The following is a 56,786-nucleotide window of genomic DNA, read 5'->3' on the forward strand; positions in this document are numbered from 1 at the left end:
ATGAAAGCCGTCCCCGACCAAATCCGACAATTCATCCCCAACGACTTCGCCTCCCTCGGAGCAGACGGCTTCGGCTTCTCCGACACCCGCCAAGCCGCACGCCGCTACTTCAAAAACGACACCCACTCCATCGTCGCCAAAACCCTCCAACTCCTCGCCGCCAAGGGCGAGGTTGAAGAAGGCGCACTGGAAAAGGCGATCGAGAAGTACCGGCTCCTGGATGTCAACGCCGGTACCACCGGCGGAGCAGGCGGCGACGCCTAGGCTTCTTCCGGGACGTCACGCGTCACCAGCACCATCCGCGACGGCGGTCCTCACCAAAAGGTGGGGGCCGCCGTCGGGCGTTTAAAGCTGTACGCAGGCGCTCGACGGGACGTGACGGGCAACAAGGCTAGTTGTAGCCTTCGCACAAATGGAGGTTCCCCGGGCTGGGCCGTATGCTCATTCCATGGCAGAGCCCACCAAAACAACGTCAAAGCGCAAGGCAGCAACCCCGGCATTGTCGCCGGAAAAGGCGGAAACTCTCCGGCAGCTCCGCGCGAACGTAGGGCAACTGTCCACCAGCACCATGCGCCAACTGGAGAAATCGCTCCCCTGGTACAGCCGCCTGAGCTCCGATGAACGATCGGCGCTCGGCCTCGTGGCACAAAACGGCATCGCGGCGTTCGTGACCTGGTATGAGCGCCCCAGTTCACCGTCCTGGATCCTCACGGACGTCTTCGGCAATGCCCCCACCGAGCTCACCCGCTCAATCAGCCTCCAAAAGGCCCTGCAGCTGATCCGCATCGTGGTAGAAGTGGTGGAGGACCAGGTACCGGTGATCGCCCCGGAGTCCGACCAGCCGTCGTTGCGCGAAGCCGTCCTGCGCTATTCGCGCGAGGTCGCATTTGCCGCTGCCGATGTTTACGCACGTGCCGCCGAGTCCCGCGGGTCGTGGGACACCAGGCTGGAAGCGCTGATTGTGGATGCCATCCTCCGTGGGGAAAATACAGATGCCTTGCGGTCACGGATCGCGGCGCTGGGCTGGAAAGCACAGGAACGCTTCACCGTGATGGTGGGCAACTCTCCGTCGGAACCCAGTGCAAGCTACGTCAGCGAACTTCGCCGTACTGCCGGGCGATTTGCCGAGGATGCGCTGGTGGGAATCCAGGGCGACCGGCTCATCCTGATCCTTGGTGGCGTCCAGGACCGGGACACCGCTTACCTCAAACTCAGTGAACTCTTTGCCCCCGGTGCCGTGGTTTACGGTCCGGAGGCCGGATCTTTGCTGGAAGCGAGCAGTTCCGCCCAGGCCGCCTTCGCCGGCCTCACGGCCGCCCGTGCGTGGCCCTCGGCGCCCCGCCCCGTCGCAGCAGACGATCTGCTACCGGAGCGCGTGGTCTCGGGCGATGACGCAGCCAGGCGATCGTTGATCAAGAACATCTACAGGCCGCTCCTGGCCGCCTCAAACGGCCTCGTGGAGACCTTGGGCACCTACCTTGAACTGGGTCATTCACTGGAGGCTACGGCCCGGGAACTGTTCGTCCATGCCAATACGGTGCGCTACCGTTTGAAGCGTGTCTGCGACGTGACAGGCTGGGATCCCCTCCTTCCGCGGGAGGCGTTTGTTCTGCAAACCGCCTTGGTGGTTGGCCGCCTTTCGGCTCCGCCGAAAGCCGTTCCGGAACGTCATGCGTCACGTTCGCAGAGCTGAACCGTTGTAGACTTCCTACAAACTGACCCAGTGAGCTTGGTGTACCAAAACACCAGTGGATCACGTGGCAATTTGGAAAGCTGGATACGTGCTTGCAATCGTCTGCCCTGGACAGGGCTCCCAGACCCCCGGATTTTTGGCCCCTTGGCTGGAACTCCCCTCCGTCGAAGGCCAACTGGCCGCCCTGAGCGAGATCGCAGGCATTGACCTCAAGGCCCACGGCACCACCTCGGACGAAGAGACCATCAAGGACACTGCGGTTGCGCAGCCCCTGATTGTTGCTGCCGGCCTTGTGGCCGCGAAGTCCCTGTTCGACGTTGAGCTGAGCACCCTTCCCGTTATCCTCGCCGGCCACTCCGTCGGCGAGATCACCGCCTCCGCCCTTGCCGGCGTCCTCACCGAGTCCGAGGCCATGACCTTCGTACGCGAGCGTGCAAACAGCATGGCAGCAGCGGCTGCCGACACCCCCACCGGAATGAGCGCCGTGGTTGGCGGCGACCCAGCTGAGGTCCTGGCAGCCATCGAAGCTGCCGGCGCAACGCCGGCCAACGTCAACGGTGCCGGCCAGACCGTCGCCGCGGGTACCTTCGAACAGCTCAAGGCCCTTGCAGAGAACCCGCCGGCAAAGGCACGTGTCATTCCGCTCAAGGTTGCGGGCGCATTCCACACCTCCCATATGGCCCCTGCAGTCAGTGCACTGGAAGCGCTTAAGCCGTCACTGTCGCCCCAAAAACCGACAGTCCCGCTGTTGTCCAACTACGACGGCAAGGAAGTCACCGACGGCCCTGCCGCCGTCGACAGCTTGATCGCCCAGGTTTCCCGGCCCGTCCGTTGGGACCTGTGCATGGAGACATTGGTGGCGCGCGGCGTCACCGGCGTCATCGAACTTGCTCCCGCCGGAACCCTTGCGGGTCTGGCAAAACGCGGCATGCCCGGCGTGAAGACTGTTGCAGTCAAAACCCCGGATGACCTGTCTGCGGCACTCGCACTCTTTGCTGAACTGGAGGGACAGGCATGAGCACGCCGGTACTGAAGAAAGCCACCGTCAACGAGAATGCGCGTATTCTCGGCATCGGGGCCTACCGCCCGGACGTCATCGTCACCAATGAGGACGTCTGCCAGTGGATCGATTCCTCGGATGAATGGATCCGCCAGCGGACCGGCATCATCACCCGCCACCGCGCAGCCGCCGATGTGAGCGTCATCGACATGGCCGAAGGCGCGGCGAGGGAGGCCATCCAACAGGCCGGCATCGAACCGTCCCAGCTGGGTGCCGTGATCGTCTCCACCGTCACGCACCCCTACGCGACGCCATCCGCCGCCGCTGCACTCACAGAACGCCTCGGCGCGACGCCGGCACCGGCCTTTGACATCTCCGCCGCTTGCGCAGGGTACTGCTACGGCGTGGCCCAGGCTGATGCGCTGGTCCGCTCCGGCGCAGCCGAGTACGTCCTGGTAGTCGGTGCTGAGAAGCTCTCGGACGTCATCGACAACCACGAGCGCACCATCTCCTTCCTCTTGGGCGATGGAGCAGGCGCAGTCGTAGTGGGTCCGTCTGACACGCCGGGCATCGGCCCGTCCGTGTGGGGCTCCGACGGCAGCAAGTGGGATGCAATCGGCATGACCCACTCGCTGGAAGACGTCAAGAAGCTTGGCGAATCCGCCAGGCATTCCGACGAAATTGACGACCCCGCCATCCTTTCCGCAACACAGGATGTTTGGCCGACCCTGCGCCAGGACGGCCAGACCGTCTTCCGTTGGGCGGTCTGGGAGATGGCCAAGGTCGCCCAGCAGGCGTTGGATGCTGCCGGTATCGAAGCCAGTGACCTCGCTGCGTTCGTTCCCCACCAGGCGAACATGCGCATCATCGACGAGATGGTGAAGAAGCTGAAGCTTCCCGAGTCTGTCGTGATCGGCCGCGATATTGCGCAGGCCGGAAACACGTCTGCGGCCTCCATCCCTCTCGCAACCCATCGCTTGCTCCAGGAGAACCCTGGCCTGAGCGGCGGCCTTGCCCTGCAGATCGGCTTCGGCGCGGGCTTGGTCTTCGGCGCCCAGGTTGTCGTCCTGCCATAGACCTGGACCGGCCCCGGTGGCCTCCAGCCAACTGAATATGACTTGAAAACCCAAACCGTAACCGCGGTTTGCCCCCTTTCCGGCAGCAGCCGGTACAACAAGAAAAGGAGCCAACAATGGCTAGCAACGAAGAGATCCTGGCCGGCCTGGCTGAAATCGTCAACGAAGAGACGGGCCTCGCCACCGAAGCCGTAGAGCTCGACAAGTCCTTCACCGAGGACCTGGACATCGACTCCATCTCGATGATGACCATCGTTGTCAACGCTGAAGAGAAGTTCGGCGTCCGCATCCCCGACGAAGAGGTCAAGAACCTCAAGACCGTCGGCGACGCCGTCAGCTTCATCGCCAACGCACAGGCCTAGTCCTGACACCAGCTGTGCCGGGCCAGGGCGCTAGTCCCTGCGCCCGGCACAGCCGCAATAACGCCCAAAGATTTTCCTGCCTACCCCTGTGAACCCTGCAGGCGGGATGGCTGATCCGACAGAGAGTGATCGCATGGCACGCAAAGTAGTCATAACCGGTCTGGGGGCCACCACTCCCATCGGCGGCGACGTACCCACAATGTGGCAGAACGCGCTGAAAGGCGTCTCCGGCGCCCACACGCTCGACGACGAGTGGGTGGCCAAGTACGACCTCCCCGTCCACTTTGCTGCCCGGTGCTCCACCCCGGCACTTGAGGTACTGAGCCGCGTTGAGGCCAAGCGCATGGACCCGTCCACGCAGTTTGGCGTCATCGCCGCCCGCGAGGCCTGGGCCGACTCCGGGATTGAGGACATCGACCACGACCGGCTGGCTGTGGCCTTCGCCACCGGCATTGGCGGCGTCTGGACCCTCCTGGATGCGTGGGACACCCTCAGGGACAAGGGCCCCCGCAGGGTCCTGCCCATGACGGTTCCCATGCTCATGCCCAATGGCGTTGCTGCCGCGGTCAGCCTCGACCTCGGCGCACGTGCCGGAGCGCATACGCCGGTTTCTGCCTGTGCGTCCGGCACCGAAGCACTTCACCTGGGACTGGACCTTATCCGGTCCGGCAAGGCTGATGTTGTGGTGTGTGGTGGCGCGGAAGCAGCAATCCACCCGATGCCCCTGGCAGCGTTCTCCTCGATGCAGGCCCTCTCCCGCCGCAACGATGAGCCGGAACGCGCATCCCGCCCATACGACATCGACCGCGACGGCTTTGTCATGGGTGAAGGCGCCGGTGCCCTTGTCCTTGAAGCCGAGGAGCACGCGATCGCCCGTGGTGCGCGCATCTACGCCGAGCTTGCCGGCACATCGGTGACCGCGGATGCCTACCACATCACAGCACCGGACCCCGAAGGCCTGGGTGCCACCAGGGCGCTGAAGGCTGCCATGTTCGACGGCCGGATCCAGGCTGAGGACGTGGTGCACGTCAACGCACACGCTACGTCCACCCCCGTTGGTGACAAGCCCGAGTACACGGCCCTCCGTGCCGCCCTGGGGACTCACGTGGACAACGTAGCGGTCTCCGCCACCAAGTCCCAGATGGGACACCTCCTGGGTGCTTCAGGCGCCGTTGAAGCCGTACTGACGGTCCTGGCCGTCTACGAGCGCAAGGCACCGGTCACCATCAACCTCGAGAACCAGGATCCGGAGATCCCGCTCGACGTCGTAACTTCCGTCAGGGACCTGCCCGCCGGCGATATCGTCGCGCTGAGCAACTCCTTCGGTTTCGGCGGACACAACGCAGTCATCGCGGTACGCAACGTCTAAGCAGGATCTGCAGCTGCCGCAACGTGCGACATGAAGAGGGCCCCACCAGTTGGTGGGGCCCTCTTCATTGCTATGGGGTATTTGTCGTGGGTCGCTGTCAGCCGACCTGGTGCAGCCAGCGCACCGGAGCACCTTCTGCGGCGTGGCGGAACGGCTCGAGTTCTTCATCCCACGCCTCGCCAAGGGCCAATGACAGCTCGTGGTAGACCGCTGAGGGATCCCCGGCGCCGGACTCATAGGCATAGCGGATGCGGTCCTCGGTCACCATGATGTTTCCGTGCACGTCCGTGACGGCGTGGAAAATACCGAGTTCAGGGGTATGGGACCAACGGGCGCCATCCACCCCCTGGCTTGGTTCCTCGGTGACTTCGTAGCGCAAGTGGGCCCAGCCCCTCAAGGCCGACGCCAACTGGGCACCGGTTCCAGGGGCGCCCGTCCACGAAAGCTCGGCCCTGAACATTCCGGGTGCGGCGGGTTGAGGGGTCCACTCAAGATCGGTCCGCTTATCCACGACCGATCCAATGGCCCACTCGACGTGCGGGCAAAGCGCCGTAGGGGCCGAGTGCACGAACAGGACACCGCGGGTTGTTGCAACAGACATTCCATCCTCCATAGCTGTAGGTACGTCTTCCCCAACGACCTCTGCTTGGATGGTCTGCCTGTGCTGCCGGATGTCATGAATCTCATGATGGCCCTGACAGGCTATTCAGTTGTGTAGTCCTTTTGACGATCTTGGCACAGAAGTAACCCTCAAGCGTGCATTGAAGGTTTCCCCATGGTGCTTTCATTTTGCCGTACGCTGCCGGTTTCCGCCAGTGCGGGGGTTGTAAGGGTCATGATCAAGCCCGTGGGTGCGCCTGTTGATAGCTATTGCGGAGCCGGTCAACGGAAACGTGGGTGTAGATCTGGGTAGTGGCGAGGCTGCTGTGACCGAGGATCTCCTGGACTGCGCGAAGGTCTGCCCCGCCGTCCAGCAGATGCGTAGCCGCACTGTGCCTTAGCGCATGTGGTCCGGTGGCTGAGGTATCGCCCAAGGCATGCAGCAGATCGCTCACCACGGCGCGGATCTGTCGCGGATCCACGCGGTTGCCCCTGACACCCAGAAACAAGGCGGGGCCGCTGCCTGCGGTCACGACGGCCGGGCGGCCACGCCTGAGCCAGTCGTCCACAGCCACGGCAGCCGGGACCCCGAACGGCACCGTGCGTTCTTTGTTTCCCTTGCCCAGCACGCGCAGGGTTCTTCGGTCCGGATCCAGGTCATCGATGTCCAGTCCGGCAAGCTCGCCGACCCGTACTCCTGTGGCATAGAGAAGCTCAACCATTGCCCGGTTGCGGATGGCCATCGGGCCGCCGTCCTCCGCAGCGATGTTCAGGCCATCCACCATGCGGGTGACCTGCTGTTGCTGAAGGACCCCGGGAAGTGACTTGCTGCGTTTGGGCGCTTGCAGACGTATTGCCGGGTCTGTTGGGATCAGTTCTTCCCGGAGTGCCCAGCCGGTGAAAGCCCGGGCAGTTGCTGCGCGTCTGGCCAAGGTGGCCCGGGACATCCCCGCTTCGCTCTGCGCGCCGAGCCAACGCCGAAGCGATCCGAGCTCCAATTGCGGGAGTTCTTCAACCCCCTCCCGCACAGCAAAACCCAGCAGGCTCTCGACGTCCGCGATATAGGCACGAACCGTATGGGTGGACCGCGCCCGTTCCCCCTCCAAGTAGCGCCGGAAGCCCTCGACGGCGCCGGCCAGCGCTGTAGGTAGTGATTGTCCGTCCATCTTTCCAACTGTGCCAGCAGTCGTCCCCCAGCGCCCGCACCAACATGCTTATCGCGGGAGGGTCAGGCATTCTTTCCACGCTTCCAGGCGCCCCGGTCCGAGACTGCCAGTCCCAGCAGCCCCAGCCGGCCAAGTCCAGCGCGAACGGACTCCGGACTCAAACCTGCCACCACCGTGAGCTTCTCCACCGAGCTGGTGGATCGAAGGGGCAATGCGTCCAGGAGAATCAAATCCTCCAGGGACAATCCATCGTGCACCGCGGCGCTGTGTTCCTGGTTTGCGCCGCGTTCCTGGTATTGCTGGTTCCCCTCGTCCTGGGCGCCGAATGCACCGATGGCCCCCGCAAGCTCAGCGACCTCACCGACATCCGTGACGCAAACGGCTCCCCCGTCCCTGAGCAGGCGGTGGCAACCGGCGGAATTGGCGCTGTGAACGGATCCTGGAACCGCAGCCACGACCCGGCCTATCGTCTCGGCGTGATGGGCGGTATTCAGGGCGCCGGAGCGCCAACGCGCCTCCACCACAACAGTGACCGAGGACAAGGCTGCAATGAGGCGGTTTCTTTGCAGGAATCTGTAACGCGTGGGCGCGGACCCAGGAGGAACTTCGGAGATCACCGCTCCCTGCGCGGCCACCGCCCGAAGGAGTTCCTCGTTGCCGGAGGGATAAAAGCGGTCTACTCCCCCTGCCATCACGGCGATGGTAGGCAGCCCGGCTACGCCTCCATTGAGTGCTCCGCGGTGCGCGTGCGCGTCGATGCCGTAGGCGCCGCCTGAGACCACACTGAAGCCCCGCTGGGCAAGCCCGAAGGCGAAGTCGCCCGTGACGGACGCGCCGTAGCTTGAACTGTCCCTTGAACCCACAAGTGCAATGGCCCGACCTGCCGACGGCAACTCCTGTTCGTGCCCCCTCCACCACAGGCACAGCGGTTCCTGAAGGCCCAGATCCGAAAGTTGTGCCGGCCACAAATCATCTCCGGGAACAATCAACCGGCCACCCAACCGCCGCATGGTCTCCAGGTCCCGGTCAGGGGCCAGGTCAGCAACACGCGGAGCCCAGCGCCTGAGGCTATCCTGCATACCTGCCCATGTTGCGGGTCCGCCCCCGTCGCGGAGGACCGCAGAAATCTCCTGCTCCATACCAGGACCGGTCCCGAGCTCCCCCGTGGCAACCCCCAACGCATCCACAGCGCCGACCACCTGCACCAGGGCCAATCCCACTGAGTCCTGCGGCTCCATCAGCCGGGCCAACGCGGCCCGGGCTACCCGTTCTTTGTCGTGCACGCTCATTCCTGCCACTCCTGCCGTTTTCCGTTCATTCCGTTCGTGTCGTTCGCTCATGTCGCCGCCGCGGCCTGCCTCAGGCCGAGCGCTTGCCCAATATGGTCAGCATCCGGTCGCTCGCTGCGGTCCAAGTCAGCGAGTGTCCACGCGAGGCGAAGGACGCGATCGTAGCCGCGAGCGGTCAGCACTCCCCGCTCGAGTGCGGTGTCCAGGATCCTCGTGGTTCCCGGAGGCAACCGCAGCTGTCCTCGCAGGATTCTTCCCGGTACTTGGGAGTTGGTTTCGAGCCCGGTGTTCTTCAGGCGCAGCAACTGCCGCTCCCTGGCCGCCAGCACCCGTTCCGCTACGGTCCGCGTGTCCTCCTCCTGCCCGGCATGGCCGAAATCCGCCAAGGACACACGTTCCACGTTCAGTTGAATGTCAACGCGGTCCAGCAACGGGCCGGACATTCTGCCGATGTAGCGACGCCGCATCATCGCCGTGCACGTGCAGTCCAGGCCTTTGCCGGTTGCTTTGCCACAGGGACAGGGATTCGCCGCCAGAATGAGCTGGAAGCGCGCGGGGTAAGCCGCTGTGCCGGCCGACCGGTGGATGACAAGCTCACCGCTTTCAAGGGGCTGGCGAAGGGCATCCAGGACCCGTCGCTCGTACTCGGGAGCCTCGTCCAGGAACAGCACTCCCCGATGCGCCCGCGATGCCGCGCCCGGCCGGGGAAGTCCCGAGCCGCCGCCGATGATCGCCGCGGCAGTGGCGCTGTGGTGGGGATTCTCAAAAGGCGGCCTGTGAATGAGCCGCACGGCGGATGCCTGGACGGCTGCCAAGGAATGGATGGCCGTCACTTCCATTGCTGCTGTCTCCGCCAAATCCGGAAGTAAACCAGGCAACCTCTCGGCCAACATGGTCTTTCCGGCTCCCGGCGGCCCCGTCAGCAGCATATGGTGTCCGCCGGCAGCAGCGACTTCCAACGCTTGCCGGGCTTCTTCCTGCCCCGAAACGTCGCAAAGGTCCGGCGCCACCGGCACTTCAACGGCGTCAATCTCCGGGACATCCTCGTCCATGGGATCGTAGTCCAGGGCGAGGTCCTTCGGGTCTGCGCCAAAATCATAGGCGAGCCGTGCCAGCGTCTTATAGCCTCGGACGTTCGCGCCGGGCACCAAGGCAGCCTCGGYAACATTCGCCTCCGCCACCACGATGTCCGGATACCCGGCTTGCACGGCAGCCATGACGGCGGGCAGCATTCCCCGGACCGGCCTCAGCCTGCCGTCCAGGCCAAGCTCGGCGATAAAGACTGTTCCATCGATGGAACGGATGTCCTCGGCAGCACGAAGCACTGCCATGGTGATGGCGAGGTCGAAGCCCGATCCCCGTTTAGGCAGTGACGCTGGGATCAGGTTGGCCGTGATCTTCCGGCGGCTCAAAGGTATTCCGGAGTTCTGCGCGGCTGATCGGATACGTTCCTTGGCCTCGTTCAAGGCGGCGTCAGGGAGCCCCAGGATCACAAAGTTCGGAAGCGTCTGCCCAATGTCGGCCTCCACTTCCACGATGTAACCGTTCAGGCCCACAAGGGCAACACAGTAACTGCGGCCCACCCCCACCTAGCCGACACCCCGCAGGTGCTCAAGCACAGGATCACCGACGCCGCCGTCCACCACCGAAACGACATCGACACGCTGACGCGACGCTTTGAACTCGTGGGCCCGGCACCAACAGGAAAGGAGCCGGTGTAAACGGGCGAGCTTTGCCGCTCCAACAGCCTCGAAGGGGTGCCCGTAGTCCAGGCTGCTCCGGGTTTTGACCTCGGCAACCACCAAGGTGTCACCGTCGATCGCGACGATGTCTATCTCACCCTCCGCACACCGCCAATTGCGGTCAATGATCCGCATCCCCTGATCCGTCAGGAAATCCGCAGCCAATGCCTCGCCATTTTGGCCAAGCCGGTCTTTTGCTCTCATGACCATCACCTCCGCTGTCCAGCCTTCCGGCTGGAGGGGGTGAGCGGCAGGGGCTTAGGAGGCTATGTGCGTAAACCCGCCGGAATCAGCGCTGTGGAGGAACAGTGCAGTGAAGCGGACTAGTTGCCAAGATCTCCGAGATCGCCCAGGCCGCCGTCCTTCGGCAAGGCCAGGTCTTCGCTGCGGGGCAGTTCCTCGACGTTGACGTCCTTGAAAGTAATCACGCGGACGTTCTTGACGAAACGGGCCGAACGGTAAACGTCCCAGACCCAAGCGTCCTGCAGGGTCAAATCGAAGTAAACTTCCCCGTCTGCGCTGCGGGCCTGGAGATCAACATGGTTGGCCAAATAGAACCGCCGCTCCGTCTCTACAACGTAGCTGAACAGACCGACTACATCCCGGTACTCACGGTAGAGCTGCAGCTCCATGTCGGTTTCATAGTTCTCAAGGTCCTCGGCACTCATGGTTCCATCTTGCACCATCTGCAAGGTGCCATGCGCCAGACCTGCAACAGAAAGCTACAGGATCGCTCTACTCGGGGTCGGGCCCCGTCAGGTGCCAGCTGGTCCGGTGGTACGCGCTGGGACCATGCAGGCGGATGACATCCCTGTGTGCGGCGGTGGCATACCCTTTGTTCACGTTCCAGCCGTAAGCCGGCAGCTCGGAGTGAAGGTCCACCATGATGCGGTCACGAGCCACCTTGGCCAATACGCTGGCCGCAGCAACACTCAGGCAACTCATGTCCGCCTTTACCCTGGTGTGGACCGGTGCCTCGCAGCCGGCGCCCGCCGGGGCAGGATCAAAAAGAGATGCCTGGACCTCGGGTGAGAGCCAGTTATGGCTCCCATCCAACAGGACCAGATCAGGCGTGACGCCGCCGTCCAGGATGTCACACCACGCACGCGTGCCGGCCAGGCGCAAAGCCGCAATAATGCCGATCTCGTCGATTTCCCGGGACGAGGCATGACCTACAGCTGACGCCAGGGCCCATTCACGGACCAGGGGTTCCAGTCTGTCCCTGTCCTCTGGTTTGAGGAGTTTACTGTCGCGGACATCGGCCAGCAGGCCGTGATCGGCAAGGTCGACCACTGTGATGCCAACGCTGACCGGGCCAGCCAAGGCTCCACGGCCTACCTCGTCGACACCGGCCAGCAAGCGCACCCCGGAGGACAGAAAGGAACGCTCAACGTCGAGTGTGGGAAAACCTGCCTGGACCTTGGCTTTGGCCTTCGCCTTGGCGGGGGTCTTCTTCCGGGCTGTTGCGGTAGCCATTACTTCGCCGGGGTGCCTTGAGGGACATTACGGAAAACGTCCGGATAGTTATCGAGGACGGTCCACCGGTTGATCGGCCACGCGATGACGGTTGCCTTGCCTTCGACGTCCTCTATGTTGACGAATCCACCGTTGACTTCCTGGTGGGCCCGCGAGTCAGCCGAGTGGTTGCGGTTATCGCCCATAACCCACACTTTACCTTCCGGCACGACGACGTCGAACGACTGCGGGGAAGGCAGTTCCGCGGGGTTGATATAGCTTTCATTGAGCGCGACGCCATTGACGCTGACGCGGCCTTGGGCGTCACAGCACGTGACATGATCGCCCGGCAGTCCGATGACGCGCTTCACCAGGTGCTGCTCGCTGGCATCCGGAGCCAAGCCCACGAACTCGAGCGTGTCCCCTACCCAGTCCATGGGGCCGGCGGGTTTCTGTGCCACGGGCGGCAGCCAGGCCTGCGTGTCCTTGAAGACCACGACGTCTCCCCGCGAAAGGTCAAAGGGTCCGGGAACGAGCAAATTGATGAAGATGCGGTCGTAAACGTCCAGGGTGCTCTCCATGGACTCCGAGGGAATGTAGAAAGCCTTGAAGAGGAAGGTTTTCAGCAGGAAGGACAACACCAGTGCAATGGCCACGACAGTGGCGATTTCCTTGATCCACACCAGGGCAGGATTCTTGCGGGGCTTCTTTTGATCCTCTTCAGGCTCTGCTGCACCAGCATCCGGCTCCGCTACACCAGCGGCACTTGCCGTTCCGTCCGGGAGCCGCGAGTCGTCGTCGTACCGCTCGGGGTTCCCAGGAGCTTTGTCCGGCATCTACTGTCCGTTCTTCGATGGTGTTTCGGCCTGCGTGGAGCGAGGCATCTCTGCAAATCTATCAAGTGGCCAGATGATCTGGACCGGCCGGCCGATAACCCGGTCCATCGGAACCATTCCTCCGCCGGGCGCACCAAGCAAGCCACGAGAGTCAGCAGACCGCGAGCGATGGTCGCCCATCAACCAGAGCCGGTCCGGAGGCACCACGACGTCGAATTTCTGCTTGCTGGGTTCGTCTCCCGGGTACAGATAGGGTTCCTCAAGTACCTGACCGTTCACTGTGAGGCGGCCGCCGGCATCACAACACTGGACATGGTCACCCGGCACCCCGATGACCCTCTTGACGTACGTGGTGTCGCTGCCCGTCAGCCCGAACCACTGGGCTGCTGCAGAGGCGGCGTCAACGAATGGACCGCGCCCGCTGCTCAGCGGAGCAAACGAACCCCGCCCATCAAAGACCACAACATCGCCCCGGCGGATCGGCTCGGCACTGAAGTCGGTCCGCGATACCAGGATCCGGTCGCCCGTCATCAGGAGCGGCTCCATGGATTCCGAGGGAATGTAGTAGACGTCAAGCCACAGGGAACGGACCAATCCGCTGATGGCGATCGCGAGGACCAGTGCGAGCAAAACAAAACGCCAGCCCTGTTTCCGGGGCTGGCGTTCTGATGTGTCCATGACTCGTATCCCTGTTGCGTTGCGGATTGCTCCGGATACAACCGGGCACGAATCCTGGACCCGTTGCGTAAGTCGCAGGACTTACTTGGCGAAGTCGCGCTTTTCCTTGATCTTCGCAGCCTTACCGCGCAGTGCGCGCATGTAGTAAAGCTTGGCGCGGCGGACGTCACCCTTGGTGACGACCTCGATCTTGTCGATGATCGGGGAGTGTACCGGGAAGGTACGCTCTACGCCGACACCGAAGGAAACCTTGCGCACGGTGAAGGTTTCGCGAACGCCGTCGCCCTGGCGGCCAAGGACGAAGCCCTGGAAAACCTGGACACGGGAGTTCTTGCCTTCGATGATGTTGACGTGAACCTTGAGCGTGTCACCCGCGCGGAACTCGGGAACATCGTTACGCAGCGAGGCTGCATCTACGCTATCGAGGATATGCATTAATCCACTCCTGGTGAACGCCACAGGTCATTCACTTTGGGTTACGGCGAACAAGCCCGCAGCCCGAAGGCCTACCGGAAATCTCCGCCGAAGTTTTATTAGTGTCCGGTTCCGCCACTGATTGGCGTCACCGGGTTGTCCGACTGTTGGCTGAACTCCCCCTGTGGCAGGTGTCAGCCCAGCAGACACAAGGGTTAATTCTGCCATAAGCGCAGCCATCCAGCCAACTGGCGGGACTGGAACTCCCGACGGCGGCGGGCAGCGCTAGTTGGCGGCGTCGCCGCCGTGCCTGGCCTGCAGGCGGCCATCCACCACGTCATAGCCGAGTTCCGTCAGCGCGTTGCGGTCGGCGCGGCTCAAAGCACCGGCGTCGAAATCCGCCAAGAGGTCAGGCCGGCGCTCTGCGGTGCGGCGGAACTGCTCGTGGCGCCGCCACTGGGCAATTTTTCCGTGGTTGCCGCTGAGCAGGATTTCCGGAACATCGTGGTTCCGCCACGACGAGGGCTTGGTGTAGACGGGATACTCCAGGAGGCCGTCGGAGTGCGACTCCTCGATCAGGGATTCCGGGTTGCCGACCACTCCGGGGAGCAGGCGACCGATTGCCTCAACCATGGCAAGGACAGCTACCTCGCCACCATTGAGAACGTAGTCACCGAGGCTGACGGGGCGCACCGTGAAGTGGTCCCGGGCCCAGTCCATGACGCGTTCGTCGATGCCTTCGTATCGGCCGCAGGCGAAGACCAGCTGCTCTTCTTCAGCGAGTTCGTAGGCCAGCGCCTGGTTGAAGCGTTGTCCTGCCGGTGACGGAACGATCAATACGGGCTTGGCACCTTCGTGCGCAGGCGCCAGCGACTCAAGGGCCTGGGCCCAGGGTTCAGGCTTCATGACCATCCCGGCACCCCCGCCGTACGGGGTATCGTCCACCGTCCGGTGCTTGTCGGTGGTGAAGCTGCGGAGATCGTGGACGTTGAGCTCCAGCAATCCGTCCTGCCGGGCCTTGCCTATCAGGGAGAGCTCAAGGGGGGCCAGGTACTCGGGGAAAATACTGACGACATCAATCCTCATTCAGGCGTCATCCCCCGCAGCATCCTTTGCGTCGTCAGAGGAGTCGTCATTGAGCTCAAAGAGTCCCGCAGGCGGGGTGATGAGGACGTATCCGTCCTCGATGTTGACCTCGGGAACGATTTCATCCACGAAGGGAACAAGGATTTCCTTTCCCTCGTCCGTGGTGATTGTCAGCAGGTCCTGGACAGGCAACGTCGTCAGCGCTGCCACCTTGCCCACGACCTGGGATCCAACTCGCGCTTCCAGCCCAACGAGTTCGTGTTCGTACCAACCCTCGTCGTCGTCTTCGTCGTCGAGTTCCTCGGTTTCGATGTACAGCTTGGCGCCGCGGATGGCCTCGGCGGCATTTCGGTCCGCGATCTCCTCGAATCCGAGCAGCAGGATGTCCTTGTTCCACCTGGCACTGCGGACGGTCAGGGGTCCGGCGGACGCCGGCTCCACGACGAACTCGGTTCCGGCGACGAAGCGCTCTGCGGGTGCGTCAGTGAGTACCTGCACCGTTACCTCGCCGCGAATGCCATGGGGTTTACCGATCCGGGCCACCTGGAGCTGCATGGGTTCCTCTGAATTCCTGTTGTTCCGCGCCGCCGGGCAGCCACGGTGTGAAGTGTTGGACAAAGCAATCCGGCCCCTCCACCATATTCGGTGAAGGGGCCGGATCTAAGACAAGCAGTGCTGAGCGCGTTACCGGCGGCGGTCGGTGTCGACGACGTCGACCCTGACCTGCTCGCCACCAGCCAAGGCGGCAACCACAGTGCGCAGTGCGCGTGCGGTCCGTCCTTGACGGCCGATCACCCGTCCGAGGTCCTCCTGGTGAACGCGCACCTCAAGGGATTCCCCGCGGCGGTTGTTCTTGGCACTGACCTTGACATCCTCAGGGCTGTCAACGATCCCACGAACCAAGTGCTCGAGCGCTTCTGCCAGCAACTTACTCAGCCTCGGTGGTCTCTGCTTCAGCCTCGGCCGGAGCCTCGGCAGCGTCGTCCTTCTTGGCCTTCTTGGTGATGGCTTCCGGGATGATGACGGAACCCTTCTCCGGTGCTACGAAAGCTTCCTTGGGAGCTTTCGTCTTCAGGGTGCCTTCCTGGCCCGGGAGGCCCTTGAACTTCTGCCAGTCACCGGTGATCTTGAGGATCGCAGCAACCTGCTCAGTCGGCTGGGCGCCAACGGAAAGCCAGTACTGGGCGCGCTCGGAAGCGACCTCGATGTACGACGGCTCTTCGGTGGGGTGGTACTTGCCGATTTCTTCAATGGCACGGCCATCGCGCTTGGCGCGGGCATCCATGACGACAATGCGGTAGTACGGTGCGCGCATCTTACCGAAGCGCTTAAGGCGAATCTTTACGGCCACTTTTGTGGTCACTCCTGTTTCTGAAACGGGGTTGAACCCGACGTTTTGCACCCGTGGGGCGGGCCATACTAGACGGTTCGAAGGACAAGATACGAGCACGGAGAGAGGGGCCGCACCGATCGAGTACCTGTCTATTGTGCCAGATGCCCGGGTAGATTACGACTCAAGCCCTCCGGGTCGGTGAGTTCTTGGTCACACCAAGGCCCGGTCAGTGCCCGGACCCAGCCGGAGAGGTGGCTATTCGGACCAGACGTAAAGCCCGGCGCGCTCCGTTTTTTCCACGTCCGTGGCCAGAGCGGCAAGTTGCTGAACGTACTGCCGGGACTGGGCGGCGTCGAACGGCATGTCTTCTTGTTCCGCCCAGGCGGAAGCAACGTCATCCAGGACATTGGCTTCACCTTCGCTCTCATACGTGAGCAATTCGGCCAAGGCCCTCACCATCGCTTCGGGAACGCCAAGCAGCGCGTCACTGGTGACGTCCACCAGCGCGAGTTCGTAGTCAGCGCCTGCGGCATGGACGGCCTGGCCGGCGAGGTCGCCCAGTTGTTCCACCTCGAAGTCCGTTATGCCGTTGATGCGGACTGCAGGGCCTGCGGCATCGGCACCTTTACCCAGGGCTGCCGCCCGCTTGAGTGCTTCATCGTGGGTGGCTACAAAAATTTCGGCAAAGCCCATGGAGAGTACTCTCAATCCTTCGTGCTGACGGGACGACCGGCGCAGGCCCGCCAGGGTCCCGAACCGTCACTGCCCAGCCTAGTGCAGCATGGGGCACCGACGGGCACTCCGGCGGGATGCTGCCTAGCGAACAGCCACCCGCAGCTTGTTCCGCCATGGATCTTCGAACTGCAGTTCAGCGCCGGTGTGATGGTTCTGCACCCCGGCAACGCGCAAACGGTCCGCCAAGGCCCCGACATCCTCGCTGGATGGAACCTCGATCAACACTTCCCCCAGCCCAAGAGTGTCCTTGCGGGGGCCGGCACCCCGGCTGTTCCAGACATTCATGGCCATGTGGTGGTGATAGCCGCCGGCAGATACGAACAGTGCTTGGCCGTGCCAGCCCGCGGTCCGCTCGAAGCCCAGGGTCCCGACGTAGAAGTCCTGGGCGGTGGCGACGTCACCTACCTGAAGGTGGACGTGCCCGACACCGGCCGCTGCCTGATGCTGGCCAGTGACGGCTTCTTCGCTCAGGTGCTGCTGAAGGAAACGTTGCGGCGGGAGGGCCACGTTGTCCATGACGACGTTCTTGCCGTCCCACTGCCAGGTTTCACGGGGCTTGTCGTAGTAAAGCTCGATACCGTTGCCTTCCGGGTCGGTGAAGTAGAACGCTTCGCTGACCAGGTGGTCTGCGCTGCCCACGAACGCCCGGGGTTCGTATCCGGCAGCGGTGGCGATGGTGGCCGCCAGTGAGGGCTGATCCTGGAACAGCATGGCGGTGTGGAACAACCCGGCTTCACCCCGCCCCGGAATCTGGAGCCCCGAAGCCGGCGCCAGGTGAACCACGGGCTTGCCTGCCCGGCCCAGGTAGAGGCCGCCGTCCTGTTCGGCCACGACCACAAGGCCCAAAGCACGCTGGTAGTAGTCACTCATGACTTTCATGTCGCCGACCTTGAGCATGACAGTGCCCATGGCGAGGTCGGCAGGAAGAAGGTCCTGTGCGGATGATGTGGACATGTGAAGCTCCCGGTGTTGAAGTGTCCGCCTTTCGGCAGGTTCTACTTCTCTAAATTACTTGAAGCTTCAATTTATTCCCAACCATTTGACGCTCATCCCATGAGTTCACCGCGAAGGACCACGTGCTTGAGCCCGGATACCGTCCGTAGGTCGTGCCGGGGATCGTCATGGCAGAGAACGACGTCGGCACTGGCGCCTTCGCTGATGGCGTCGGCTCCCAGCCACTTGCGGGCGCCCCACGCAGCGGCATCCAGGACCGCGGCGGGCGGCAGGCCGGCGTCGTGCAGTTCATGCATTTCGTCCGCGATGCGGCCGTGCTTGATCACGCTGCCCGCATCCGTTCCCGCGTAGATCGCCACCCCGGCCTCGAAAGCCTCAAGGACCCGCTCACGCCGGCGCTCCCACAACCGCGTCATGTGGTCCGCGTACCCGGGGAACTTTGGCGCCGCCTGGGCGGCGATCTCCGGAAAGGTCGCAATGTTCACCAACGTGGGAACGATCGGCACTGACTGCTCCACCAGCCGTGGGATGTGCCGGGGCAGAAGGCCAGTGGCATGTTCGATGCAGTCGATGTTGGCATCCAGCATGTCGTCGATTGTGTCCTCGGCAAAGCAGTGCGCCGTGACCCTGGCACCTTCCTCGTGGGCGGCAGCTATGGCGTCCCTGACCAGCTTTGCCGGAAAAGAGGGCGCCAAGTCGCCAATGCCACGGTCGATCCAGTCGCCCACGAGCTTCACCCAACCGTCGCCGTCGCGGGCCTCCTTACGGACGGTCTCCACCAGCTGTTCCGGTTCAATCTCATGGCCCAATCCGCGCAGGTACCGACGGCTTCGGGCGATGTGGCGGCCGGACCTGATAAGGCGGGGCAAGTCCGTACGCTGCTGCACCCAACGTGTGTCGCTGGGAGATCCGCAGTCGCGGATCAGCAGGGTTCCCGAAGCGAGGTCGGCCTGGGCCTGCGCGAGGGTGGTGGCGTCGTCCACGGCCCCACCGGCGCCCAATCCGATATGGCAGTGGGCATCCACGAAACCCGGCAGGACCCAACCGTCCAGTACCTTGTCGGGAGGGGACGACGGCTTTTCAAACGTCAGCGCTCCCCCAACAGACCACATTCCTTGGCGCACGTCATCTGCCGCCACGAGCACGGGTCCGCTGAATTCAATGATGTTGGCCATGGCAAAAGCCTAATCCGCAGCGGGGCGGCAGGCTTCGGCGGACTGATGTGACTGGGCGCCCCCTGCCAGCTGTGGTAGCTTCGTCTACGACCACACGGGGGCCCTTGCAGGGGCTGAGATCGGGCTGAGGCAGCCTGCGACCGTTGAACCTGTCCGGGTAATGCCGGCGAAGGAAGTGAGTAATCCTTTGAGCACCACCAAAACACAGCACAGCCCTGCCCAAAACGAGTCCAGCCCTGCCCAAAACGAGCCTGTTACGCAGTCCCTGAGGTCCCATTCGCTGGCATGGCTTGAAGACCATGACGCCGGAATCCGCGTCCCCGTCACGGAAATCGCGCTGGAGCCCTCCCCCAATGGCCAAGCCAACGCACCACTGCAGGTGTACCGGACGGCAGGCCCGGGCAGCGATCCCGTCGTGGGCTTGGAACCGTTCCGGGCCGCATGGATCGAGTCCCGCGGCGACACTGAGGCCTATTCCGGCCGCGAACGGAACCTGCTCGACGACGGCAAGTCGGCTGTTCGCCGCGGGGCCGCCTCAGCCGAGTGGAAGGGCGCGCAACCGGTGCCACGCCGCGCCGTCGAGGGTAAGACCGTCACCCAGATGCACTACGCACGGCAAGGCCTGGTGACGCCTGAGATGCGCTTCGTGGCGCTGCGCGAGAATTGCGATGTCGAACTGGTCCGCAGCGAAGTCGCCGCCGGCCGCGCGATCATTCCCAACAACATCAACCACCCCGAATCCGAGCCCATGATTATCGGCAAGGCCTTCCTGGTGAAGATCAACGCCAACATCGGCAATTCGGCCGTCACCAGTTCAATTGCCGAAGAAGTGGACAAGCTTCAGTGGGCTACGCAGTGGGGCGCGGACACCGTCATGGACCTGTCAACCGGCGACGACATCCACACCACCCGCGAGTGGCTGATCCGCAACTCCCCTGTTCCGATCGGCACCGTTCCCATCTACCAGGCGCTGGAAAAGGTCAATGGAGAAGCCAACAAGCTCACGTGGGAAATCTTCCGTGACACAGTGATCGAACAGTGCGAGCAAGGCGTGGACTACATGACGATCCATGCCGGTGTACTGCTCAGGTACGTACCGCTGACCGCCAACCGCGTGACAGGCATAGTTTCCCGTGGCGGGTCCATCATGGCGGGGTGGTGCCTGGCCCACCACCAGGAGAACTTCCTGTACACGCACTTCGACGAGTTGTGCGAAATTTTTGCCAAGTACGACGTCGCGTTTTCCCTCGGCGACGGCCTGCGTCCCGGCGCTACCGCTGACGCCAACGACGCCGCACAATTCGCGGAACTGGACACCCTGGCCGAACTCACACAGCGCGCCTGGGAATTCGACGTGCAGGTGATGGTGGAAGGTCCCGGGCATATCCCGTTCCACCTGGTCCGCGAAAATGTGGAACGGCAGCAGGAACTCTGCAAAGGGGCACCGTTCTACACCCTGGGTCCGCTGGTCACCGACGTCGCCCCCGGCTACGACCACATCACCTCAGCCATCGGTGCCACGGAGATCGCCCGCTACGGCACGGCCATGCTCTGCTACGTCACGCCCAAGGAACACCTGGGCCTACCCAACAAAGACGATGTCAAAACAGGGGTGATCACGTATAAGATCGCGGCGCACGCGGCGGACCTTGCCAAGGGGCACCCCGGCGCACATGAGCGCGACGACGCACTTTCCAAGGCGCGCTTCGAATTCCGGTGGAGGGACCAGTTTGCCCTGTCCCTCGATCCTGTGACGGCCGAGTCGTTCCACGATGAAACGCTGCCGGCGGAACCCGCCAAAACGGCGCACTTCTGCTCAATGTGCGGGCCCAAGTTCTGTTCGATGCGCATCAGCCAGGACATCCGCGACGAATACGGTTCAGCAGAATCCCAAGCGGCGATCGCAGGAATGTACAGCGGGATGCGGGAAAAAAGTGCGGAGTTCCTCGCCTCCGGTGGAAAGGTCTATCTGCCGGAGCTCCAGGTGGCCTCCGCACGGACGCCGGAGCCGATCGATGGGACCACGCAGTCAGGAAGCCTGAACTGACCTGGCCCGTCGCACCTCTGCGACGAACGAACGGATGATGTGATCGCCGTCGGGTGAGTCCTGGGGCCGGTGCCCGCCTGCTGCCACACGGCGGAGGGCACCGGTCTCCTGGAGGTACGCGGCGATTTCCTCGTACAGCGGCTCCCAACCACCCGTAAGAACCAGGGTGGGAACACCAGGAACAATGTGCAGTGGAGCTTCCCACGGCGGAGCTTGGAGCCGGAGCCTGCGGGCAGAACGCCGGGCCTCGGGAGAGTCGAGCCCTCCCGTTTCGGCGGAAAACGCGCGGAGGAAATACTCACGCTGGTAATCGGCGTCGTTGAGCTGGCCCCGCACCTCAAACAGCGGTTCCATCAGCGCCCGATATGAAGCGGTAGCGGGAAGCTCAGCAGTCAGGGACAAACAGGCGGGCTCCACCAAGGAAAGCGAATGCACAAGATCAGGGCGCTCAACGGCCGCTAACATGGCGGAGATCGCGCCTTGCTCGTGCGCTACGACGTGGCCGCCCCCTGAATCAGCCAAGGCACCAATCACGATGGCGACGTCGGCAGCGACGTTGGATTCCGCCGGTTCCGCGACCGGATCAAAACCGTGCCTCCGGAGAAAAAGTGCATCATAGCCAAGCGCCATGCCGTGCTGCTTCGGCCAGGCCGCAGCACCAAAACTGCCCAGGCCGTGAAGGAAGACTACGCGCTGCTTATGCATTGGTTCAGCCTATTCGACGGCTCTGACATCCCGGCTCCGACGCGGGGCCGGGATGTCGGCACGGTTATTTACCGAGGAACTTGTCGAAACCCTTGGGAAGGTTGAGCGAGGACGGGTCGAAGTCCGCTGCGCCCTGGCCGAAGGCCGCGCCTGTGGGAGCCGCCGAGGCCGCATTGGCCCGCTTGGCCTCTGCGTCACGCAGCTCCTGGGCAGCCTTGGCCGGGTTGCCCGACCGTGCCTTCTTCTTGGGCGCGTTCTTCCCGTTCTTTCGTCCTCCACCGGGACCACCGAGGCCGGGCATTCCGGGCATGCCCGGCATGCCGCCGCCCTGGGCCAGCTTCTTCATCATCTTCTGGGCCTGGGCGAAACGCTCCAGCAGACCGTTGACCTCGGAAACATGGACACCTGAACCCTTGGCGATACGGGCGCGGCGTGAGCCGTTGATGATCTTGGGAGCCACACGCTCGTGCGGGGTCATGGAACGGACGATCGCTTCGACGCGGTCGATCTCTTTTTCGTCGAAGTTCTCAAGCTGCTGGCGGATGTTCTGCGCACCCGGCATCATCATGAGCATCTTCTTCATGGAGCCCATGTTGCGGATCTGCTGCATCTGGGCCAGGAAGTCGTCAAGGGTGAAGTCTTCCTGGTCGGCGAATTTCTTCGCCATCCGGGCTGCTTCGTCCTTGTCCCACGCCTTCTCAGCCTGTTCGATCAGGGTAAGTACGTCACCCATGTCCAGGATGCGGGAAGCCATCCGGTCCGGGTGGAAGAGTTCGAAATCGTCAAGGCCTTCGCCCGTTGACGCGAACATGACCGGCTTACCGGTGACCGACGCAACGGAAAGTGCGGCACCACCGCGGGCGTCGCCGTCGAGCTTCGAAAGCACGATGCCGGTGAAGTTGACGCCTTCATCGAACGCCATCGCCGTGTTGACGGCGTCCTGGCCGATCATGGAGTCGATGACAAAAAGGACTTCGTTGGGAATGATCGCCTGGCGGATGCGACGGGCCTGGTCCATCATCTCGGCGTCCACGCCGAGGCGGCCGGCGGTGTCCACGATCACGACGTCGTGAAGCTTCTGGCGGGCTTCCTCGACGCCGGCCTTGGCTACCGCAACCGGGTCACCGGCGGGGTGCTCAAGTTCGGAGGTGGCACCCGGGTGCGGGGCGAACACCGGGACACCGGCGCGCTGGCCAACTACCTGGAGCTGGGTCACTGCGTTGGGGCGCTGAAGGTCGCACGCCACCAGCATGGGGCTGTGGCCCTGGGCCTTGAGCCACTTGGAAAGCTTGCCTGCGAGGGTGGTCTTACCGGCACCCTGAAGGCCGGCCAGCATGATGATGGTGGGGCCGGTTTTGGCCAGGCGTATGCGGCGGGTCTCGCCGCCGAGGATCTCTTTGAGTTCCTCATTGACGATCTTGACGATCTGCTGGCTCGGGTTCAGCGCTCCCGAAACCTCGGCACCCAGGGCGCGTTCACGGATGCGGCCTGTGAACTCGCGGACCACGGACACTGCGACGTCCGCGTCCAGGAGGGCACGGCGGATCTCCCGGACGGTGGCATCGACGTCAGCCTCGGTGAGGCGGCCCTTGCCACGGAGGTTCTTGAAGGTTGCTGTCAACCGGTCAGAGAGTGAATTGAACACGCGCCGCGCACTTCTTTCGATGGTCTACGAATGGTGGCCGGTCCGGCGTTAACCACGGGACTCGACTATCTAGGGTACCAAGTCACGCTGGCAAGGTGGCATGCTGGCACAGTGACCAGTAAAACAACTGTAAAAACGTTGCTCATCCTCGGCGCGTCCGGGGACCTGACAGGCAGGCTGCTCCTGCCCGGACTAGCCGGACTCCTGGCTGCCGGCCGTGCCCCCGGACTGAGGCTGGTGGGCGCCGGTTCGGACCCGTGGTCACCGGATCAATGGCAGGAACGGGTCAAGGGCGCCTTCGAGGCGGCGTCGGAGTCCGCCGATACTGCCGGACGCGCGGCTTTGGCCGCAGTTGCCGAAAGTACCGAATACCACCAGGTGGATGTGACAGCGGATGGCCCCTTGGCCGAACTGCTGGCGCAGCTGGAGGGGCCGGTCGCCGTGTACTTTGCACTGCCTCCGCACGTCAGCCAGAAGGCCTGCGAAATACTGCGGCGTGAGCAGGTGCCGGACGGCACGCGCCTGGTGATGGAGAAGCCCTTCGGCTCGGGCACTGAATCAGCGCGTGAACTGAACAAGACCCTGGCGGCCCTGGTGCCCGAGGACCACATCCACCGCGTGGACCACTTCCTGGGCAAGGCGACAGTCCTGAATATCCTGGGCCTACGCTTCGCCAACAGATTCCTGGAACCCGTCTGGAACCGTGAGCACGTCGAAAAGGTGGAAATCGTCTTCGACGAAGACCTGGCCCTCGAAGGACGGGCGCGTTACTACGACGCTGCCGGCGCCCTGCGTGACATGATCCAAAGCCATCTCCTGCACATCATGGCTTTCCTGGCCATCGATGCCCCGGCCACCATCGAAGAACGCGATCTCCGTGACGCTGTGGCTACCGTGCTGCGCGCCAGCAGCGTCAAAGCCCCCTTCGATGCCTCCACACGGCGGGCCAGGTACACCGCCGGAACCCTCGGCGAACGTACAGTCCCCGACTACGCCGCTGAACAAGGCGTGGATCCCGGGCGCAACACCGAAACCCTGGCCGAAGTCCAGGTGGACATTGATAACTGGCGGTGGAAGGGTGTCCCGTTCATCCTCCGGTCCGGAAAAGCCATGGGAGAACGCCGGAAGGAGGCTGTCATCACCTTCCGGCCGGTTCCCCAGCTGCCGGTGGGCTTTACGGGCGTGGACTCCCCCAACCAACTACGGATTGGTTTCGGGCCGGACACCTTGGAGCTCCATGTCGATGTCAATGGGCCCGGAAACATCTTCACGCTGGACCGCGCGACCCTCATGGCAGAACTGAGCGCAGCGGGAATGCTGCCCTACGGTGAAGTCCTGGAAGGAATCCTCACCGGCGATCCCCTGCTGTCCGTCCGCGGCGACACCGCCGAAGACTGCTGGCGGATCATCGAGCCGGTCCTTCGGGCCTGGGCGGACGGCGAGGTGCCGCTGGAAGAATACGACGCCGGGAGCGAGGGTCCGGCGGGCTGGCCCACCGCCGTCGACAACTAGGTCAGCGCAGCGCAAAGCGGGCCGGATACCTTGAGGGGTACCCGGCCCGCTTTGCCATCACCTGGACGGTGCTGCTGTCCTGGCTACTGTGTTGCTGTCCTAGATTGCGGCTGCGCCACGTTCGCCGGTCCGGACCCGGACCGCTTCATAAACGTCCACGGTCCATACCTTGCCGTCACCTGCGCGTCCGGTATTCGAGCTGGCAATGAGGACATCCAGGATGTCGTCCGCCTGCTCGTCGGTGGCGAGAACCTCGATCCGGATCTTGGGCAGCAAATCCACGTTGTACTCAGCTCCGCGGTATACCTCGGTATAGCCGCGCTGCCGGCCATAACCACTGGCCGCGCTGACCGTCAGGCCCTGGACTCCGTAGGCTTCGAGGCCTTCACGGACCGCTTCAAGCTTTTCGGGACGAACGATCGCTGTGATGAGCTTCATGCCTGGACACTCTCCTTGCCCTCTGCGGGTGCCTTGGTTGCGGTGGTTTCCGACTTGCCGGTCATGGCCTCGTGCAGCGGCTGGAAGCTGCCGCCGTGGCCGTTGATGCCGAACTCGTAAGCGGTCTCAGCGTGGAGGCTGAGGTCAACGCCCACGTTCTCCTGTTCCGTGGAAACCCGGAAGCCCATGGTCTTGTGGATGGCGAAGGCGATGATGGCCGTCATGACAGCCGAGAACGCGATGGCAATGCCGGCCGCAGCAAGCTGTGCCCACATCTGGGTCCATCCTCCGCCGTAGAAGAGGCCGCCTCCAACTCCGTCCACGGACTTGGCGATGAAGCCAAGGGCCACGGTGCCGATGATTCCGGAGACGAGGTGGACTCCCACGACGTCCAAAGAGTCATCGAAGCCCCAGCGGAACTTCAGGCCGACAGCAAGGGCAGAGGCCACACCGGCAACCACACCGAGCGCCAGGGCGCCGATGGGATCAACGTTTGCGCAGGCAGGGGTGATGGCTACCAAACCGGCGACTACACCGGACGCTGCGCCGAGCGATGTCGGGTGGCCGTCGCGGATACGTTCCGTGATGAGCCAGCCGATCATGGCTGCCGCGGGTGCTGCCAGGGTGTTGATCCAGATCAGGCCCGCCTGTTCCGCAGTGGTAGCTGCGCCGCCATTGAAGCCGAACCAGCCAAACCACAGAACTGCAGCACCGAGCATGACGAACGGGATGTTGTGGGGACGGTGGTTGGGGTCCTTGCCGAAACCGCGGCGGTTGCCAATGATGAGGACCAGGACGAGAGCTGCAACACCGGCGTTGATGTGAACCACGGTGCCGCCGGCGAAGTCGATGGCCGGGCCGAGGGCCTTGCCGATTGCGCCTTCGGGGCCGAACAAGCCTCCACCCCAGACCATGTAGGCCAGTGGGCAGTAGACCAGGGTGACCCAGACCGGAACGAAGATACTCCAGGCACCAAACTTGGCACGGTCTGCGATCGCACCGCTGATGAGGGCGACGGTGATGATGGCGAACGTAGCTGCGTAGCCAATCTTGATCATCGCGTCCGGGGTGGTTTCAACTCCGATAAGACCGAACGAAGCGAACGGGTTGCCCACGATCTCCAGGAAACCTTCCCCGGAGCTCATCGATGCGCCCCACATCACCCAGACGACCCCGACGATGCCGATGGAGATGAAGCTCATCATCATCATGTTCAGGGCTGCTTTGGCGCGTGTCATGCCGCCGTAGAAAAATGCCAGACCAGGTGTCATGAACAGCACAAGCGCCGCCGCCACCATGACCCATACGTGACCTGCGGTAAGTTCCATGGTGCACGTTCCTCTCTTGCTAGATCTGCGGTTCAACCGCTGTCCTGACGCCTTTTGCGTCCTGCTTAAGAGTTTTGTGCCGCCGTGTTTCACCTGCGCTGGATTTATATTGCGGGCCGGTTACAACAACCTCCCCAACGTAAATGGTGCATATCTCCGATGTTACGGATATGTTTCAGGCGTCAGACTTCACAGGAATTGCCCAGCTCAACCCCGTCGCAGCGCAGAAGTGCCAAAAACCCACCAGAAGGACCAGCCCCGAATGACCCAGTCGTCCCGATCCACCAAAGTTCCAAGGATCCGGCAGGAAAAGGCGCCCTTGCCACGGGACATCAAGGTGATGTTGGCTGCCGCGTTCCTGATCGCCTTGGGATTCGGGCTGGTCGCTCCCGTTCTGCCGCAATTCGCCACGACCTTCGACGTCGGTGCCACCGCGGCTGCCGTGATCGTGAGCATCTTCGCTTTCATGCGGCTGGTCTTCGCACCGGCGGGCGGGGCATTGATCGGACGGTTCGGGGAACGGAACGTGTACGTCTCCGGCCTTTTGATCGTTGCCGTATCCACCGCAGCCTGCGCGTTTGCCCAGGACTACTGGCAGCTGCTGATCTTCCGCGGACTCGGCGGGGCCGGCTCGGTGATGTTTACCGTTGCGGCCATGGGACTGCTCATCCGGCTCGCACCGCCGGAACGGCGTGGCAGGGTATCAGGCGCCTATGCTTCGGCGTTCCTGATTGGCAGCGTCCTGGGGCCGGTGGTGGGTGGCTTGCTGGCAGGTTTCGGGCTGAGGGTTCCCTTCCTGGCCTATGCCGGAGCGCTCCTTGTTGCTGCCCTGGTAGTCCGGACAATGCTCCGAGGTGACGGCAATGCCGCCCAGGAGGCGGGACCGGCACCCGCAATGGCTTTGAAAGAGGCGCTGTCCGACTCCGCCTACCGCGCCGCGGTTTTTTCCAGCTTCGGCAACGGCTGGGTGACGTTCGGCGTCCGCATGGCTACCATCCCGCTCTTTGCTGTGGCCGTCCTGGATTCACGTCCGGAAACCGCGGCGTGGGCACTGGCCGTGTTCGCCGTCGGAAATGCCCTTGCCCTGACGTTCTCCGGCCGCCTGGCAGATGCCTGGGGACGAAAACGCCTGCTGATCCCTGGCCTGGTCATCACTGGACTGGCCACAGGGCTCATCGGCCTGACCACGGATCTGGCTGCTTTCTTCATCGCCTCCGCCATAGCAGGCTTCGGCTCCGGATTGCTGGGGCCGGCGCAGCAGGCCGCCGTCGCCGATGTCATTGGAAGGGGACGCTCGGGCGGCAAGGTGCTTGCCGTCTTCCAGATGGCTGCCGATACTGGCGCAATCATCGGCCCGGTGGTTGCCGGCCTGATCGCCGACCGCTTGGGCTATGGCTGGGCGTTCGGCCTGACGGGTGCGGTGCTGTTGGTCACCGCGGCAGCGTGGCTGCCTGCAAGGGAACCCCTTAAACCCAGGAACTGACCGGCGGCCGAGGTTGCCCGGTTTCGGGTCAACCACTGCTGCCGGCCAGTCCAGTGGGAGTTCTGTTTGGCCGGAGCTCTTCAGCTGTTCCGCTGTTTAGTTGAGCAGTGCGTCAACGAAACTTTCCGCTTCGAAGGGTGCAAGGTCGTCCGGGCCTTCACCCAGGCCGATCAGCTTCACCGGAACGCCGAGGGACTTCTGGATGGCGACAACGATGCCGCCCTTGGCCGTGCCGTCGAGCTTGGTCAGCACGATGCCGGTGATGTTGACCACTTCAGCAAAAACCCGTGCCTGGTTGAGTCCGTTCTGGCCGGTGGTGGCGTCCAGTACCAGCAGGACCTCGTCCACCTCCGCCAGCTTCTCGATGACCCGCTTCACCTTGCCCAGCTCATCCATGAGGCCGGTCTTGTTTTGCAGGCGTCCTGCCGTGTCCACCATGACCACATCGACCTCCTGGTCGATGCCTGCCTTCACGGCCTCGTAGGCAACCGAGGCGGGGTCCGCGCCGTCGATGTCGGACTTGACCGTGGGCACACCCACGCGCTGTCCCCACGTGGCCAGCTGCTCAGCCGCGGCGGCACGGAAGGTGTCAGCAGCACCAAGCAGCACGTCCTTGTCTTCGGCCACCAGGACACGCGCCAGCTTGCCCACGGTGGTGGTCTTGCCGACGCCGTTCACACCGACAACAAGCACGACGGCGGGACGGTCGCCTTTGCGTTCGACGTTCAGTGAACGGTCCATCCCGGGATCAACCAGCTTGATGAGCTCTTCCCTGAGCATCGCCTTGACGTCTTCGGGGCTGCGGGTGCCCAGGACTTTGACACGCTCACGCAATGCATCAACCAACTGCATGGTGGGCTCGGTGCCGAGATCGGCCAGGAGAAGGGTTTCCTCCACCTCATCCCAGACGTTCTCGTCGATCTTGTCGCCGGACAGCAAGGCCAGCAGGCCCTTGCCGAGGATGTTGTTGGACTTGACCAGGCGGGCGCGCAGGCGGGTCAGGCGCCCTTCGACCGGCGCCGGGGTGTCGATGGCGATGGTTTCGAGCCCTGCGGCGTCGTCCGGAACATCCGTGCCTTCGACTGTTCCGTCAAAGGTCGGGGCCGGTGCCTTAGCCGCATCCGGGCGGTCCTCCACAAGGGTTCCGCCGCCTGCTGCCGACGACTGCAAAGGATCGTTCGCATCTCGCGTTCCGGGGTATTTTGCGCCCGATTTGCGGGCCTTCATCAATACCGGCACGAGTCCGCCGACCACTACGAGCGCAGCGAGAATGGACAGAATTATGGGTAGGAAATCGTTCACTCCCCTACCTTCTCATAAAGCTAAGCCCCGGCACCGAGCCTCTGGCTGATGACGGTTGACACGCCATCACCGCGCATCGTCACACCGTAGAGGGCATCGGCCACTTCCATGGTGCGCTTTTGGTGGGTGATCACGATGAGCTGGCTGGACTCCCGCAATTCTTCAAAGATGGTGATGAGCCGGCCCAGGTTGGTGTCATCCAGCGCCGCTTCGACTTCGTCCATGACATAGAACGGTGAAGGCCTCGCCTTGAAGATGGCAACCAGCAGTGCGACAGCAGTCAGGGAGCGCTCACCACCTGAAAGCAGTGAAAGCCTCTTGATCTTCTTCCCGGCGGGACGGGCCTCTACCTCGATGCCCGTGGTCAACATGTCATCCGGATCAGTAAGAACCAGCTTTCCCTCGCCACCGGGGAAGAGCCTGGCAAAGACGTGGTCGAACTGGGCTGAGGTGTCCGCGAAAGCTTCCGTGAAGACCTGCTGGACGCGTTTGTCCACCTCTTTGATGATGTCCAGCAGGTCTTTCCGGCTGGACTTGAGATCTTCCAACTGCGAGCTCAGGAACTGGTGCCGCTCTTCCAGGGCTGCAAACTCCTCGAGCGCCAGCGGGTTCACTTTGCCCAGGGCTGCCAGCTCGCGCTCGGCCTTCTTCAGCCGCTTCTCCTGCTCCGCCCGGACAAAGGGAACACCTTCCACCACAGGTTCGCCGTTTTCGTCGACGGGGGCCCGCAGTTCGGCCCATTTGTCCGTGGTGGATCCGGCGGGAAGCGGAACCGGCCGGTCCGGGCCGTAGTCGGCAATGAGCTGCTCAGCGGAAAGTCCCAGTTCCTCGATTGCCCGGCTTTCCAAGGCCTCGATCCGCAGCCGCTGTTGTGTCCGTGCCATCTCATCCCGATGCACCGAATCGGTCAGTTCGGCAAGCTCGCGTGCCAGGGCCTCGTTGCCCGAGCGGACGTCCGAAAGCTCTTTTTCAAGGAGTTCGCGTTTCTGCTCGGCCTGGTCCCGTTCATCGGCAGCCACCTCCACCGAGACGTCCACGTAGCGCAGAGTCTGTTCGACCGCCGAAACAACAGCGGCAGCACGCTGGGCCTGTGCCCTGCGACGCTGGGCCCGTCGTGCAGCCTCCTCACGCGCACGGCGTTCGGTGGCTGCAGCCCGCTCCAGGGAGGCAGCCCGGTTGCTGACCGCGCCAAGTTGCTCTTCGGCAGTGCGAAGCGCCAGCCGGGCTTCCGTCTCCAGGGCGCGGGCCGTCCTCGCCTCAGCGGCAAGTTCATCCCGCTGGTCGGTGGAGGGTTCCTCGTCAGGGACTTCCTGGGCGGCAGCAAGGCGCTCGGCAGCAACTTCCAGATCCAGCTGCGCCTCCGCAATATTTGCTTCAGCCTTGGCCATGGAGGCCGCCAGACGATCGCTTTCGCCCACTGCGCTGCGCAGAACAGAATTCAGGTGGCCCAGGCGTTCGGCGACAGCAGCAAGCCGCGCGTCGGACTCATGCAGTCTTTCCAGTGCGGCATCGGCACGGTCCTGCGCTTCGGCGCGGCGGGCCTGGGCCCCGGCGAGGGCGAAACGGCCACGCTCCAGCCGGGCGGTGACCTCATGAAGGCGGGCATCGGCGTCGTCCACTGCGGCCTGGACTTCAAGAAGCGATGGTGCGGTGGCTGAGCCGCCAAGGACGGTCACGGCGGTAAAAACGTCACCGTCGGTGGTGACTGCCTTCACTTCAGGGTAGTCCGCGACCAGCGCCGCCGCCGTGCGGAGGTCATCGACCACGACGGTATTGGCCAGGAGTCCGAGGGCACCGTGGCCCGCCGGGTCGGCTATTTTTACGACGTCGACAGCCCGGCGGCATCCCGCAGGCAGTTCGACGGCGGTCCGGGCGTCGCCTTCTTCGGCGAAACCGCCGGCCAAGAGCAACGCCGCACGACCGGCGTCGTCCTTCTTCAACAGACCCAAGGCCGCAACGGCGGCGTCGGCACCGGCAACCACCAGGGCATCCGAGGCGCTGCCCAGGGCCGCGGCAATGGCGGCCTCGCAGCCGGGCTCGATGCTGATCAAACCCGCCAGCGGACCGAGTACTCCTTCGGTCGTCAGCAGGTGCCCGGAGCCATCTTTGCGGTTGAGTCCGAGCTGAAGCGCATCCCGCCGGGCCGTCAGGGCGTCCCGCTCACGGACTGCCTCCCGCTCGGAAGCCTTGAGTTCCTCAATTTCAGCAAGTACTCCGTCCAGCGCCGCGCTTGCTTCCTCGTATTCGGCATCCAGGCTTTCCTCGCCGTCCTCGACGCCGGCTACTTGCGCTTCAAGGGCGGCGAACTCGCTTTGCGCCTTTCTACGCCGCTCATCTCCGGCCCCCTGCGACTCCCGCAACCTGCCGCGCTCGGCCTCGGCTGCCTCTGCCCGGGACCGTGCGGCAGCAAGCTGGCCGGCGAGACGGGCAAGCCCCTCGCGGCGGTCGGCTGCAGCTCGCAACATGACTGTGAGGCGTTTGTCTTCGGCGGCTGCGAGTGCTTCGGCTGCGTCCTTGGCGACGGTGGCTTCAAGCAGTGCGGCCTGTTTTGCCAGGATGTCGTGTTCCAGGGCTGCTTGTTCCTCGCGGACCCTGGCGGCCTGGCGCTCGAGGTGTTCCGGATCGCGCCCCGATTCGGGTGCGGTTTCGGAGGAGCCCAGCAGGCGCCGCCGTTCAGCGGCCAGCGAACCCAGCGAACGCAGACGCTCCCTGCCGGCGGAGAGCTGGTACCAGGTATCGCGGGCGGCGTTGAGGCGGGGAGTTGCTTCTGCGGCGTGCTGTTCCAGCTCTGCTTGCCGTCGCCGTCCCACGCCCAGCCCGGCTTCGACTACCTGGCGGCGTTCCTTGAGCGCGGCTTCGTCGGCGACGTCCTGTTCCAGGGTGGTTGTCAGTTGTACGAGGTCGTCGGCAAGGAGACGGGCGCGGGCGTCGCGTACGTCGAACTGGACGGTTTGTGCGCGGCGGGCGATTTCGGCCTGTTTCCCCAAGGGGGTCAGTTGTCGACGGATTTCGGCGGTGAGGTCACTGAGCCGTGCCAGGTTGGCCTGCATGGCCTCCAGCTTGCGCACTGTTTTTTCTTTGCGCCGCCGGTGCTTGAGGATGCCCGCGGCTTCTTCGATGAAGCCCCGGCGGTCTTCGGGCGTAGCGTGCAGCACGCGGTCCAGCTGGCCTTGGCCAACGATCACGTGCATTTCCCGGCCGAGACCGGAATCCGAGAGGAGTTCCTGGATGTCCAGCAGCCGGCACGGCGCACCGTTGATGGCGTATTCGGAACCACCGGTGCGAAAGAGGGTGCGGGAAATGGTTACTTCGCTGTACTCGATGGGAAGCGCGTTGTCCGCGTTGTCGATGGTCAACGACACATGGGCCCGGCCAAGTGGCGGGCGGCCCGAGGTTCCGGCGAAGATGACGTCTTCCATTTTTCCGCCGCGCAGTGTTTTTGCGCCCTGCTCGCCCATGACCCAGGCCAGCGCATCCACCACGTTGGATTTGCCGGATCCATTGGGACCGACGACGGCAGTGACGCCGGGCTCGAAGTCGAACGTCGTGGCCGACGCAAACGACTTGAATCCGCGGACGGTCAAACTTTTCAAATGCAAGGCGCTTCGGTTCTCCTGGGTGGCCCGGGTGTTTGTGTCCCCCTAAATCTACTGCCGTTTACGTGAAATCCGCGGATCTGCAGCGGGAAAGCCTTGCGGCAGGGATGCCGCACCCCTACACTCCTGCCAAGGGTTACTTGGTGGATTCGTTCCGGTGATCCGGCCTCGGCTTGAACTTCTGTTCGGCTTTGGCTGGATCCGGTCCCGTAGTAGGAACGCCTGTCCACAAGGCACCGTGGTTTCAATAACTGAAGATCTTGGTTTGACCCTGGCTGGGGAGCGGCAAGCAGGGGCTGCGTGAAGACGCAGACCCGTCGTAGCAATTGGCGTACCACTCCAGGAGTTCTCATGCCCGGTCCTTCAGTAACCCCACCTCAGCGGGCCCTCAAGGGGCTGCTCTTCACTTTGGTGCTGGCAATGGTGGCAGCGTTGCTGCCCCTGACCGCCCCCGCGGCTGTGGCGGCAGGCCCCTGCGACCCCATAGTGAACGCTGTGGCGTGTGAGAATTCCAAACCGGGCAGCCCGCCCTCGGAATGGGACATTGACGGGGCCGGGGATGACACAATCCAGGGTTTCTCCACCGAGATCAGCGTCAACGCCGGACAACCCATCCGCTTCAAGATCGACACGAAGGCCCCCAGCTACACCATCGCGATCTACCGCACGGGCTGGTATGGAGGCAACGGTGCACGGAAGATTGCCGACGTCACTCCATCGGTCCTGCGCCAGACGCAGCCCGCATGCAGGAACGATCTGACGACCGAACTCTATGACTGCGGTACCTGGGCTGTTTCGGCCACCTGGCAGGTACCTGCGACCGCGGTCTCAGGGGTCTATATCGCCCTTCTCACTCGACCGGATACGGGCGGCCAGAGCCACATCACCTTCATCGTCAGGAACGACGGAAACCGTTCATCGATCGTTTTCCAAACAGCGGACCAGACCTGGCAGGCCTACAACACGTATGGCGGCGCCGACTTCTACCAGGGGGCCGTCAACGGGCGCGCCTACAAAGTGAGCTACAACCGCCCCGTGAACACCCGGGGCGGCATCGGAGGCCGGGACTTCTACTTCGCCAACGAATATCCGATGGTGCGGTTCCTGGAACAAAACGGCTATGACGTCAGCTACGTCAGCGGCCTTGACGTTGACCGCAATGGTGCGGAGCTGCTGAACCACAAGGTATTTCTTTCCGTCGGCCACGACGAATACTGGTCCGGCCCCCAAAGGGCCAATGTTACTGCGGCCCGCGACGCGGGCGTCAACCTCCAGTTCCTTTCGGGCAATGAAATGTACTGGCGTACGCGGTTCGAGCCCTCCTCCGTGGACGGCGCCGCGGGCCGCACCTTGACCTGCTACAAGGAGACGTGGAGCAACGGAAAGATCGACCCCACCAGCCAATGGACCGGAACATGGCGGGATCCGCGCTACGCATCCCAGGCCAATGGCGGTGGTCTGCCCGAAAACGGATTGACGGGCACGCTGTATATGTCCAACTACACCGACCTTCCAGTGACGGTGTCAGCCGCTGAAGGAAAGTCGCGGTTGTGGCGCAATACCTCACTGGCTTCCCTGCCCGCAGGTGCCACTGCTGCCTTGGCGCCGCACACAGTGGGCTATGAATCCGACGAGGACCTCGATAACGGTTTCCGGCCGTCAGGTCTGATCCAGCTGTCCACAACAGTCGGCAGCGTCAGCGAGTACCTCCAGGATTACGGAAATACGGTCAAGCCCGGCACAACCACGCATCACATCACCCTGTACCGGGCGGCCAGCGGGGCTCTTGTCTTCTCGGCCGGCAGCGTCCAGTGGACCTGGGGCCTGGATCAGGAGCACGACGGCGACGGCGCCGCTGCCGATATGCGCATGCGGCAGGCTCAAGTGAACTTGTTTGCGGACATGGGCGTTCAGCCGGCAACCCGCGCGGCCGGGCTTGTTGCTGCGAGCGCGAGCTCGGATCTGACCGGCCCCACGGCGACCATCACCGCTCCAGCCAACGGCGCAACCATCGCGCACGGAAGCAGCGTGACGGTCACCGGAACTGCCACGGACACCGGCGGTGTTGTGGCCGGCGTCGAGGTTTCCACCGACGGCGGTACTACCTGGCACCCGGCCCAGGGCAAGGCTTCCTGGACCTACACCTACATCCAGAAGGGCCTGGACACCGCCGCGATCCAGGTTCGGGCCGTGGATGACAGCGCCAACATCGGAGCCGTGGCTACGAGGAACCTTGGCCTCACCGGACCCTACAGCGTCTTTGGCCAAACTGTCCCTGCCATCACCGACTCCGGAGACGGCGGAGCCTACGAAATGGGCCTGCGGTTCACGCCCTCAGTGAATGGCTTCGTGACGGGGGTCCGGTTCTACAAGAGCTCGGCCAATACCGGAACCCACACGGGTTCGTTGTGGAGCTCCACCGGCACCCGCCTGGCTACCGCCACTTTTGCCAATGAAACCGCCTCGGGCTGGCAGAGCGTGCTGTTCAGCCAGCCGGTAGCCGTTTCCGCGGGCCAAAAGTACACGGTCTCGTACTGGGCACCCAGGGGGCACTATGCCACCAAGGACTACCAGTGGGCGAGCTTTGGATTCAATGATCCGCCGTTGAAGGTCACCGGTGGTTTCGGGGCGGAGCCTGCGGGCGTGTACAACACCTCGCAAGGCTTCCCGACCACCAGTTTCAACGGTGGCAACTACTTCGTTGATGCAGTTTTCAGCACCGTGGATACTTCGCCGCTGACGGTGTCCGGGCAGTCCCCCATTCCGTCATCGTCCAGCGTCCCCGTGACCACCAAGGTCAGCGCCTCCTTCTCCAAGCCAGTGACCCCAGCCAGCGTCCAGCTGGTCCTGAAGTCTTCTGCCGGAACGGTAACGGGCACTACGAGCTATGACGCGACCACGCGCAAGGCAACGTTCACTCCGGCATCCCAGCTGGCCTTCAGCACCGTGTACACGGCAACGTTGTCAGGCACTGACAGCACGGGAGGCCAGGTCACCTCGGGCGGCACGTGGACCTTCACCACCGCTGCCACGGCGTCCGTGCCGGGATCGTGCCCGTGCAGCCTCTATGACGACTCCGTTACTCCCGGCATCGCGGAAATCCAGGACGGAGTCCCGCTGACCTTGGGAGTACGGTTCACCAGTGTCTCCGCCGGTCAGGTGACCGGGGTCCGCTTCTACAAGTCAGCCGGCAACACCGGCACCCATACAGGCGCGCTCTACACAGCGGGCGGGCAGCAGCTGGCAACGGTCACCTTTGCCAATGAGAGCAGTTCCGGGTGGCAGACGGCCATGTTCAGCCAGCCGGTCCAAATGGCTGCCAATACCGAGTACATAGCTAGCTACAAGTCAACCACGGGCGCATATTCGGCAACCGCCAACGGCTTTGGGGCCGGACTGAGCGTTGGACCGTTGCGGACTGTGTCGGACGCCGGGGCCTACAGCTACAGCGGGGACTTCCCTGCTTCGAGGTCCTCCACCAGTTACCTGGTGGACGTAGTGGTGGTGGTCTCGGCGCCTCCGTTCACCGTTGGTGGCCACTCCCCCATTCCGAACGCCTCGAGCGTTCCGCTCAACACAACGGTCAGCGCGGCTCTTTCGGAAGCAGCCGTGTCCTCAAGCGTCACTCTGTCACTCAAGACGGCCGCAGGTGCCGCCGTTGCCGGGACCACTGTCTATGACAGCAACACCCGCAAGGTGACCTTCACGCCCTCGGCACCTTTGGCGGCGGCTACTTCCTACACGGCCACGGTGACTGCTACGGCCGTTTCCGGACAACCAATGTCATCCGGTGGGACGTGGCAGTTCACCACAGTACAGGCCGCGGGCACACCCGGTTCGTGCCCGTGCACCCTGTACGAGGACACGGTGACGCCAACGACCCTCGAAGTAGATGATGGCGTGCCCTTGACCTTGGGTGTCCGCTTCACCAGCGACACTGCGGGCCAGGTGACCGGTGTGCGTTTCTACAAGTCAGCCGGCAACACCGGGACCCACACCGGATACCTCTACACGGTGGGCGGCCAGGTCCTGGCGACCGTGACGTTCACGAACGAATCCAGTACCGGCTGGCAGACTGCTACGTTCAGCCAGCCCGTGAACATCCAGGCGGACACCGAGTATGTAGCTGCCTACAAGACGCCCACAGGCAAGTACTCCTACACCTCCGGTGGCTTCGGTGAAGGCTTCACGAGCGGACCGCTGAAGACCCAGCCGGATTCGGGGGCGTACTCCTACACCAGTGACTTCCCGAGTACGGCGTCCACGGCCAGCTACCTGGTGGACCTGGTCTTCACCGTAGCCGCACCTCCCCTGTCCATCAGTGCCCAGGTGCCCGCTCCAGGAGCCACCGCCATTCCCACGGACGTGAAACCATCCATCACGTTCTCCACCGCCATCAATCCGGGCGCCACGTTCACTTTGACCGCGAACGGATCCTCTGTCGCAGGAACGGCAGCACTGTCAGCTGACGCCCGCACCATCACGTTCACGCCGGCGGCCGCCCTTCCCGCCAACACCCAGATATCCGCCAACGTCTCGGGCGTGGCCACCCCGCAGGGGCAATCCCTGCCCCCGACCACCTGGCAGTTCACCACGGCGGCGGCAGCCGTCCAGCAATCGACGATCTTCGGTTCGTTGCTTCCCCAGGTTGCAGCCAACTCCGACCCGCTTTCGGTGGAGCTCGGAACTGCCTTTACGGTGTCCCAGGCGGGGAACGTCACAGGGATCCGCTTCTACAAGGGAACCGGGAACACAGGCACCCATGTTGGCTCGCTGTGGAACGCCGCAGGCACCAGGCTGGCACAGGTGACCTTCACCAACGAAACAGCCACCGGCTGGCAAACCGCCACCTTGGCAACCCCGGTTGCCTTGTCTACCGGACAGACCTACGTGGTCTCCTACCGGGCGCCAAACGGCCGCTACTCCTCAACGCAGGGATTCTTTAACCAGACATGGACGAGCGGAGTGTTCACGGCCTCGGGCCCCAACAACGGACGCTACCGGTACGGCTCAGGCGGCGTGATGCCCACCAGTTCCTGGAACGCCACGAACTACTTCGTGGATGTGGTGTACTCCACCGCAGCTCCAGCCCAGCAGCAGGCGGCGCCGTCACCATCACCTACTGCCACGCCGACAGCAACCCCAACAGCAACGGCAACAGCGACCCCGTCACCGAGTCCATCACCCAGCCCGACCCAGACTGGACTCGTCTGCGGCTTGCTCAGGATCTGCTGAAGCAACAACGTCAGCGAACGACGCTGGGCGACCAACCATGGGCAATGAACATGCTTGGTTGGGCGCCCGGTTCCGTTTCCAGCTTCCAGATGTTGCTGTCCCCGTCCGTTGTCTCGTCCGGCAAGCCGTAGAGAAGGCTCCGGTCATCGAGCCACTCGATCTGGTCATCCACACTGCGCTTTTCGGAAAGGACGGTCTCGCGTCCGCTGGCGAGATCAAGAACCGCGACGTTCCAGTGCGCTGCCAGCGCACCGCCGTCGTTCTTCTTGTACGCGATCCGGGTCCCGTCCGGGGAAATCGAAGGACACTCCACGTTGTCATGGACAGCCGTCAAAGTCCTTGCTGACAGGCTCCCCCGCACCAGCCAGATGCGTCCGGAGGCGGCCGCAGTGGCATAGAAAACATCAGCCTGCTCCGGTGCGAAGGTCACCCCCCAGATGTTGCGGTCGGTAGCCTGCAACCGTTCGCCGTTGACCAGCAGGGCGAAGTCCTCGAGGTTGCCGGTGGAACCGCCTGGGAGGCTGATTTCGGTGGCGGTGGAAAATCCTGCTGTCGCATAGGAGTGGCCGGTGACGAACACCGTAGTGGCGATATTGGAGCCGTCGGGTCTGATCCGGGTCCGGCTGGGGATCCCGGGAAGCGGCCAGGCCCGTTGCTGCTCCCAGTTACGGTTGAACACCTCGGCTTCAAAAGAGGTCACCAGCCCTCGGTTGGTGCGCAAACACACCACCTGCTCCGGCGAGCCGTAGACCCGGTCGCATTCCTGGCCGCTCACGGCCCGGCTACCGCCGGGATCCGACAACGGAACAGTTGCGGCGTTCCCGTACCCCTGCCCTGACGCGGTGTTCCGGAACAGCACGAACGGAGCACCGGGGAGCTGTCCGCCGGCTGAGGTCCCCACGGACGAGGCCGCCGTCCGGCTTTCTTCAAAGCGTTGGTAGGCCCCCACCGCGTAGACGCCCGCTGCGACCAGGACCAGTACAGTGACCATCAGGAGGACACCCCACCGCACCTTCCCCGCGGCAGCTCCCCCGAAGGCGCGTTCCCTCATGCTCCGTCGCTCACGTCGGCCGGGACATCGCGCTTGGCACCTCGGAGGATGAAAACCACAGCCACAACGGCACAGGCCAAAAGCGCCCCTGCCAAGAGCATCGCGGTGGAAGCACCAACGGCGTACCACAACACACCGAATCCGGCCGAGGCCAGCATGCGGGTCAGAGCCACCACAGTCTGCGCGGAGGCGATTCCCGTGGCGAGTTTTCCCGACGGCGTCAGCTGGCTGGCCAGCGCGGCCAGGACGCCGTCAGTGCCTGCGTAAAAGGCACCCAGCAGGACCAAACAGCCCAGCGTCGCCCAAAGCCCGCCAAAAGGCGCGGCGGCCAACAAATACGTAGCAAGCAGCGCAACGTGCCCGGCGACGAACACCGGGATCTTCCCCACGCGGTCTGCCAGCCGTCCCAGCGGAATGGCCAAAGCAAGAAACACCACGTTGGTGCCAACAAAAAGCAGGGGAAACCACTGGACCGCGAAGGAATCCCTGTCCTGCAGGACCAGGTAGATGAAGCCGTCGCCAATCGTGACCAGGCCCAAGAGCCCTGCCGCGATCAGCAGCTTGCCCAAACCCGGTTCCTTCAAATGGCTCCACGAAAAGGCGAAAAGCCTGCGGTCCTTACGTTCGCTGGCCCCTCTCAAGGCCTTGGCCTGGACATCGGGCACCACCAGGGCAAGGACGGCGACACCGATCACCGCGAAGGCCAGGGACACCACGAACACAGTGCTGAACCCGTTGGGAATCATCAACAGCACAAAGAAGGCGATCAACGGACCCGCTGCCGCGCCGATGTTGTCCAGCATCCGGTGCACGCCGAACGATCTCGCCAGATGCTGCGGCTGCGCCGAGACTGAAATCAGCGCATCACGCGGAGCCGTCCTGATGCCCTTGCCGATGCGGTCGGCTGTGACGATTGCCGCGATCGCCCAAAAACTCCCGGCGACAAGGAATCCGATCCTGGCAAGCATGGACAAGCCATAGCCCGCCACAGCTATCCGCTTAGGGTGGCCGGTGCGGTCGGCAGCCCAGCCGGCTGCGATCCTGACGATGGCACTGGCACCCTGGTTGATGCCGTCAATGACGCCGAAGGCGATGGTGGATAAACCCAGGAAACCTGTCACGTACAGGGGCAGGATGGCCGACACCGACTCCGAGGAAACATCGGTGACCATACTGACAATGCCCAGCCAAAGGATGACCGGAGACAAGCGGAACGGCACCTCGCTGGATAGTGCCGTCCCCATGCCCTGCGGTTTATCCCGCTTACCGCCGCTGCGGTCCGAAAGGGAAATATACATGGGTGCCCTAATCTGCCGCCGTGTGCAGGCTGCCCAGAAGCTGGAAGCGCGAGCTGCCTGTCCCTGTGGTTGATACCGAAACGGTCACCGTATCCGCGCCCCTCACGAACCGTGCAGCCATGGCACCGTCAGCGGCTGGAGCGTCTTCGGACCAGAATCCATGCGATACCAAGGAATCTCGGAAGGAACCCAGCACCTCTGCCTGGGGCTTGTCGATGATGCCATCAGCTGCGACCTGGAGCGTGTTGCCCGAGGTCGACACGGAGGTTGAACCGATGGTCGAGCCCGCTGGCAAGGTGAGGATCCCTGCGGGCCAGCCGTCCACCATTTCACCGGCTGCGGTACCAGGCTCCGGCAAGGCTCCGGTGATCAGTGGAGCGGGAGCAGTTGGCGCGGGCAGCCCTGTCGGTGTTGCCGTCACAGGGGGAAGGACTTCCAGTGGCTGGCCGGCGGACGGTGACGAACCGCCGTCGCCACCGTTTTCAGTACCTCCGCTTGCTGAAGCATCCGACGGCGAACTGCCGGAGCCGGGTGCCTCGGCGCCTTGCGACGTGGTTCCCGCCGAAGCTGTTGACCCGGGGGCAGTCGAGCCCGGGCTTGGGGACGACGAGGACGTCGTCTGCGCCGAAGGGGCCGGCTTCACCGCCAGTTGGTCAAAGAGTATTGCGACGGCGGCGATCAGCACGGCAAGGCATATGCCTGCGATGACCAGCCGCCGCGCCATCATGGCATGACCGGAAGAACAGCCCCGCCCGGCCGCGGATTTACGGCGTGGGACTCAGGGGCGGCGGGTAGAAGTGACGCCACCTGCGACGAGGTGGCGTTCGGCCGTGCGATGGCGATGTACCGCACCAAGCGTTTCATGGGGACAGTCTGCCATTCACGCCACGATTCCGGAACAGTTTTGGCGCTACCAGCGCCCATTCCGTGGGCGGGGCTGGCAAACCGGGCAGGTGTAGGAGGAACGGTTCATGAATTGTTCCCGTTTGATGACACTCTGAAGCCCCTTCCCGGCACAACGCAGGCAGTATTCACCGGCCCGCCCGTAGGCGTTGAGGGAGCGCGCGAAGTAGCCGGAATCGCCGTTGACGTTAACGTAGAGGGAGTCGAAGCTGGTCCCGCCGGCGGCCAAGGCGGCGTCCATGACATCCTTAACGGCCGAGATGAGCCGCTCGGCATCTGCCCGTCGCAAGGTATCGGTGGGCCGTGCGTAGTGGAGCTGCGCCTTCCACAGGGCCTCGTCGGCGTAGATGTTGCCGATACCGGAGATAACTCCCTGGTCCAGCAGGGCACGCTTCAGGCCCGTCTTCCGCTTCTTGACGTTCCGGTAGAACGCGTCGAATGAGAACCACGGATCCAACGGATCCCTTGCTATGTGCGAGGCTTCCTCGGCGATCTCCGGCAGCGGCGTCTCGCCCAGGCCACCGGGCCCGGAGTCCGGGGTGGGCACAAGGGAGGTCACGAAGAGTCCGCCGAAGATCCTCTGGTCCACGAACCTGAGTTGTTCCGGCATGCCCTCCACCGGGCTCAGCGAGATCCTGACCTTAAGGTGTTTTTCGTCCGGCACGTCCGGATCCTGCATGAGAAGTTGTCCGCTCATTCCCAGATGGGCCATAAGCGCGACCTTGGGCAGGGTCGCGACCTCGGGAAGGGTCCCATCACCGGTGGCGGACACACCGTCCATGGAGAGAGGCATCCACAGGAACTTTCCCCGCCGCACGACGTCAAGCACCGTGGCGTGTTCCAGATTCCCCACGAAGTCTTCGGTCCCAAGGGCGTGGCGCCTGATCGAGCGTGGGTCCAGCACCTCGACGGCTGTGATGGTCCGGCCCCTGACCCATCGGGCAAGGCCACGGCGCACCACTTCTACTTCGGGAAGCTCAGGCATGGATCAAGCGGACGCCGGACCAGTCGGGGTCGTGTCCAGGGCAGTCAGGGCACGCCAGGCATCGGCGGCCGCTTCCTGCTCTGCTTCCTTCTTGGAGTGCCCGGAACCGCGTCCGTAGGGTGTTCCGCCAATGTTCAGTACGGCTTCGAAAGTCCGCGCGTGATCCGGCCCGGAGCCTTCCACCGCATAGTGGATGGCGCCCAATTGCCGGCTGGCGGTGAGCTCCTGGATGCTGGTCTTCCAGTCCGTGCCGGCGCCCAGGGCACCTGCGTCCTTCAGGAGGGGTCCCACGAGCCGCATGACCAGCTGGCGTGCGGTTTCGATGTCGTTTGACAGATAAGTGGCACCGATCAGCGCCTCCATGGTGTCAGCCAGAATGGAGGCTTTGTTCTTGCCGTCAGTAAGCTTTTCGCCTTGGCCGAGGTAGATGAACTCGCCGACGCCGATCTCACGGCCGATTCCGGCCAGGGCGCGCGTACTGACGACGGCGGAGCGGCGCTTGGCAAGCTCGCCTTCAGGCAGCGTGGGGTTCTCACGGTAAAGGGAATCGGTCACGGAGAAACCCAGGATGGAGTCGCCGAGGAACTCAAGGCGCTCGTTGGTGGGGATCCCGCCGTTCTCATACGCGTATGAGCGATGTGTGAGAGCAAGACGAAGCGTCTCGGTGTCAATGGAGACACCGAGACGCTTCAGAAGCTCTTCAGTTGAAGACATCCTTAGTCAGCCTCTACGGCAGATTAGGCGTCTGCGACCTTGCGGCCCTTGTATTCAAGGAACAGCGCGGTGCCGGCAGAGTCAGTAACGACCTTTGCCTGGTGCGGCAGGCTGTAGGTAACCTGACCGTTTTCGATGGTCTTGACCAAGTTGGGGGCAGTTGCCTTCCACTGGGCACGGCGGGCGCGTGTATTTGCGCGAGACATTTTCCGCTTGGGAACAGCCACGGCTATCTCATTTCTCTCTTAGACGAACACTTACTAATCGGTTTGCCGGTCAGTCTTAGCCAGATCAGCTAGGGCAGCCCAGCGAGGGTCAATGACCTCGTGGTGGTGCCCCGGCTCGTCTTCCAGGCGCGCTCCACATTCGGAGCACAGACCCTGGCAGTCTTCCCGGCACACCGGCTGGAACGGCAGCATAGTGACAACTGCGTCCCGCAACACCGGCTCAAGATCGATCAGATCGTACTCGACTCGACGTTGCTCTTCATCGTCTTCTTCGGCCGAAAGCTCAGCACCTTCGTAGAAGAAAAGTTCTTGCACATTGACCTCAAGGTCATACGCAAGGGGATCCAGGCATCGCCCACACTCGCCGGTTACTTCGACGATCGCGGATCCGGATACCAGAATTCCTTCGTGTACGGCCTCAAGACGAAGATCCAGCTCGATATCCGAGCCTTCCTTTACGCCAATGAGCGCCACACCAAGGTCACTTGGCGCAGGTACATGCTCGTTGAGTGTCCGCATGGTCCCTGGACTGCGTCCAAGGTCCTTGACTACCAGCGCCAAGGGCGAACTTGCATCTCGCTTAATGAGAACTCCTGTAGAACATATGACCGACGTACCATCTTAGCCTGATCACGCTTGAGGACTCAAACCGGCACCGGGCGCGCACAGAAGCACGCTGGTTTAAGCTTGGGGAACTCTGCGTGAGGGCGCAGGTACCCGACAAGCCTACCCCTTGCGGGGCGCTTCAGTGGGCGGCTCGCCTGCAAGGAGCCGCTTCAACACAGATTTGGGGACGTAATCAGAGATGTCCCCGCCCAGGACATTGACTTCCTTGATCAGGGTGGAGGACAGGTGGACGTAGTGCGCTTCGGCGGGCAGGAAGACGGTTTCGACGCCGGTCAACTGGCGGTTCATCGTGGCCATCGGCAACTCGTAGTCGAAGTCCGAGGACGAGCGCAGGCCTTTGACGATCGCCGAAACGCCCCTGTGGCGGCAATACTCGGCCAGCAGGCCTTCACCCATGGGCTCCACGATGATTCCGCGCAGGGAAGCCAACGTTTCGCGTGCCATCTCCATCCGGTCTTCGAGGCTGAACCGGTATTTTTTGGCGTAATTGGTGGACACGGCAACGATGACTTCATCGAACAGGCCGGCGGCCCGGGCAATGACTTCGAGATGTCCATTGTGGATGGGGTCAAAGGATCCAGGGCATACCGCGCGTCTCATGAGACGAACCTACCCCATGGCTTCGCCGGGATACCATGGCTGCCATGGCATCAGCAGGCAGCAGCGCTCCCCTTATTGGAACTTCAGCCGACGCTCCGGCACCTTGGAAACGGGCCGCTATGGGAGCCAACCTGCTCTCACCTGCCGGGGACCTGGGAGTCACCATCTTCGAAGAAATGACCACACTGGCTGTGTCCACCGGAGCCATCAACCTCGGTCAGGGCTTTCCCGATGAGGACGGCCCCGTAGAGATCAAGGACGCAGCGCAGGCCGCCATTGCGGCAGGAGCGAACCAGTATGCGCCAGGCAAGGGGGTTGCCGCATTGCGGGAGGCCGTCTCGGCCCACCAGCAACGGTTTTACGGCCTGGACCCGGATCCCGACAATGAAGTCCTTGTCACGACGGGAGCAACCGAGGCCATCGCAGCGGCGCTGCTCGCCTTCGTCCAACCCGGCGACGAGGTCCTGACCTTCGAGCCTTTCTACGACTCGTACGGTGCCATCATCGGGATGTCCGGCGCCAAGCATGTCACCGCTCCCCTGCTGGCCCCTGATTTCCTGCCGGACCTCGAAACGTTGGAAGAAGCCTTCAGCAACAGAACCAAAATTGTCCTCCTGAACAACCCGCACAACCCCACGGGTGCCGTATTTCCGCAGAGCGTCCTCGCCAGGATCGTGGAATTGGCCGTCAAATACGACGCCGTCATCCTCAGCGACGAAGTGTATGAGCATCTCACCTTCGGAGTGCCGCACATCCCGGTCACCACCTTGCCCGGCGCCGCCGAACGAACCATCACCATTTCCTCCGCCGGCAAGACGTTCTCCTTCACCGGATGGAAAATCGGCTGGCTCACCGGACCGGCACACCTGGTGGCAGCTGTACGCACCGTGAAGCAATTCCTGACCTACAGCTCCGGCACGCCATTCCAGGGCGCCATCGCGGTCGGCCTGGGCCTTCCCGACGCTTTTTACCGGGGCATTGCCGACACCCTCCGGCAAAAGCGCGACATCCTCGCCGAAGGCCTCCGCGCCGCAGGCTTCGGCGTTTTCAACCCCAGCGGCACGTATTTCATCAACGTCGATACCGCGCCGCTGGGCATCAGGGATTCCGTTGATCTCGCCAGGCGCCTGCCCGGACTCGTCGGAGTGGCTGCCATCCCTGTTCCGGTCTTCTGTCATCCGGAAGGCGCCGAACGCACCCGCAGCCTGCTGCGTTTTGCCTTCTGCAAGAAGATCGACGTCCTGGAAGAAGCTGCCGGGCGCTTGGCTACGCTCAAGGAACGCCTGTGAATTCCCGGGATTCCGGCCATGCCGCCCGCTTCCTCCGCACCAGCGGCCAGCACGCCACGATCGATAAAGACCCCCTCGTGGAGGGCAGCTTCATCCTGAGCATCGGCGGAGCCGAACAGTCACACGTGAACCTGGCGGCGCCCGGTGAGATCTTCTATGAATACCTCCGCAGAATCGGGCACGTGGTGGACCTGGCCGCAGAACCTGGCCGCCCCATCCGGGCCCTTCATCTGGGCGCCGGAGCACTTACACTGGCCCGCTACATCCAGGCCACCCGACCGGGCTCCGAACAGTACGCCGTTGAACTGGAACGTGAACTCCTGGACTTTGTCCTCCAGAAACTGCCGATGCCCGACGGTACAAGGCTGACCTCCCATATCGGCGACGCGCGCGACGCGTTGGCGCAGCTTCCCGCCGAGGCGGGGTTCGACGTCGTCATCCTTGACATCTTTTCCGGGCCCGAGGCCCCTTCCCATATCGCCTGCCGGGAGTTCTATGAAGAGGCAGCAGCCCGGCTGGCTCCCGATGGCGTCCTCATCGTCAATGTGGGCGACGAGCCGGCGCTCACGCTTGTCCGCAGCCAGGTCTCAGCGCTGCGCAAGGCCATGCCGGATGTTGCTGCGTTCGCGGAGGCCGGCATGTTTGAAGGCCGCTATCCGGGCAACATAATTTTGGTCGGCACACGTACGCCATGGCCCGCGGAATGGACAGCTGAACTATTGGCGCGCGGCCCCCACCCGGCTGCCGTCCTGACGGGCGTGGACCTGGACCGGATCACCGGCTAAACGGCACCAGTGCTCACGCCGGTTCAGCGAACCACAGCTTGGTCTCCCCGTACTTTTTGTCGGCGAAACACTCCAAGGCATCCGGCCACGACGGTTCGGGGCTGCGGGAACTGCGCTCCACCACCACAACGGCGGCATCGTCCAGGTGCAGTGCCAGCTTTTCGAGCACCGCAGCCAGCGCCGGTTCGTCCAGGGGGTAGGGCGGGTCAAGGAAGACCAGGTCCCACACCGAAGCATCGCCTGCACGCTCCAGGAACGATTCCACCTTGGAACGGTGGACGGAAACCTTCTTGGACCCCAGGGTCTGGTTGACCAGGTCCGCGTTCCGTTGGCAGACGTCGCTTGCCTTGGCATCGAACTCCACCAGGTCCACGCTGTGCGCGCCCCGGCTGGCGCTCTCGACGCCCAGCGAACCCGAGCCCGCGTAGAGATCCAGGACCCGCGCGCCGTCGATCACCGCCAACGATTCCAGACGCGAAAACAGGGCTTCCTTGACGCGGTCCGTCGTGGGTCTGGTGGCATTGCCGGGGACGCTTGCCAGAGGGTTTCCGCCGGCCACTCCGGCGATGATGCGGCTCACAGGCATACTCCTTGCGGGCCTTTGCCGGGGCTTCTAACCGCGTTCAAGGAACGCCTCCTTCTCAGGGTTCAGGTACTGATCTATCGCGGCGGCAAGCGCCGGCTGGTCCGCCAACGCGGGATCGTCCGCCACCAGGGATTGGGCGTCGGCCCTTGCACGGGCAATGATGTCCTCGTGCTCAAGGACCCGGAGCAGCTTCAAAGTGGAGCGTCCGCCGGACTGTGACGCCCCCAGGATGTCGCCTTCACGGCGCAGCTTGAGGTCCTCCTGCGACAATTCAAAACCGTCGGTAGTGGACGCAACCGCCTCCAGACGGCGCCGGCTCGGATGCCCGGGCTCCAGGGTGGTCACCAGCAGGCACGTGCCCGGAAGCCCGCCGCGCCCCACACGTCCCCGCAATTGGTGGAGCTGGGAAATGCCGAAACGGTCAGCATCAAGGATCACCATCAACGTGGCGTTGTGGACATCCACGCCCACTTCGATGACAGTGGTGGAAACCAGGACCTTGGTCTCATTGGACGCAAAAGACGCCATGGTTTCAGACTTCATTTGCGGATCCTGCCGTCCGTGCAGGGGTGCCACTGGAACACCAGCCAGGGACGGCTCCTGCAGGAGGCCCTCGACGACGGCAGTCACCGACGCGAGCTCCCTCGCCCCGCCCTCGTCCTGGAGTTCCGCTTCGCTCGGTTCCGATTCGCCGGGACTGAAGTCGCCGTCGTCGTCCGATCCGATCTTGGGGCACACCACATAGACCTGGTGTCCCGCGTCGACTTCCTCGCGCGACCGCTTCCAGATGCGGTCAGCCCAACCCGGGTTTTCCGAGAGCCCCACCACGTGCGTGGAGATAGGGGCGCGTCCGGCGGGAAGCTCGTCGAGGATGGAGGTCTCAAGGTCACCGAACACAGTCATGGCGACGGTACGCGGAATGGGAGTTGCCGTCATCACCAGCAAGTGGGGAGGACGTTGTGCTTTTGCCCGGAGGGCATCGCGCTGCTCCACCCCGAAGCGGTGCTGCTCATCGACCACAATCAGGCCGAGATCCTGGAACCTCGTCTTGTCACTCAGCAGGGCATGCGTGCCGATGACGATCCCGGCATTTCCGGACGCCGCATCAAGCATTGCCTGCTTTCGTGCCGCGGTGGGCATGGAACCGGTCAGCAAGGTTACCTGAACGGCTTGCTGCCCGGAGTCTCCGCCGAGCATGCCTGCCCCGCCAAAGATTTGGTCGCGGGCAAGTGGGCCCAGGGTCCGGCGGATTGAATCGAAATGCTGGGCGGCAAGGACCTCAGTGGGTGCGAGGAGCGCGGCCTGGCCTCCGGCATCCACGACTTGGAGCATGGCGCGCAGGGCAACGATTGTTTTGCCGGAACCCACTTCGCCTTGCAGGAGCCGGTTCATGGGCGTATCCCGGCCCAGCTCCTCGGCCAGGGTCTTTCCGACGGCGGACTGGCCGGCGGTCAGCGTGAACGGGAGGTTCCGGTCGAAGGTGCTGAGGAGGCCCCCGGGCAGCGGTCGCCTGGCTGTGGCTTCCTCGGCCGCAAGCTGGGCGCGCCTCCTCGCCAAGGCAGTCTGCAGGACCAAAGCTTCCTGGTATCGGAATCGTTCCTGCGCCCGTTGCCAGTCCTTGGGGGTCTCCGGCGAGTGGATCAGCCGATACGCCTCGGCGACGCTCAGCAAACCGTCCCTCCCGGCAAGATGCGCCGGGATCGGGTCCTCCAGCCCGTCAAGGTCCATGGTCTGCAGGAGCGCAGTGATCACTTTATGAATTGACCAACTGGTCAGTTTGGCTGTCGCCGGGTACACCGGAATAGGCATGGCGGCCAGCTTCGCAGGGTCCACGGAGCCTTCGGCTTCAGGGTCCTCGTCGAGCAACAGGAAGTCGGGGTTGGTCAGGCCAAGAGCCCCACCGTAGCGTGTTACCTTCCCCGAAAACATGGCCCGGCGACCGGCCAGCAGCTCCGCCTTGGCGCGGAACCCGTTGAAGAAACTCACCTTCAGGGTCCCCGCGACACCGCTTCCGCCGGCCTCATCGGTGACGACGACATCTGTGATGGAACCACGGCGGGCGCGCATCTGGCGGGTGCTGTTGGACAGGACGCGGGCGATGAGGGTGACTTCCTCGTCCAACGGCAGGTTGCTGATGGGCGTCAGCTCTCCGCGGCTCAGGTAACGCCGCGGGAAGTAGTTCAGCAGGGCACCGGTTGATTTGAGGCCCAGGTGTTTATCGATAACTGCCGCGGACCGCTTACCGATCCTGCGTTCGAGGGGCAGTTCCAGTTCAGTAATCATGCCGTGGCTGGTCTGAATCATGCCGGGGCAGGGCAAGCTGGCTGACGGCGATATCGCTCGGTTCCCCGAGCGAACGGATCAGTTCCACGGCCGGAGCGGGATCCGGAACGTGGACGTGGACACGCCAACGGTAACTGGCCTCCATCGGCGATTCCTCGTCATCGTCGTCGTCGTTCCGGGCACCCCCGACCTGGCTCATGATGACAGAGTCGCCCATCTCATCCAGCCTTTGCCGCAGGATGGCAGCGTTGAGCGGGGAAAGGCTGATGGTGCACATGACCTCCACGCCGTCATCAGCCGGCATGTGCTCATGGATGTGTGGATCCTGCAGCTTGTAGCCGTGCAGGTTGTCCAGCATTTCGTCCTGCAGTTCCTCGCCGAGCACTGCGGAACGAAGACAGTCCAATACCAGGAGCATGCCCACGCCGCCGGCGTCGACCACGTGCGCTTCCTGCAACTGGGCGAGCTCATCCTCGGTGCGAAGAACGGCTTGGTAGGCAGCTTCCACCACGGCATCGAGCGACAACCCAAGCGCATGGTTGCTGTCGTCGCCGTCCTGCTCTGCGTCGACCCGCTGTGCGGCATGGGCGGCGGCTTCCAGGACTGAAAGCATGGTTCCGGCCACGGGCTCGCTGAGCGCGGACCAGGCACGTATCTGGGCCCTGTTCAGTGCAGTAGCCAGGAGCGGGGCACTAAGGCGTGTTTTGCCTGCCAAAGGTTCAGCGGCCGCGCACAGGAAGACCGCGAACAACGTTCCCGAATTCCCCCGCGCTTGCTCCATGGCTGCCTGGCCGGCCTTTGACAGAACCGCGCCAACATCGTGGCCTGATTCTGACGCCGCAACGGTAGGTTCATCCAAGGCAGAAACGGCAGCACGGACCGTCAGATACAGGTTTGTGCCCGTGTCGCCGTCGGCGACGGGAAAGATGTTGATCGCATTAAGGCGGTCGCTGTGGTTTCCGAGGACCACCTCCGCCTTGCCGAGCCAACGTTTCATGGCGTGCGCATTCGCGGCGATCTTAGTCTGCAAAGTGATCCCATCCAACGGTGTCAGCAGCATGCCCGGCAATCCGGACGCCGCTGCCTGGCGGCTCGACAACGGCTTGAACTGAGCCTATCGCAGTGAAGCCCTGCGGCAGCTGAATACCGGCTGGGAACGTGGCCAGCAAGCCATGGTCTTCTCCCCCGCCAAGGACCCATGCCATGGCGTCGGCACCCAGCAAGGCAGCTGCCGGTTCCAGCACGGCGGCATACTTTTTCAACGCGATGGGATCGAAGTCCAGCACGGCACCACTGGCGGTGGCCAGCCGGGCGCCGTCGCGCAACAGACCGTCGGAGATGTCCAGCATTGCAGTGGCGCCGGCCCTCGCTGCAAGCGGTCCTGCTGCCAGCGGCGGAAGAGGCCTGCACTGGTTCCCCACGAAACCCCGCAGCTCCTCGTCAAGCTTCTCAAGCGGGACATCGCTTTCAAGCAACGCCCAGCCTGCGGCTGCCCGGCCGAGCGTGCCGGCAACCGCCGCCACATCCCCTGGCCGGGCGCCAGAGCGCAGCACCGGCGCCATTCCGGCAAGAGTTCCGACGACGGCGACCGTCACGGCGAGTTCCCGGCCCCGGCCGAGGTCCCCTCCGGCAACAGAGCAGTCCGGTGCCCCCAGCTCGACGATGGCTGCAGTGAGGCCGTCCGCAAAAGCCTCCACCCAATCGACGGGAGTGGACGGCGGCATGGTCAGGCTCACCACCAGCGAGGTGGCAGTGCCTCCCATGGCATTGATGTCACTGAGGTTCTGCGCCGCGGCCTTCCAGCCGACGTCGTATCCGCCGGTCCTGTAGCCGTTGTTCCACTGCAGCCTGAAGTCCTGGTCCTGCGTTTGGGTATCTATGGAAATCAGGGTGCGGCCGTCCGGGGCCGCTACGAGGGCTGCATCATCACCGGGTCCCAGCAGGACGCCGGGGCTGCTATTCAGCCGGGGAAAGATCCGGGCGAGGAGCTCGGACTCCGAAAGGTCTTGGACGGTCACTTGTTCTGCGGGCACGGTTCTACGCTATCGCGATCCACCGACACAATAATGACGGGCTGCCCCTGCGGCGGCTTCGCGGGAATGTGACCCGCGCTACCTACGTCGGGCAGGCAGTCCATGCGGGATAGGCTGGAAGGATGCATCGAAAGACCCTCCACAGGACTGCCATGGCCATTTCCCTGGCCCCTGCATCCGTGCTCGCTTTGTCGGCCTGTTCACCTGCCGTTGACGTCACTGCTGCCGCGGACGCCGCCAACCCTGCCTGCGCCCCCATGATGGTGGCCCTGCCCGACAAGATCGGCGATGCCGCCCTCCGCAAGACCAACAGCCAGGCGACGGCAGCATGGGGCGATCCGTCCCAGATCATCCTGCGCTGTGGTGTGAATGTCCCCGGACCCACGACGGACCGCTGTGTCAGCGTCAATAACATCGATTGGGTCATTAAGGAAGGCGACCCCGTGTACACGCTGACCACGTTCGGCCGCGAGCCCGCCACGGAAATCCTGGTCGACCCGGTCAAACTGGAGGCTGCCAACATCAGCTCCGCAACTGTCCTGACCGAGCTCGCCGCCGCCGTCGGAAAAATCAAGGCAAGCGGCAAGTGCGTAGGCCAGGAAGACCTGCAGAACCTGCCGACAGGCAAATAGCGGCGATGCTTGGGCGCCGCCTGCCAAGGCAGGCAGTGCCCAAGCATCGTGAGCTTAGCGCAGGCCCGTTTTCCGGGTCAGCGCCAAGTGGATCAGTTCATCGATCAATTCGGCGTAGGACAGTCCGGAGGCTGCCCACATCTGCGGGTACATGCTCTTGGGAGTGAAGCCAGGCATGGTGTTGATCTCGTTGATGATCAGCTCGCCCGACGGGGTGTAGAAAAAGTCCACACGGCTGAGGCCTTCCGCGCCTACGGCGTCGAAAGCGACGGCGGCCAGTTCCCTGACGCGGGCAATGGCTTCGTCGGGCATGTCGGCCGGGCAGCTGAGTGCGGCGGCCCCGTCCTCCACATACTTGGCAGCGAAGTCGTAGAAATCGTGTTCCCCGGCCGCCACGGCAATTTCACCGGGCATTGACGTGCGGGGAGCGTCGGTGCCGCGTCCTTGCAGGACGGCACACTCGATTTCGCGTCCCACAATCCCGGCTTCGATAACGAGCTTCAGGTCATGGCGGCGGGCTTCCTCGACGGCGGCATCCAGGCCGTCCAGGGAGTCAACCTTCGAAATTCCCATGGAAGAACCCGCGCGGGCGGGCTTGACGAAGACCGGGAAACCAAGCTTGTCCACGCGTTTGCGCACGGCCTCGGCGTCGGTCACCCATTCGCGGTCCGTCACGGCTACGTAGGGACCCACCTTCAGCCCGGCGGCTTCGAAGACAACCTTCATGAAGTGCTTGTCCATGCCCACTGCGGAGGCCAGGACGCCTGCGCCTACGTAGCGCGTGTCGGACAACTCCAAGAGGCCCTGGATTGTTCCGTCCTCACCCCACGGCCCATGCAGCAATGGGAACACGACGTCCACGGAGCCCAGCTCCCGGGGGACGGCGTTGGGCTCTGTGACGATCAGTTGGTGCTCACCGCCGACTTCGGCCAACGTCACAGTCTGCCCTGACGCCGCCACCTCGGGAAGCGACCTGGAGCTCAAGGACCACTGGCTGGTATCTCCCGAAGCCAAAACCCACTGGCCCGACTTCGCGATGCCGATAGGGATGACCTCGTACTTGTTGGTGTCGATGGCTCCCATGACGCCAGCTGCCGTGACGCAGCTGACAGCGTGTTCGCTTGAGCGGCCCCCAAAGAGGATCGCCACGCGGGGTTTCGCCTTCACGGGTGTGGGTTCTTCAGTCACCATCAGTAGTCGCCTTCGGACTTCAGTGCCCGGGCCAGCAAGCGCGGCCCCAGGTCATCAACGGACATTCTGCCTTCAAGCACGGCCACTACGGCTGCGGTGATGGGCATTTCTACATTCAGTTTCCCCGCCAGTTCATGCACGGCGGGGCCGGACTTGATGCCTTCAGCGGTCTGGGTCATCTGTTCGGCCACCTGCACCAGGCTGAGGCCTTCACCCAGCAGGCGGCCGGCAGTGTGATTCCGGGAGAGCGCAGACGAGCACGTGGCCACGAGGTCTCCGAGTCCGGCAAGTCCGGCCATGGTGTGGGCTTCGCCGCCCAGGGCAAGAGCCAGCCGTGACGTTTCCGCGAGTCCGCGGGTTATCACTGACGCCTTGGTGTTGTCGCCCATTTGCCGGCCCTCGCAGATTCCGACCGCCAGGGCAATCACGTTCTTGACGATGCCGCCGATCTCGACGCCGACCACGTCCGTGCTGGTGTAGGGGCGGAAGTAGGGCGCGGTGCAGCACAGGGCAATAGCAGCCGCCGTATCGGCGTCGCTGCACGCAACAACGGAGGCAGTCGGTTGTTCCCTGGCAATTTCCATGGCGAGGTTGGGTCCGGAAACCACAGCGACGCGGGTATCCGAAAGTCCAAGTTCCTGCGCAATGACTTCGCTCATGCGGGCGTCCGTGCCCAGTTCCAGGCCCTTCATGAGGGAAACAACCACGGCGTCGGACGACAACAGCGGTTTCCAGTCACCCAACTGCGGCCTCAACGACTGTGCAGGTACAGCGAGCACCACGAGGGTGGCATCCTTCAGCACCTCCGCCACATCCGTGGACGCCGTGATGGAGGCCGGGAGGTCAATGTCCTTCAGGTACTGCTCGTTGCGGTGAAGTGTATTGATCTGCTCCACTACTTCGGTGCGGCGCCCCCAGATGCGGATGCTGCGCTCGACACCGGCCGCAATGGCTGCGTCAGCCAGGATCTTCGCGAACGTAGTACCCCAGGACCCTGCACCCAGAACGGCCACAGTGCCGGGAACGAAACCGGCGCTTTCGATCACGGTCACTTGCCGGCCTCCGGATCCTGGGTCTCGGAGGGTGCCCCCTCAACGAAACGGCCATGCTTGCTTTGTTTGTGGAGCGCGGGGTCCCAGCGTTCAGCCGGCGCTTTTTCGCCACGAAGCGTCTCCAGGAGGGCTGTGATGGCGTCCATGATCACGTCCGTGGCCTCGGTAAGCGTGGCCCGGTCGAGTGGCCGGTCGGCGAAGGAACTCAAGTCCACAGGTTCACCCACCAGCACGCGGACGGTCTTCCGGGGAAAGACATGGAAGCGCTTGGCGTACCGGGGGAAGACCTCCTGTGCGCCCCAATGGGCCATGGGTACTACCGGTGCTCCTGTTTGCAGGGCAAGGCGGGCCGCCCCGGTGTGGCCCTTCATCGGCCACAGGTCGGGATCCCTGGTCAGGGTTCCCTCGGGATAGATGATGATGGCGCCACCGGCGTCCACCACCTCCTTGGCCAGTTGCAGCGAGCGGTTCGCACCCGCCGTCGAGCGTTCAACCGGGATCTGTTTCGTGGCCCGCAGCAGGCTGCCCAATACGGGCACCTTGAAGAGCCCCGCTTTTGCCAGGAAGTGGGGTGGCCGCTTCTGGTTGTACACCAGGTGCCCCACAACAATGGGATCAATCTCGGTGCAGTGGTTGGGCACGGCGATGAAACCGCCCGCGGGAAGTTTCCCGATGCCTTCCCACTTCTTTGCCATCAACATATTCATCGCCGGACGGGCAAGGCCCGCCAGCAATATGAACATGGCACGGCTCGTGGCCGATTCCTTCAAAGGATCCCCCGCTACTTGATGGTGGTGATGTCGAAATCGGCGCCCAGGGCGGCCAGCTTTTCGGTGAAGCGCTCGTAACCGCGGTTGATGATATCGATCCCGGTGACCTTGGAGGTTCCTGTTGCTGCCAGCGCTGCAATGAGGTGGCTGAAGCCGCCGCGAAGGTCCGGGATGTCAATGTCGGTGCCCCTCAGGGGCGTGGGGCCGGAGATCACCGCGGAGTGGAGGAAGTTCCGCTGGCCGAAGCGGCAGGGCACGCTGCCAAGGCATTCGCGGTGCACCTGGATGTTTGCCCCCATGCGGGCCAAAGCCTCGGTGAAACCAAACCGGTTCTCGTAAACGGTCTCATGGACAATTGACACGCCATCGGCCTGGGTCAGCGCGACCACCAGCGGCTGCTGCCAGTCGGTCATGAAGCCCGGGTGCACGTCCGTCTCCAGGACAAGCGGGCTGAGCTTTCCACCCTGGTGGTAGAAACGGATGCCGTCGTCGCCGATGTCCATTCCGCCGCCCACTTTTCGGTAGGTGTTCAGGAACGTCATCATGTCCCGCTGGGAAGCACCTTCAACGAAGATATCCCCGCGGGTTACCAACGCAGCCGAGGCCCAGGAAGCGGACTCGTTGCGGTCAGGGAGTGCACGGTGGTTGTACCCGCGCAGGTCCTTGACGCCCTCGATGCGGATGGTCCGGTCAGTCTGGACGCTGATGATGGCGCCCATCTTCTGGAGGACAGCGATGAGGTCAATGATCTCCGGCTCGGTTGCCGCACCAATAAGCTCCGTGATGCCTTCGGCCCTCGTTGCACTGAGCAGAACCTGCTCCGTAGCCCCCACGGACGGGTAGGGCAAGGAAATCTTGGCGCCGTGCAGGCCGTGGGGGGCCGAAATGTGGATGCCGCCGGGGCGTTTTTCCACCACGGCACCAAACTGGCGAAGGACATTCAGGTGGTAGTCAATGGGCCGGTCACCGATCTTGCAACCACCGAGATCCGGGATGAAGGCCTCACCGATCGCATGGATCAGCGGTCCGCACAGCAAAATGGGGATCCTTGAATCGCCGGCGTGTGCGTCGATTGCAGTGCTGGAGGCCGTCTTGGCGTCCTTCGGATCCAGGGTGAGGTCACCCGACTCCGGATCTTTGACGACGGTCACACCATGCAGCTTCAGAAGGCTGGTGACGACCTCGACGTCCTTGATTTCCGGCACGTTCCTCAGCACCGATGGCTCGCTGCCCAGCAACGCGGCCACCATCGCCTTGGGCACCAGGTTCTTGGCACCGCGAACGGTCACTCGTCCAGTTAACGGGACCCCACCGCGGATTGTCAGAACACTACTCATCTATACCGGTTTCCTCACGACTACTCGCCCCCCAAACTTACAAAGGCTCCAGCTAAGCATAGAAGCTCACGTAACCGAACCGAAATGGACCCGCCCCGCGCCGTACGGATCCGGCCCAGGCCGAACTCCGGCAAAAAAGGACCGCCGGACCCTCACAAGGGGGTCCGGC

53 protein-coding genes and 1 riboswitch are annotated in these 56,786 nt (G+C 63.5%); of the genes, 13 read left to right on the forward strand and 40 right to left on the reverse strand.

Translation table 11 applies throughout. From position 1 onward, the window contains the following. The 6 genes from AB4Y81_RS18180 to AB4Y81_RS18205 form a co-directional block, all read left to right on the forward strand. Window positions 1-264: hypothetical protein (locus AB4Y81_RS18180; protein ID WP_441996389.1), on the forward strand; the 264-nt coding region annotated here is incomplete at its 5' end. A gap of 184 nt (window positions 265-448) precedes the next feature. Continuing rightward, a complete protein-coding gene (locus AB4Y81_RS18185) occupies window positions 449-1,693 on the forward strand; it encodes a PucR family transcriptional regulator (RefSeq protein WP_018776193.1) in 1,245 nt (414 codons plus the stop codon). An 88-nt stretch (window positions 1,694-1,781) separates the two neighbouring features. Further along, entirely contained in the window at window positions 1,782-2,711 is a 930-nt protein-coding gene (locus AB4Y81_RS18190) for an ACP S-malonyltransferase (RefSeq protein ID WP_441996391.1), read from the forward strand. Next, window positions 2,708-3,769: a beta-ketoacyl-ACP synthase III gene (locus AB4Y81_RS18195; protein WP_018776195.1), complete on the forward strand. Its 1,062-nt coding sequence runs from the start codon at window positions 2,708-2,710 to the stop codon at window positions 3,767-3,769. Before AB4Y81_RS18190 ends, AB4Y81_RS18195 begins: the two co-directional genes overlap by 4 nt. A 116-nt stretch (window positions 3,770-3,885) precedes the next feature. After that, window positions 3,886-4,131 (forward strand): acyl carrier protein, encoded by a 246-nt coding sequence (locus AB4Y81_RS18200; protein ID WP_011692310.1) that lies wholly within the window; start codon window positions 3,886-3,888, stop codon window positions 4,129-4,131. A 133-nt stretch (window positions 4,132-4,264) separates the two neighbouring features. Next, entirely contained in the window at window positions 4,265-5,500 is a 1,236-nt protein-coding gene (locus AB4Y81_RS18205; protein ID WP_018776196.1) for a beta-ketoacyl-[acyl-carrier-protein] synthase family protein, read from the forward strand. 97 nt (window positions 5,501-5,597) lie between these two features. On the opposite strand, the gene AB4Y81_RS18210 is transcribed toward AB4Y81_RS18205, so the two are convergent. The 17 genes from AB4Y81_RS18210 to AB4Y81_RS18290 form a co-directional block, all read right to left on the reverse strand. Continuing rightward, window positions 5,598-6,101 carry a DUF3145 domain-containing protein gene (locus AB4Y81_RS18210; protein ID WP_018776197.1) on the reverse strand — a complete coding sequence of 168 codons (504 nt, stop codon included), beginning with the start codon at window positions 6,099-6,101 and terminating at the stop codon, window positions 5,598-5,600. Window positions 6,102-6,339: 238 nt separating this feature from the next. After that, window positions 6,340-7,266 carry a tyrosine recombinase XerC gene (locus AB4Y81_RS18215; RefSeq protein ID WP_441996394.1) on the reverse strand — a complete coding sequence of 309 codons (927 nt, stop codon included), beginning with the start codon at window positions 7,264-7,266 and terminating at the stop codon, window positions 6,340-6,342. A gap of 62 nt (window positions 7,267-7,328) precedes the next feature. Next, window positions 7,329-8,555 (reverse strand): DNA-processing protein DprA, encoded by a 1,227-nt coding sequence (dprA, locus tag AB4Y81_RS18220; protein WP_441996396.1) that lies wholly within the window; start codon window positions 8,553-8,555, stop codon window positions 7,329-7,331. Window positions 8,556-8,602: 47 nt separating this feature from the next. After that, on the reverse strand, window positions 8,603-10,144 hold the full coding sequence (locus AB4Y81_RS18225) for a YifB family Mg chelatase-like AAA ATPase (RefSeq protein WP_441996398.1): 1,542 nt from the start codon (window positions 10,142-10,144) through the stop codon (window positions 8,603-8,605). Further along, entirely contained in the window at window positions 10,145-10,510 is a 366-nt protein-coding gene (locus AB4Y81_RS18230) for a YraN family protein (RefSeq protein WP_200888262.1), read from the reverse strand. It abuts the gene before it with no gap. Between the two features lie 110 nt (window positions 10,511-10,620). Beyond that, the gene (locus tag AB4Y81_RS18235) at window positions 10,621-10,965 is read right to left on the reverse strand and encodes a DUF2469 domain-containing protein (RefSeq protein ID WP_018776202.1); all 345 of its coding nucleotides are present in this window, start codon (window positions 10,963-10,965) and stop codon (window positions 10,621-10,623) included. Window positions 10,966-11,032: 67 nt separating this feature from the next. Next, window positions 11,033-11,773, reverse strand: coding sequence for a ribonuclease HII (locus tag AB4Y81_RS18240; RefSeq protein ID WP_441996401.1), 741 nt, complete (start codon window positions 11,771-11,773; stop codon window positions 11,033-11,035). Beyond that, on the reverse strand, window positions 11,773-12,588 hold the full coding sequence (gene lepB / locus AB4Y81_RS18245; protein ID WP_039241891.1) for a signal peptidase I: 816 nt from the start codon (window positions 12,586-12,588) through the stop codon (window positions 11,773-11,775). The genes AB4Y81_RS18240 and lepB (AB4Y81_RS18245) overlap by 1 nt, the downstream gene beginning before the upstream one ends. Then, window positions 12,589-13,266, reverse strand: coding sequence for a signal peptidase I (gene lepB, locus AB4Y81_RS18250; protein WP_018776205.1), 678 nt, complete (start codon window positions 13,264-13,266; stop codon window positions 12,589-12,591). An 81-nt stretch (window positions 13,267-13,347) separates the two neighbouring features. Beyond that, complete coding sequence (gene rplS / locus AB4Y81_RS18255; protein WP_014922079.1) at window positions 13,348-13,701, reverse strand: 50S ribosomal protein L19; 354 nt, start codon at window positions 13,699-13,701, stop codon at window positions 13,348-13,350. A 264-nt stretch (window positions 13,702-13,965) separates the two neighbouring features. Further along, window positions 13,966-14,766 carry a tRNA (guanosine(37)-N1)-methyltransferase TrmD gene (gene trmD / locus AB4Y81_RS18260; RefSeq protein ID WP_018776206.1) on the reverse strand — a complete coding sequence of 267 codons (801 nt, stop codon included), beginning with the start codon at window positions 14,764-14,766 and terminating at the stop codon, window positions 13,966-13,968. After that, complete coding sequence (gene rimM / locus AB4Y81_RS18265) at window positions 14,767-15,321, reverse strand: ribosome maturation factor RimM (protein ID WP_018776207.1); 555 nt, start codon at window positions 15,319-15,321, stop codon at window positions 14,767-14,769. Window positions 15,322-15,450: 129 nt separating this feature from the next. Continuing rightward, the gene (locus tag AB4Y81_RS18270; RefSeq protein ID WP_011775119.1) at window positions 15,451-15,693 is read right to left on the reverse strand and encodes an RNA-binding protein; all 243 of its coding nucleotides are present in this window, start codon (window positions 15,691-15,693) and stop codon (window positions 15,451-15,453) included. Between the two features lies 1 nt (window position 15,694). Beyond that, entirely contained in the window at window positions 15,695-16,117 is a 423-nt protein-coding gene (rpsP, locus tag AB4Y81_RS18275) for a 30S ribosomal protein S16 (RefSeq protein WP_018776208.1), read from the reverse strand. Between the two features lie 237 nt (window positions 16,118-16,354). Then, a complete protein-coding gene (locus tag AB4Y81_RS18280) occupies window positions 16,355-16,792 on the reverse strand; it encodes a hypothetical protein (protein ID WP_018776209.1) in 438 nt (145 codons plus the stop codon). Between the two features lie 123 nt (window positions 16,793-16,915). Beyond that, a complete protein-coding gene (locus AB4Y81_RS18285) occupies window positions 16,916-17,788 on the reverse strand; it encodes a VOC family protein (protein WP_441996406.1) in 873 nt (290 codons plus the stop codon). Window positions 17,789-17,880: 92 nt separating this feature from the next. Beyond that, entirely contained in the window at window positions 17,881-18,963 is a 1,083-nt protein-coding gene (locus AB4Y81_RS18290; protein ID WP_441996408.1) for an amidohydrolase family protein, read from the reverse strand. Window positions 18,964-19,047: 84 nt separating this feature from the next. Continuing rightward, window positions 19,048-19,155, forward strand: a riboswitch (TPP riboswitch). Here AB4Y81_RS18290 and thiC point away from each other — a divergent pair. Next, complete coding sequence (thiC, locus tag AB4Y81_RS18295; protein ID WP_441996410.1) at window positions 19,151-21,010, forward strand: phosphomethylpyrimidine synthase ThiC; 1,860 nt, start codon at window positions 19,151-19,153, stop codon at window positions 21,008-21,010. It overlaps the preceding riboswitch by 5 nt. Here thiC and AB4Y81_RS18300 read toward each other — a convergent pair. Both AB4Y81_RS18300 and ffh read right to left on the reverse strand, forming a co-directional pair. Next, the gene (locus tag AB4Y81_RS18300) at window positions 20,993-21,715 is read right to left on the reverse strand and encodes an alpha/beta fold hydrolase (protein ID WP_416430210.1); all 723 of its coding nucleotides are present in this window, start codon (window positions 21,713-21,715) and stop codon (window positions 20,993-20,995) included. The two genes, thiC and AB4Y81_RS18300, sit on opposite strands and share 18 nt — an antisense overlap. A gap of 64 nt (window positions 21,716-21,779) precedes the next feature. Next, entirely contained in the window at window positions 21,780-23,360 is a 1,581-nt protein-coding gene (ffh, locus tag AB4Y81_RS18305) for a signal recognition particle protein (protein ID WP_018776214.1), read from the reverse strand. Window positions 23,361-23,471: 111 nt separating this feature from the next. Here ffh and AB4Y81_RS18310 point away from each other — a divergent pair, with 111 nt between their 5' ends. Next, complete coding sequence (locus AB4Y81_RS18310) at window positions 23,472-24,872, forward strand: glucose-6-phosphate dehydrogenase (RefSeq protein WP_039241935.1); 1,401 nt, start codon at window positions 23,472-23,474, stop codon at window positions 24,870-24,872. A 99-nt stretch (window positions 24,873-24,971) separates the two neighbouring features. On the opposite strand, the gene AB4Y81_RS18315 is transcribed toward AB4Y81_RS18310, so the two are convergent. Together AB4Y81_RS18315 and AB4Y81_RS18320 are read right to left on the reverse strand one after the other, a co-directional pair. After that, complete coding sequence (locus AB4Y81_RS18315) at window positions 24,972-25,310, reverse strand: P-II family nitrogen regulator (RefSeq protein ID WP_017199639.1); 339 nt, start codon at window positions 25,308-25,310, stop codon at window positions 24,972-24,974. Continuing rightward, a complete protein-coding gene (locus AB4Y81_RS18320; protein WP_018776216.1) occupies window positions 25,307-26,638 on the reverse strand; it encodes an ammonium transporter in 1,332 nt (443 codons plus the stop codon). The genes AB4Y81_RS18315 and AB4Y81_RS18320 overlap by 4 nt, the downstream gene beginning before the upstream one ends. 262 nt (window positions 26,639-26,900) lie before the next feature. Between AB4Y81_RS18320 and AB4Y81_RS18325 the strand changes: the two genes are divergently transcribed. Beyond that, complete coding sequence (locus AB4Y81_RS18325) at window positions 26,901-28,121, forward strand: MFS transporter (protein ID WP_193590648.1); 1,221 nt, start codon at window positions 26,901-26,903, stop codon at window positions 28,119-28,121. 96 nt (window positions 28,122-28,217) lie between these two features. Here AB4Y81_RS18325 and ftsY read toward each other — a convergent pair whose 3' ends face one another. After that, window positions 28,218-29,423, reverse strand: coding sequence for a signal recognition particle-docking protein FtsY (gene ftsY, locus AB4Y81_RS18330; RefSeq protein ID WP_018776218.1), 1,206 nt, complete (start codon window positions 29,421-29,423; stop codon window positions 28,218-28,220). A gap of 20 nt (window positions 29,424-29,443) precedes the next feature. Then, window positions 29,444-33,022, reverse strand: a complete 3,579-nt coding sequence (smc, locus tag AB4Y81_RS18335) for a chromosome segregation protein SMC (protein ID WP_189076815.1) — start codon at window positions 33,020-33,022, stop codon at window positions 29,444-29,446. Window positions 33,023-33,370: 348 nt separating this feature from the next. On the opposite strand from smc, the gene AB4Y81_RS18340 reads away from it, so the two are divergent. Then, window positions 33,371-38,254: a DUF4082 domain-containing protein gene (locus AB4Y81_RS18340; protein WP_441996415.1), complete on the forward strand. Its 4,884-nt coding sequence runs from the start codon at window positions 33,371-33,373 to the stop codon at window positions 38,252-38,254. 10 nt (window positions 38,255-38,264) lie between these two features. Here AB4Y81_RS18340 and AB4Y81_RS18345 read toward each other — a convergent pair whose 3' ends face one another. From AB4Y81_RS18345 to coaD, 9 genes are all read right to left on the reverse strand, one after another. Continuing rightward, entirely contained in the window at window positions 38,265-39,305 is a 1,041-nt protein-coding gene (locus AB4Y81_RS18345) for a TolB family protein (RefSeq protein ID WP_441996417.1), read from the reverse strand. Then, a complete protein-coding gene (locus tag AB4Y81_RS18350) occupies window positions 39,302-40,549 on the reverse strand; it encodes an MFS transporter (protein ID WP_441996419.1) in 1,248 nt (415 codons plus the stop codon). The genes AB4Y81_RS18345 and AB4Y81_RS18350 overlap by 4 nt, the downstream gene beginning before the upstream one ends. Before the next feature lie 61 nt (window positions 40,550-40,610). Next, window positions 40,611-41,330 (reverse strand): hypothetical protein, encoded by a 720-nt coding sequence (locus AB4Y81_RS18355; RefSeq protein WP_189076812.1) that lies wholly within the window; start codon window positions 41,328-41,330, stop codon window positions 40,611-40,613. After that, entirely contained in the window at window positions 41,327-41,467 is a 141-nt protein-coding gene (locus tag AB4Y81_RS18360; RefSeq protein ID WP_155845886.1) for a hypothetical protein, read from the reverse strand. Before AB4Y81_RS18360 ends, AB4Y81_RS18355 begins: the two co-directional genes overlap by 4 nt. 46 nt (window positions 41,468-41,513) lie before the next feature. Continuing rightward, window positions 41,514-42,491 carry a bifunctional DNA-formamidopyrimidine glycosylase/DNA-(apurinic or apyrimidinic site) lyase gene (gene mutM / locus AB4Y81_RS18365; protein ID WP_018776225.1) on the reverse strand — a complete coding sequence of 326 codons (978 nt, stop codon included), beginning with the start codon at window positions 42,489-42,491 and terminating at the stop codon, window positions 41,514-41,516. A gap of 3 nt (window positions 42,492-42,494) precedes the next feature. Further along, window positions 42,495-43,205, reverse strand: a complete 711-nt coding sequence (gene rnc, locus AB4Y81_RS18370) for a ribonuclease III (protein ID WP_018776226.1) — start codon at window positions 43,203-43,205, stop codon at window positions 42,495-42,497. Window positions 43,206-43,228: 23 nt separating this feature from the next. Next, window positions 43,229-43,432: a 50S ribosomal protein L32 gene (gene rpmF, locus AB4Y81_RS18375; RefSeq protein WP_011775139.1), complete on the reverse strand. Its 204-nt coding sequence runs from the start codon at window positions 43,430-43,432 to the stop codon at window positions 43,229-43,231. 33 nt (window positions 43,433-43,465) lie between these two features. After that, window positions 43,466-43,993, reverse strand: a complete 528-nt coding sequence (locus AB4Y81_RS18380; protein ID WP_079582429.1) for a YceD family protein — start codon at window positions 43,991-43,993, stop codon at window positions 43,466-43,468. Window positions 43,994-44,158: 165 nt separating this feature from the next. Then, complete coding sequence (gene coaD, locus AB4Y81_RS18385) at window positions 44,159-44,659, reverse strand: pantetheine-phosphate adenylyltransferase (protein WP_018776228.1); 501 nt, start codon at window positions 44,657-44,659, stop codon at window positions 44,159-44,161. Between the two features lie 35 nt (window positions 44,660-44,694). Here coaD and AB4Y81_RS18390 point away from each other — a divergent pair, with 35 nt between their 5' ends. After that, the gene (locus AB4Y81_RS18390) at window positions 44,695-45,948 is read left to right on the forward strand and encodes an aminotransferase class I/II-fold pyridoxal phosphate-dependent enzyme (protein ID WP_441996423.1); all 1,254 of its coding nucleotides are present in this window, start codon (window positions 44,695-44,697) and stop codon (window positions 45,946-45,948) included. Next, on the forward strand, window positions 45,945-46,733 hold the full coding sequence (locus tag AB4Y81_RS18395) for a spermidine synthase (protein ID WP_441996424.1): 789 nt from the start codon (window positions 45,945-45,947) through the stop codon (window positions 46,731-46,733). The genes AB4Y81_RS18390 and AB4Y81_RS18395 overlap by 4 nt, the downstream gene beginning before the upstream one ends. 13 nt (window positions 46,734-46,746) lie before the next feature. Here the strand turns inward: AB4Y81_RS18395 and rsmD are convergent, their stop codons facing one another. The 4 genes from rsmD to thiL are packed head-to-tail and all read right to left on the reverse strand — an operon-like array spanning window position 46,747 to window position 51,635. Then, entirely contained in the window at window positions 46,747-47,313 is a 567-nt protein-coding gene (gene rsmD, locus AB4Y81_RS18400; protein WP_018776231.1) for a 16S rRNA (guanine(966)-N(2))-methyltransferase RsmD, read from the reverse strand. A gap of 33 nt (window positions 47,314-47,346) precedes the next feature. Then, on the reverse strand, window positions 47,347-49,602 hold the full coding sequence (locus tag AB4Y81_RS18405) for an ATP-dependent DNA helicase RecG (protein WP_441996439.1): 2,256 nt from the start codon (window positions 49,600-49,602) through the stop codon (window positions 47,347-47,349). Further along, a complete protein-coding gene (locus AB4Y81_RS18410; protein ID WP_064723409.1) occupies window positions 49,592-50,599 on the reverse strand; it encodes a DAK2 domain-containing protein in 1,008 nt (335 codons plus the stop codon). The genes AB4Y81_RS18405 and AB4Y81_RS18410 overlap by 11 nt, the downstream gene beginning before the upstream one ends. Before the next feature lie 22 nt (window positions 50,600-50,621). Continuing rightward, window positions 50,622-51,635: a thiamine-phosphate kinase gene (gene thiL, locus AB4Y81_RS18415; protein ID WP_441996427.1), complete on the reverse strand. Its 1,014-nt coding sequence runs from the start codon at window positions 51,633-51,635 to the stop codon at window positions 50,622-50,624. Between the two features lie 122 nt (window positions 51,636-51,757). Here thiL and AB4Y81_RS18420 point away from each other — a divergent pair, with 122 nt between their 5' ends. Next, window positions 51,758-52,267: a DUF3515 family protein gene (locus AB4Y81_RS18420; RefSeq protein WP_441996429.1), complete on the forward strand. Its 510-nt coding sequence runs from the start codon at window positions 51,758-51,760 to the stop codon at window positions 52,265-52,267. A 54-nt stretch (window positions 52,268-52,321) separates the two neighbouring features. Here AB4Y81_RS18420 and AB4Y81_RS18425 read toward each other — a convergent pair whose 3' ends face one another. The 4 genes from AB4Y81_RS18425 to murA are packed head-to-tail and all read right to left on the reverse strand — an operon-like array spanning window position 52,322 to window position 56,617. Next, a complete protein-coding gene (locus tag AB4Y81_RS18425; RefSeq protein ID WP_018776236.1) occupies window positions 52,322-53,458 on the reverse strand; it encodes a D-alanine--D-alanine ligase family protein in 1,137 nt (378 codons plus the stop codon). Beyond that, the gene (locus AB4Y81_RS18430) at window positions 53,458-54,510 is read right to left on the reverse strand and encodes an NAD(P)H-dependent glycerol-3-phosphate dehydrogenase (protein WP_441996431.1); all 1,053 of its coding nucleotides are present in this window, start codon (window positions 54,508-54,510) and stop codon (window positions 53,458-53,460) included. The genes AB4Y81_RS18425 and AB4Y81_RS18430 overlap by 1 nt, the downstream gene beginning before the upstream one ends. Continuing rightward, the gene (locus tag AB4Y81_RS18435; RefSeq protein WP_026266907.1) at window positions 54,507-55,280 is read right to left on the reverse strand and encodes a lysophospholipid acyltransferase family protein; all 774 of its coding nucleotides are present in this window, start codon (window positions 55,278-55,280) and stop codon (window positions 54,507-54,509) included. The genes AB4Y81_RS18430 and AB4Y81_RS18435 overlap by 4 nt, the downstream gene beginning before the upstream one ends. 11 nt (window positions 55,281-55,291) lie before the next feature. Continuing rightward, window positions 55,292-56,617, reverse strand: a complete 1,326-nt coding sequence (murA, locus tag AB4Y81_RS18440) for a UDP-N-acetylglucosamine 1-carboxyvinyltransferase (protein WP_026266908.1) — start codon at window positions 56,615-56,617, stop codon at window positions 55,292-55,294. Between the last annotated feature and the right edge of the window lie 169 nt (window positions 56,618-56,786).

The organism is Paenarthrobacter sp. TAF1 (assembly GCF_052113825.1).
GTDB lineage: Bacteria > Actinomycetota > Actinomycetes > Actinomycetales > Micrococcaceae > Arthrobacter > Arthrobacter nicotinovorans.

Excerpts from the sequence above, each read along its gene's own strand:
- AB4Y81_RS18185 (WP_018776193.1), top strand. The coding sequence starts at position 449 with ATGGCAGAGCCCACCAAAACAACGTCAAAGCGCAAGGCAGCAACCCCG.
- AB4Y81_RS18195 (WP_018776195.1), top strand. The coding sequence starts at position 2,708 with ATGAGCACGCCGGTACTGAAGAAAGCCACCGTCAACGAGAATGCGCGT.
- AB4Y81_RS18200 (WP_011692310.1), top strand. The coding sequence starts at position 3,886 with ATGGCTAGCAACGAAGAGATCCTGGCCGGCCTGGCTGAAATCGTCAAC.
- AB4Y81_RS18205 (WP_018776196.1), top strand. The coding sequence starts at position 4,265 with ATGGCACGCAAAGTAGTCATAACCGGTCTGGGGGCCACCACTCCCATC.
- AB4Y81_RS18210 (WP_018776197.1), bottom strand. The coding sequence starts at position 6,101 with ATGTCTGTTGCAACAACCCGCGGTGTCCTGTTCGTGCACTCGGCCCCT.
- AB4Y81_RS18215 (WP_441996394.1), bottom strand. The coding sequence starts at position 7,266 with ATGGACGGACAATCACTACCTACAGCGCTGGCCGGCGCCGTCGAGGGC.
- dprA (WP_441996396.1), bottom strand. The coding sequence starts at position 8,555 with ATGAGCGTGCACGACAAAGAACGGGTAGCCCGGGCCGCGTTGGCCCGG.
- AB4Y81_RS18235 (WP_018776202.1), bottom strand. The coding sequence starts at position 10,965 with ATGAGTGCCGAGGACCTTGAGAACTATGAAACCGACATGGAGCTGCAG.
- AB4Y81_RS18240 (WP_441996401.1), bottom strand. The coding sequence starts at position 11,773 with ATGGCTACCGCAACAGCCCGGAAGAAGACCCCCGCCAAGGCGAAGGCC.
- lepB (WP_039241891.1), bottom strand. The coding sequence starts at position 12,588 with ATGCCGGACAAAGCTCCTGGGAACCCCGAGCGGTACGACGACGACTCG.
- lepB (WP_018776205.1), bottom strand. The coding sequence starts at position 13,266 with ATGGACACATCAGAACGCCAGCCCCGGAAACAGGGCTGGCGTTTTGTT.
- rplS (WP_014922079.1), bottom strand. The coding sequence starts at position 13,701 with ATGCATATCCTCGATAGCGTAGATGCAGCCTCGCTGCGTAACGATGTT.
- trmD (WP_018776206.1), bottom strand. The coding sequence starts at position 14,766 with ATGAGGATTGATGTCGTCAGTATTTTCCCCGAGTACCTGGCCCCCCTT.
- rimM (WP_018776207.1), bottom strand. The coding sequence starts at position 15,321 with ATGCAGCTCCAGGTGGCCCGGATCGGTAAACCCCATGGCATTCGCGGC.
- AB4Y81_RS18280 (WP_018776209.1), bottom strand. The coding sequence starts at position 16,792 with ATGGGCTTTGCCGAAATTTTTGTAGCCACCCACGATGAAGCACTCAAG.
- AB4Y81_RS18285 (WP_441996406.1), bottom strand. The coding sequence starts at position 17,788 with ATGTCCACATCATCCGCACAGGACCTTCTTCCTGCCGACCTCGCCATG.
- AB4Y81_RS18290 (WP_441996408.1), bottom strand. The coding sequence starts at position 18,963 with ATGGCCAACATCATTGAATTCAGCGGACCCGTGCTCGTGGCGGCAGAT.
- AB4Y81_RS18300 (WP_416430210.1), bottom strand. The coding sequence starts at position 21,715 with ATGCATAAGCAGCGCGTAGTCTTCCTTCACGGCCTGGGCAGTTTTGGT.
- AB4Y81_RS18315 (WP_017199639.1), bottom strand. The coding sequence starts at position 25,310 with ATGAAGCTCATCACAGCGATCGTTCGTCCCGAAAAGCTTGAAGCGGTC.
- AB4Y81_RS18320 (WP_018776216.1), bottom strand. The coding sequence starts at position 26,638 with ATGGAACTTACCGCAGGTCACGTATGGGTCATGGTGGCGGCGGCGCTT.
- AB4Y81_RS18325 (WP_193590648.1), top strand. The coding sequence starts at position 26,901 with ATGACCCAGTCGTCCCGATCCACCAAAGTTCCAAGGATCCGGCAGGAA.
- AB4Y81_RS18340 (WP_441996415.1), top strand. The coding sequence starts at position 33,371 with ATGCCCGGTCCTTCAGTAACCCCACCTCAGCGGGCCCTCAAGGGGCTG.
- AB4Y81_RS18345 (WP_441996417.1), bottom strand. The coding sequence starts at position 39,305 with ATGAGGGAACGCGCCTTCGGGGGAGCTGCCGCGGGGAAGGTGCGGTGG.
- AB4Y81_RS18350 (WP_441996419.1), bottom strand. The coding sequence starts at position 40,549 with ATGGGGACGGCACTATCCAGCGAGGTGCCGTTCCGCTTGTCTCCGGTC.
- AB4Y81_RS18355 (WP_189076812.1), bottom strand. The coding sequence starts at position 41,330 with ATGATGGCGCGGCGGCTGGTCATCGCAGGCATATGCCTTGCCGTGCTG.
- AB4Y81_RS18360 (WP_155845886.1), bottom strand. The coding sequence starts at position 41,467 with ATGAAACGCTTGGTGCGGTACATCGCCATCGCACGGCCGAACGCCACC.
- mutM (WP_018776225.1), bottom strand. The coding sequence starts at position 42,491 with ATGCCTGAGCTTCCCGAAGTAGAAGTGGTGCGCCGTGGCCTTGCCCGA.
- rnc (WP_018776226.1), bottom strand. The coding sequence starts at position 43,205 with ATGTCTTCAACTGAAGAGCTTCTGAAGCGTCTCGGTGTCTCCATTGAC.
- coaD (WP_018776228.1), bottom strand. The coding sequence starts at position 44,659 with ATGAGACGCGCGGTATGCCCTGGATCCTTTGACCCCATCCACAATGGA.
- AB4Y81_RS18390 (WP_441996423.1), top strand. The coding sequence starts at position 44,695 with ATGGCTGCCATGGCATCAGCAGGCAGCAGCGCTCCCCTTATTGGAACT.
- AB4Y81_RS18405 (WP_441996439.1), bottom strand. The coding sequence starts at position 49,602 with ATGATTACTGAACTGGAACTGCCCCTCGAACGCAGGATCGGTAAGCGG.
- AB4Y81_RS18410 (WP_064723409.1), bottom strand. The coding sequence starts at position 50,599 with ATGAAACGTTGGCTCGGCAAGGCGGAGGTGGTCCTCGGAAACCACAGC.
- AB4Y81_RS18420 (WP_441996429.1), top strand. The coding sequence starts at position 51,758 with ATGCATCGAAAGACCCTCCACAGGACTGCCATGGCCATTTCCCTGGCC.
- AB4Y81_RS18425 (WP_018776236.1), bottom strand. The coding sequence starts at position 53,458 with ATGGTGACTGAAGAACCCACACCCGTGAAGGCGAAACCCCGCGTGGCG.
- murA (WP_026266908.1), bottom strand. The coding sequence starts at position 56,617 with ATGAGTAGTGTTCTGACAATCCGCGGTGGGGTCCCGTTAACTGGACGA.